The organism is Streptomyces sp. NPDC044003 (genome assembly GCF_056435185.1).
The window spans coordinates 56,408-111,877 of sequence record NZ_JBWKFA010000015.1 but is presented as its reverse complement, the minus strand read 5'-3'; the positions used below and the strand labels follow the sequence as shown (position 1 = coordinate 111,877).

The 55,470-nt window shown below is 73.9% G+C and carries 55 protein-coding genes and 1 riboswitch (2 of these 56 only partly in view); of the genes, 28 read left to right on the top strand and 27 right to left on the bottom strand.

The features are described from left to right. The 5 genes in view from AC07AW_RS37475 to AC07AW_RS37455 are tightly spaced (at most 24 nt apart) and all read right to left on the bottom strand, a layout consistent with a single transcriptional unit that may run on beyond the window. A protein-coding gene (locus tag AC07AW_RS37475; protein WP_478819922.1) for a VIT1/CCC1 transporter family protein crosses the window boundary here: on the bottom strand, positions 1–640 show its 5' portion. It extends 74 nt beyond the left edge of the window; 640 of the gene's 714 nt are visible here — the first part of the coding sequence; it begins with the start codon at positions 638–640; its stop codon lies off the left edge, out of view. Between the two features lie 24 nt (positions 641–664). Further along, complete coding sequence (locus AC07AW_RS37470) at positions 665–1,891, bottom strand: amidohydrolase family protein (protein WP_478819921.1); 1,227 nt, start codon at positions 1,889–1,891, stop codon at positions 665–667. Beyond that, positions 1,888–3,171: an amidohydrolase family protein gene (locus AC07AW_RS37465; RefSeq protein WP_478819920.1), complete on the bottom strand. Its 1,284-nt coding sequence runs from the start codon at positions 3,169–3,171 to the stop codon at positions 1,888–1,890. The genes AC07AW_RS37470 and AC07AW_RS37465 overlap by 4 nt, the downstream gene beginning before the upstream one ends. 11 nt (positions 3,172–3,182) lie before the next feature. After that, a complete protein-coding gene (locus tag AC07AW_RS37460; protein ID WP_351186662.1) occupies positions 3,183–4,067 on the bottom strand; it encodes an SDR family NAD(P)-dependent oxidoreductase in 885 nt (294 codons plus the stop codon). Beyond that, positions 4,067–4,864, bottom strand: a complete 798-nt coding sequence (locus AC07AW_RS37455) for an acetoacetate decarboxylase family protein (protein ID WP_392153350.1) — start codon at positions 4,862–4,864, stop codon at positions 4,067–4,069. Before AC07AW_RS37455 ends, AC07AW_RS37460 begins: the two co-directional genes overlap by 1 nt. A 96-nt stretch (positions 4,865–4,960) precedes the next feature. Here AC07AW_RS37455 and AC07AW_RS37450 point away from each other — a divergent pair, with 96 nt between their 5' ends. The 6 genes from AC07AW_RS37450 (at position 4,961) to AC07AW_RS37425 (ending at position 10,415) form a co-directional block, all read left to right on the top strand. Then, positions 4,961–5,647, top strand: a complete 687-nt coding sequence (locus tag AC07AW_RS37450) for a TetR/AcrR family transcriptional regulator (protein ID WP_478819919.1) — start codon at positions 4,961–4,963, stop codon at positions 5,645–5,647. After that, a complete protein-coding gene (locus AC07AW_RS37445) occupies positions 5,644–6,618 on the top strand; it encodes a DEDDh family exonuclease (RefSeq protein ID WP_478819918.1) in 975 nt (324 codons plus the stop codon). The genes AC07AW_RS37450 and AC07AW_RS37445 overlap by 4 nt, the downstream gene beginning before the upstream one ends. Before the next feature lie 63 nt (positions 6,619–6,681). Then, positions 6,682–6,915 (top strand): hypothetical protein, encoded by a 234-nt coding sequence (locus AC07AW_RS37440; protein WP_041128576.1) that lies wholly within the window; start codon positions 6,682–6,684, stop codon positions 6,913–6,915. A 104-nt stretch (positions 6,916–7,019) separates the two neighbouring features. After that, the gene (locus AC07AW_RS37435) at positions 7,020–7,817 is read left to right on the top strand and encodes an SURF1 family cytochrome oxidase biogenesis protein (protein ID WP_478819917.1); all 798 of its coding nucleotides are present in this window, start codon (positions 7,020–7,022) and stop codon (positions 7,815–7,817) included. 52 nt (positions 7,818–7,869) lie between these two features. Next, the gene (locus AC07AW_RS37430) at positions 7,870–9,654 is read left to right on the top strand and encodes a glycoside hydrolase family 15 protein (RefSeq protein ID WP_478819916.1); all 1,785 of its coding nucleotides are present in this window, start codon (positions 7,870–7,872) and stop codon (positions 9,652–9,654) included. A gap of 5 nt (positions 9,655–9,659) precedes the next feature. Beyond that, positions 9,660–10,415, top strand: coding sequence for an SDR family oxidoreductase (locus AC07AW_RS37425; protein ID WP_478819915.1), 756 nt, complete (start codon positions 9,660–9,662; stop codon positions 10,413–10,415). A gap of 3 nt (positions 10,416–10,418) precedes the next feature. Here AC07AW_RS37425 and amaP read toward each other — a convergent pair whose 3' ends face one another. The 5 genes from amaP to AC07AW_RS37400 are packed head-to-tail and all read right to left on the bottom strand — an operon-like array spanning position 10,419 to position 12,717. Beyond that, entirely contained in the window at positions 10,419–11,006 is a 588-nt protein-coding gene (gene amaP / locus AC07AW_RS37420) for an alkaline shock response membrane anchor protein AmaP (protein ID WP_478819914.1), read from the bottom strand. Continuing rightward, on the bottom strand, positions 11,003–11,626 hold the full coding sequence (locus AC07AW_RS37415) for a DUF6286 domain-containing protein (protein ID WP_478819913.1): 624 nt from the start codon (positions 11,624–11,626) through the stop codon (positions 11,003–11,005). Before AC07AW_RS37415 ends, amaP begins: the two co-directional genes overlap by 4 nt. Beyond that, a complete protein-coding gene (locus tag AC07AW_RS37410; protein WP_478819912.1) occupies positions 11,623–11,988 on the bottom strand; it encodes an Asp23/Gls24 family envelope stress response protein in 366 nt (121 codons plus the stop codon). Before AC07AW_RS37410 ends, AC07AW_RS37415 begins: the two co-directional genes overlap by 4 nt. Positions 11,989–11,997: 9 nt before the next feature. After that, positions 11,998–12,189 (bottom strand): hypothetical protein, encoded by a 192-nt coding sequence (locus AC07AW_RS37405; protein ID WP_056561208.1) that lies wholly within the window; start codon positions 12,187–12,189, stop codon positions 11,998–12,000. A 42-nt stretch (positions 12,190–12,231) separates the two neighbouring features. Continuing rightward, on the bottom strand, positions 12,232–12,717 hold the full coding sequence (locus AC07AW_RS37400; RefSeq protein ID WP_478819911.1) for an Asp23/Gls24 family envelope stress response protein: 486 nt from the start codon (positions 12,715–12,717) through the stop codon (positions 12,232–12,234). A 91-nt stretch (positions 12,718–12,808) separates the two neighbouring features. Between AC07AW_RS37400 and AC07AW_RS37395 the strand changes: the two genes are divergently transcribed. Beyond that, positions 12,809–13,489: a hypothetical protein gene (locus AC07AW_RS37395; RefSeq protein ID WP_478819910.1), complete on the top strand. Its 681-nt coding sequence runs from the start codon at positions 12,809–12,811 to the stop codon at positions 13,487–13,489. 24 nt (positions 13,490–13,513) lie between these two features. On the opposite strand, the gene AC07AW_RS37390 is transcribed toward AC07AW_RS37395, so the two are convergent. The 3 genes from AC07AW_RS37390 to AC07AW_RS37380 form a co-directional block, all read right to left on the bottom strand. Continuing rightward, complete coding sequence (locus AC07AW_RS37390) at positions 13,514–14,314, bottom strand: enoyl-CoA hydratase/isomerase family protein (RefSeq protein WP_478819909.1); 801 nt, start codon at positions 14,312–14,314, stop codon at positions 13,514–13,516. A gap of 131 nt (positions 14,315–14,445) precedes the next feature. Further along, complete coding sequence (locus AC07AW_RS37385; protein WP_006123601.1) at positions 14,446–14,667, bottom strand: helix-turn-helix domain-containing protein; 222 nt, start codon at positions 14,665–14,667, stop codon at positions 14,446–14,448. 363 nt (positions 14,668–15,030) lie between these two features. After that, positions 15,031–16,629, bottom strand: coding sequence for an ABC-F family ATP-binding cassette domain-containing protein (locus tag AC07AW_RS37380; RefSeq protein ID WP_478819908.1), 1,599 nt, complete (start codon positions 16,627–16,629; stop codon positions 15,031–15,033). 269 nt (positions 16,630–16,898) lie between these two features. On the opposite strand from AC07AW_RS37380, the gene ypfJ reads away from it, so the two are divergent. Both ypfJ and AC07AW_RS37370 read left to right on the top strand, forming a co-directional pair. Further along, positions 16,899–17,789, top strand: a complete 891-nt coding sequence (gene ypfJ, locus AC07AW_RS37375) for a KPN_02809 family neutral zinc metallopeptidase (protein ID WP_478819907.1) — start codon at positions 16,899–16,901, stop codon at positions 17,787–17,789. 57 nt (positions 17,790–17,846) lie between these two features. Further along, the gene (locus AC07AW_RS37370) at positions 17,847–18,248 is read left to right on the top strand and encodes a VOC family protein (protein WP_478819906.1); all 402 of its coding nucleotides are present in this window, start codon (positions 17,847–17,849) and stop codon (positions 18,246–18,248) included. 42 nt (positions 18,249–18,290) lie between these two features. On the opposite strand, the gene AC07AW_RS37365 is transcribed toward AC07AW_RS37370, so the two are convergent. Both AC07AW_RS37365 and AC07AW_RS37360 read right to left on the bottom strand, forming a co-directional pair. After that, the gene (locus tag AC07AW_RS37365) at positions 18,291–19,700 is read right to left on the bottom strand and encodes a hypothetical protein (RefSeq protein WP_478819905.1); all 1,410 of its coding nucleotides are present in this window, start codon (positions 19,698–19,700) and stop codon (positions 18,291–18,293) included. A gap of 89 nt (positions 19,701–19,789) precedes the next feature. Continuing rightward, positions 19,790–20,917, bottom strand: coding sequence for an alpha/beta hydrolase (locus AC07AW_RS37360; protein ID WP_478819904.1), 1,128 nt, complete (start codon positions 20,915–20,917; stop codon positions 19,790–19,792). A gap of 375 nt (positions 20,918–21,292) precedes the next feature. On the opposite strand from AC07AW_RS37360, the gene AC07AW_RS37355 reads away from it, so the two are divergent. From AC07AW_RS37355 to AC07AW_RS37325, 7 genes are all read left to right on the top strand, one after another. Continuing rightward, a complete protein-coding gene (locus AC07AW_RS37355; protein ID WP_478819903.1) occupies positions 21,293–22,555 on the top strand; it encodes an inorganic phosphate transporter in 1,263 nt (420 codons plus the stop codon). Positions 22,556–22,571: 16 nt separating this feature from the next. Next, positions 22,572–22,793, top strand: coding sequence for a hypothetical protein (locus AC07AW_RS37350; RefSeq protein ID WP_478819902.1), 222 nt, complete (start codon positions 22,572–22,574; stop codon positions 22,791–22,793). A gap of 126 nt (positions 22,794–22,919) precedes the next feature. Next, a riboswitch (cobalamin riboswitch) is annotated at positions 22,920–23,059 on the top strand. Between the two features lie 35 nt (positions 23,060–23,094). Then, positions 23,095–24,069, top strand: a complete 975-nt coding sequence (locus AC07AW_RS37345) for a cobalamin biosynthesis protein (protein WP_478819901.1) — start codon at positions 23,095–23,097, stop codon at positions 24,067–24,069. Then, on the top strand, positions 24,066–25,574 hold the full coding sequence (locus AC07AW_RS37340; RefSeq protein WP_478819900.1) for a cobyric acid synthase: 1,509 nt from the start codon (positions 24,066–24,068) through the stop codon (positions 25,572–25,574). Before AC07AW_RS37345 ends, AC07AW_RS37340 begins: the two co-directional genes overlap by 4 nt. 49 nt (positions 25,575–25,623) lie before the next feature. After that, complete coding sequence (locus AC07AW_RS37335) at positions 25,624–27,654, top strand: putative cobaltochelatase (RefSeq protein ID WP_478819899.1); 2,031 nt, start codon at positions 25,624–25,626, stop codon at positions 27,652–27,654. Beyond that, positions 27,654–28,262, top strand: coding sequence for a cob(I)yrinic acid a,c-diamide adenosyltransferase (cobO, locus tag AC07AW_RS37330; protein ID WP_384118311.1), 609 nt, complete (start codon positions 27,654–27,656; stop codon positions 28,260–28,262). The genes AC07AW_RS37335 and cobO overlap by 1 nt, the downstream gene beginning before the upstream one ends. Then, complete coding sequence (locus AC07AW_RS37325; RefSeq protein WP_478819898.1) at positions 28,256–29,683, top strand: cobyrinate a,c-diamide synthase; 1,428 nt, start codon at positions 28,256–28,258, stop codon at positions 29,681–29,683. Before cobO ends, AC07AW_RS37325 begins: the two co-directional genes overlap by 7 nt. Positions 29,684–29,685: 2 nt before the next feature. On the opposite strand, the gene AC07AW_RS37320 is transcribed toward AC07AW_RS37325, so the two are convergent. Further along, positions 29,686–30,414 (bottom strand): ZIP family metal transporter, encoded by a 729-nt coding sequence (locus tag AC07AW_RS37320; RefSeq protein WP_478819897.1) that lies wholly within the window; start codon positions 30,412–30,414, stop codon positions 29,686–29,688. A gap of 60 nt (positions 30,415–30,474) precedes the next feature. Between AC07AW_RS37320 and cobC the strand changes: the two genes are divergently transcribed. Beyond that, a complete protein-coding gene (gene cobC, locus AC07AW_RS37315) occupies positions 30,475–32,124 on the top strand; it encodes an Rv2231c family pyridoxal phosphate-dependent protein CobC (RefSeq protein WP_478819961.1) in 1,650 nt (549 codons plus the stop codon). A 114-nt stretch (positions 32,125–32,238) separates the two neighbouring features. Here cobC and AC07AW_RS37310 read toward each other — a convergent pair whose 3' ends face one another. Further along, positions 32,239–33,225 carry an SCO1860 family LAETG-anchored protein gene (locus AC07AW_RS37310; protein ID WP_478819896.1) on the bottom strand — a complete coding sequence of 329 codons (987 nt, stop codon included), beginning with the start codon at positions 33,223–33,225 and terminating at the stop codon, positions 32,239–32,241. Between the two features lie 375 nt (positions 33,226–33,600). Between AC07AW_RS37310 and AC07AW_RS37305 the strand changes: the two genes are divergently transcribed. Next, a complete protein-coding gene (locus AC07AW_RS37305; protein ID WP_478819895.1) occupies positions 33,601–35,682 on the top strand; it encodes a penicillin acylase family protein in 2,082 nt (693 codons plus the stop codon). Beyond that, on the top strand, positions 35,679–36,239 hold the full coding sequence (locus AC07AW_RS37300; RefSeq protein WP_478819894.1) for a GNAT family N-acetyltransferase: 561 nt from the start codon (positions 35,679–35,681) through the stop codon (positions 36,237–36,239). The genes AC07AW_RS37305 and AC07AW_RS37300 overlap by 4 nt, the downstream gene beginning before the upstream one ends. 27 nt (positions 36,240–36,266) lie before the next feature. On the opposite strand, the gene AC07AW_RS37295 is transcribed toward AC07AW_RS37300, so the two are convergent. After that, positions 36,267–37,352, bottom strand: coding sequence for an amidohydrolase family protein (locus AC07AW_RS37295; RefSeq protein WP_478819893.1), 1,086 nt, complete (start codon positions 37,350–37,352; stop codon positions 36,267–36,269). 34 nt (positions 37,353–37,386) lie between these two features. Then, positions 37,387–38,406, bottom strand: a complete 1,020-nt coding sequence (locus AC07AW_RS37290) for a hypothetical protein (RefSeq protein WP_478819892.1) — start codon at positions 38,404–38,406, stop codon at positions 37,387–37,389. A gap of 268 nt (positions 38,407–38,674) precedes the next feature. On the opposite strand from AC07AW_RS37290, the gene AC07AW_RS37285 reads away from it, so the two are divergent. Further along, positions 38,675–39,772, top strand: coding sequence for a pyridoxal-phosphate-dependent aminotransferase family protein (locus tag AC07AW_RS37285; protein ID WP_478819960.1), 1,098 nt, complete (start codon positions 38,675–38,677; stop codon positions 39,770–39,772). A 56-nt stretch (positions 39,773–39,828) separates the two neighbouring features. Here AC07AW_RS37285 and AC07AW_RS37280 read toward each other — a convergent pair whose 3' ends face one another. Further along, the gene (locus tag AC07AW_RS37280; protein WP_478819891.1) at positions 39,829–40,899 is read right to left on the bottom strand and encodes an alkene reductase; all 1,071 of its coding nucleotides are present in this window, start codon (positions 40,897–40,899) and stop codon (positions 39,829–39,831) included. 115 nt (positions 40,900–41,014) lie between these two features. Between AC07AW_RS37280 and AC07AW_RS37275 the strand changes: the two genes are divergently transcribed. Next, positions 41,015–41,527, top strand: coding sequence for a MarR family winged helix-turn-helix transcriptional regulator (locus AC07AW_RS37275; protein WP_478819890.1), 513 nt, complete (start codon positions 41,015–41,017; stop codon positions 41,525–41,527). Positions 41,528–41,612: 85 nt separating this feature from the next. On the opposite strand, the gene AC07AW_RS37270 is transcribed toward AC07AW_RS37275, so the two are convergent. From AC07AW_RS37270 to AC07AW_RS37260, 3 genes are all read right to left on the bottom strand, one after another. Then, positions 41,613–42,671, bottom strand: coding sequence for an aminotransferase class V-fold PLP-dependent enzyme (locus tag AC07AW_RS37270; RefSeq protein WP_478819889.1), 1,059 nt, complete (start codon positions 42,669–42,671; stop codon positions 41,613–41,615). Positions 42,672–42,827: 156 nt separating this feature from the next. Beyond that, on the bottom strand, positions 42,828–43,535 hold the full coding sequence (locus AC07AW_RS37265; RefSeq protein WP_478819888.1) for a DsbA family oxidoreductase: 708 nt from the start codon (positions 43,533–43,535) through the stop codon (positions 42,828–42,830). 118 nt (positions 43,536–43,653) lie between these two features. Beyond that, a complete protein-coding gene (locus AC07AW_RS37260; RefSeq protein ID WP_478819887.1) occupies positions 43,654–44,667 on the bottom strand; it encodes a GlxA family transcriptional regulator in 1,014 nt (337 codons plus the stop codon). 70 nt (positions 44,668–44,737) lie between these two features. On the opposite strand from AC07AW_RS37260, the gene AC07AW_RS37255 reads away from it, so the two are divergent. Continuing rightward, the gene (locus AC07AW_RS37255; protein WP_478819886.1) at positions 44,738–46,105 is read left to right on the top strand and encodes an MFS transporter; all 1,368 of its coding nucleotides are present in this window, start codon (positions 44,738–44,740) and stop codon (positions 46,103–46,105) included. On the opposite strand, the gene AC07AW_RS37250 is transcribed toward AC07AW_RS37255, so the two are convergent. Continuing rightward, a complete protein-coding gene (locus AC07AW_RS37250; protein WP_478819885.1) occupies positions 46,102–47,016 on the bottom strand; it encodes an AraC family transcriptional regulator in 915 nt (304 codons plus the stop codon). The genes AC07AW_RS37255 and AC07AW_RS37250 overlap by 4 nt on opposite strands. A 90-nt stretch (positions 47,017–47,106) precedes the next feature. Between AC07AW_RS37250 and AC07AW_RS37245 the strand changes: the two genes are divergently transcribed. Then, the gene (locus tag AC07AW_RS37245) at positions 47,107–48,174 is read left to right on the top strand and encodes a zinc-dependent alcohol dehydrogenase family protein (protein WP_478819884.1); all 1,068 of its coding nucleotides are present in this window, start codon (positions 47,107–47,109) and stop codon (positions 48,172–48,174) included. Positions 48,175–48,177: 3 nt separating this feature from the next. On the opposite strand, the gene AC07AW_RS37240 is transcribed toward AC07AW_RS37245, so the two are convergent. After that, the gene (locus tag AC07AW_RS37240) at positions 48,178–49,671 is read right to left on the bottom strand and encodes an aldehyde dehydrogenase (NADP(+)) (RefSeq protein ID WP_478819883.1); all 1,494 of its coding nucleotides are present in this window, start codon (positions 49,669–49,671) and stop codon (positions 48,178–48,180) included. 150 nt (positions 49,672–49,821) lie between these two features. On the opposite strand from AC07AW_RS37240, the gene AC07AW_RS37235 reads away from it, so the two are divergent. Continuing rightward, a complete protein-coding gene (locus AC07AW_RS37235) occupies positions 49,822–50,592 on the top strand; it encodes an IclR family transcriptional regulator (RefSeq protein WP_030691616.1) in 771 nt (256 codons plus the stop codon). A gap of 9 nt (positions 50,593–50,601) precedes the next feature. Here the strand turns inward: AC07AW_RS37235 and AC07AW_RS37230 are convergent, their stop codons facing one another. Further along, on the bottom strand, positions 50,602–51,099 hold the full coding sequence (locus AC07AW_RS37230) for a cupin domain-containing protein (RefSeq protein ID WP_478819882.1): 498 nt from the start codon (positions 51,097–51,099) through the stop codon (positions 50,602–50,604). A 186-nt stretch (positions 51,100–51,285) separates the two neighbouring features. Between AC07AW_RS37230 and AC07AW_RS37225 the strand changes: the two genes are divergently transcribed. From AC07AW_RS37225 to AC07AW_RS37215, 3 genes are read left to right on the top strand one after another with little or no spacing between them, the layout of a single operon-like run. Further along, on the top strand, positions 51,286–52,281 hold the full coding sequence (locus tag AC07AW_RS37225) for a hypothetical protein (RefSeq protein ID WP_478819881.1): 996 nt from the start codon (positions 51,286–51,288) through the stop codon (positions 52,279–52,281). Further along, on the top strand, positions 52,278–53,513 hold the full coding sequence (locus AC07AW_RS37220; protein WP_478819880.1) for a sensor histidine kinase: 1,236 nt from the start codon (positions 52,278–52,280) through the stop codon (positions 53,511–53,513). Before AC07AW_RS37225 ends, AC07AW_RS37220 begins: the two co-directional genes overlap by 4 nt. A gap of 38 nt (positions 53,514–53,551) precedes the next feature. Further along, positions 53,552–54,169: a response regulator gene (locus AC07AW_RS37215; RefSeq protein ID WP_478819959.1), complete on the top strand. Its 618-nt coding sequence runs from the start codon at positions 53,552–53,554 to the stop codon at positions 54,167–54,169. Between the two features lie 42 nt (positions 54,170–54,211). On the opposite strand, the gene AC07AW_RS37210 is transcribed toward AC07AW_RS37215, so the two are convergent. Further along, positions 54,212–55,300, bottom strand: a complete 1,089-nt coding sequence (locus AC07AW_RS37210) for a hypothetical protein (RefSeq protein WP_478819879.1) — start codon at positions 55,298–55,300, stop codon at positions 54,212–54,214. 159 nt (positions 55,301–55,459) lie between these two features. Between AC07AW_RS37210 and AC07AW_RS37205 the strand changes: the two genes are divergently transcribed. Continuing rightward, on the top strand, positions 55,460–55,470 hold the beginning of the coding sequence (locus tag AC07AW_RS37205; RefSeq protein WP_478819878.1) for a peptidoglycan D,D-transpeptidase FtsI family protein. Its footprint extends 1,438 nt past the window's final position; only the first 11 of its 1,449 coding nucleotides appear in the window; it begins with the start codon at positions 55,460–55,462; the stop codon falls past the right edge of the window.

Here is a 55,470-nt window from a genome sequence, read left to right as displayed (position 1 = left end):
TGCGGAGGATCGCCGGGCCCGTGGGGGCGGCGCCCAGGCGGGCGCTCCACCAGCCGGTGAGGGCGAGCGCGGCGAGGACGGAGAGGACCGTGACCCAGAGGCGGGCGGAGGCCGGCGGGAGGACGATCGCGAGGAGCGGGAGCAGGGCGCCGACGGTGAAGGCGAGGAAGCTGGCGCCGGCCGCGTGCCAGGGGTTGGTGAGGGCGTCGGGGTCGATGCCGAGCTCCACGCGCGCGTGGGCGCGCAGCGCGTCGCGTGCGGTGAGCTGTTCGGCGGCCTCGCGGGCCACCTCCGGGGAGAGGCCGCGGGCGGCCAGCAGGCCGGTCAGTTCGGCGAGTTCGGCCTCGGGCCGCTCGCGCAGTTCGCGTTTCTCCTGGGCCAGCGCGGCCTTCTCGGAGTCGCGCTGGCTGGAGACCGAGACGTACTCCCCCGCCGCCATCGACATCGAGCCGGCGAGCAGCCCCGAGAGGCCGGCCGTGAGCAGGGCGGCCTGGGACTCGGTGGCGCCTGCGACGCCGACGACGAGGCCGGCGGTGGAGACGACGCCGTCGTTGGCTCCGAGCACGGCCGCCCGGAGCCAGTTGAGACGGGCGCCGAGGCCACCGCCGTGGGCCTCGTCGTGTGCGGGGGCTTCAGTCACCCCAGGAGGGTCGCACCCGGCGCCTCACCACACGCGGACCGACCCGCCCGGGGCGAAGGCCGGGCTGGTCGCCCCGTCGGGAACCTTCTCCAGGGGCCGGGCGATCTCCTCGACGGCCGGGCCGTGGACGGCGGCGAGGCGGTCGAGGAGGGCGAGGTCGAAGCCGTAGACGCGGGCGGCGTTCCCGCCGACCATGGCGGCGACCTCCTCCCTCGGGAGTCCCGCGTAGGCGATGCGGAGGCCTTCGCGGGAGTACGGGGTGGTGCCCTCGTCGTGCGGGTAGTCGCTGCCCCACATGATCTTGTCGAGGCCGATCCGGTCGCGCAGCGGCACCTCGTGGGGACGCATGAAGCTCGCGCCGACGAAGCAGTTGTCCCGCCAGACCTCGCCCGGGCCCTTGCCCATGGACTCCGCGAGGCCGGCGCCGAACTTGGACTCGGCGGTGGCGGCCCGCGTCGCGGCCGACACCAGGCGCCGGTGGTAGTAGTCCAGCATGTCGAGCACGCCGGGGATCCAGCCCGAGCCCTGCTCGGTCAGGACCAGTTTGAGCCCCAGGTGGCGCCGGAACGCGCCGCCGAAGATCAGGTGCCACAGGGCCCGGTGGGAGAACCAGGTGGTCTCCACCATGAACACCGCCCGGGCGGCCGGTTCGTCGCCGAGCGGCGGCGACGCGGAGCCGCCGTGGTGGTTGACCGGCACGTCGAGCTCGGCGCAGACGGCCCAGATCGGGTCGTACGTCTCCGAGTACAGCTCCGGGACGGGCGAGCCCGGCGGGACCCCGGGGAGCAGGATGCCGCCGGTCAGTCCGGCCTCGCGGGCGCGGCGGATCTCCGCGACCGCCGCGTCCACGTCGTTGAGGAGGATCTGTGCCACGCCCGCCCTGCGCCCCGGGGCGTCCGCGCAGAAGTCGGCCAGCCAGCGGTTGTGCGCCTGGAGGCCGGCCCAGCGCTGCTCGTACTCGGCGCGGGTGGGCGGCTGGGCCATCAGGGAGGCCTTGGGGAAGAACGGCGGGATGGTGTTGGGGAAGACGACCTCGGCGACGATGCCGTCCGCCTCCAGCTCGCGCAGCCGGCGCTGCGAGTTCCAGTTGCGGTCGGCGGTGTCGGCGAGGAGGTCCTCGTACGGGTTGACGTAGGTCGCCGCCCAGGCGTCGAAGTCGTCGTGGTGCTTCTTCTCCAGGTACGGCTTGTAGTCGAGGAGGTCGGCGCCCGCGTGGCAGTCGGCGGAGACGACGGTGTAGCGATCGGTCACGGATTCACCCCCAGGACCGGGAACTCGTGGTCCGTGAGCCAGTGCCGGCCCACCTCGCGCGAGCGGGCCCAGGAGGCCTCGACGGCGGCCTGGTCGGCGGGCTGGCCGAGGTCGGCGGGGGTGGGGCCGATCCGACGGGCTATCGGATCCAATATGTGGATATCGAATCCAAAGACCTCGGCGGCGGCGAGCCCCAGCATCCTCCGGGTCTCCTCGACCGGGATGTCGTGGAACGTCTTCCGCAGCCACGCGCGCGTGTCGGGCCAGGTCCCCTCCGGGTGCGGGAAGTCCGAGCCCCACAGGATGTTGTCGACGCCGATCTCGTACCGCTGGGCGAGCTCGCGCCGCTTGGTGTTGGTGGCGCAGATGAAGACCTGCCGGTCCAGGTACTCGCTCGGCGGCCGCTTCAGCTCGGCGAACGGGGACAGCTTCTTTCCGCCGTGCGCGCCCAGGTAGAGCCGGTCCATGAACCAGAGCAGGTTCGGCAGCCACCAGCAGCCGGACTCGGCGACCCCGAACCGCAGGCCCGGGTGGCGCTCGAAGACGCCCGACCAGAGCAGGAACCACAGTGGCCTGGCCGGCCACCAGGTGACCTCGGAGACGTAGATCCCGAGGTGGTCGCCGTACTCCTCGCGCGGCGCCGCCCCGGAGTGGGTGACGACCGGCATGCCGGTCTCGGCGGCCGCCGCCCACACCGGGTCGTAACGCCGGTCGTGGTAGGGGGCCTTGTCCACCCACATGGAGGGGATCATCAGCGCGCCGAGCCCGGACTCCTTGGCCCGGTGGATCTCGGCGACGACCTCGCGGACGTCGGCGGTGACGGGGAGGAGGGCGACCCCGCGGTGCCGGTCCGGGTTCGCGGAGACGAACTCGGCGAGCCAGCGGTTGTGGGCCTTCGCGCCCGCCATGCCGAGCTCCGGGTCCTGGTCGCCGGAGAGCCCGAGGCCGACGCCGAAGGGCGCGGCGGTCTGGCTGTCGACGGCGTCCGCGTCCGGGAAGACGACCTCGGCGGCCACCCCGTCGCCGTCGAGCTCCTTGATCCGCTGCGCGGGGTCCCAGCCGCCGCGCAGCCCTTCCTCGTTGTCGCGGAACCACTTGTCCGCGAAGGCCTCGTTGCGCACCCCGAGCCGGGTCATGGCCTCCCGGCGGGCCTCGCGCCCGGCGAGGAAGTCGTCGAAGTCCCGGTGGAAGCGGGGGTCGAGATAGGGCCGGTACTCCTCGGTGGGCAGCCCGGCATGACAGTCGGAGGAGATGATCAGATACGGGTCTTCGTACGTCACCACAAGTCCCCTCAGTCGAGGATGAAACTCTCCAGGTACGACGGGTTGGCGCGGTCGAGCATGGACCGGGAGCGCGCCTTGATCTGGCGGTCGCTGTGCTCGCTCTCCGGCAGCATCCAGAAGCGGTCGGCGCGGATGCCGTCGACGACGTGCTCGGCGACGTCCTCCACCGGCGTGAAGGTCACCTCGTGACCGGCTTCCTTCATCGCGGCCTCGTACTGGTCGAGGCTGCGGTACGGGGTCCTGCGCGGACGCTGCTTGGCGTACCGCTCGGGCCGGTTGCGGTGCGACTCCCACAGTCCGGTGCGGAGCATGTGCGGGCCCGGGAAGAGGACGGAGGCGCCCACGCGCGCGTGCTCGGCCTTCAGGTGCGCGTACAGGGACTCGGTCATGGTGACGACGGCCGCCTTGGTGACCGCGTACACGGAGGCGGTGGGCAGCGGGGCGATGCCGCCGTCGCCGGAGGAGGTGTTCACGACGTGGCCGGGTTCGCCGCCCGCGAGCATGCGCGGGACGAAGGCCTGGATGCCGTGGAAGACGCCCCAGACGTTGACGGAGAAGGCCCACTTCCAGTCGTTGGGCTCGTGCTCCCACATGCGGCCCTCGGCGCCGGAGCCGACGCCCGCGTTGTTGCAGAGGACGTGGACGGCGCCGAAGGTGTCGTACGCGGCGTCCGCGAACGCCCGTACCTCGTCGGGGTCGGAGACGTCGACCGTCCGGGCGAGGACCTGCGCCCCGCTCGCCATCAGCTCGTCGGCGGCCTCCTCCAGGGCGGCCCGCTCGACGTCCCCGAGGACGACGGCGAGGCCCTCGGCGGCGAAGCGGCGGGCCATCGCGAGGCCGATGCCGCTCGCCGCGCCGGTGACGACGGCGACCTGTCCCTCACGCAGCTCCATCAGGCACTTCCTTCCGGGGGTCCGTCGAGGATCTGGAGCGGGTCGTCGTACCGCTGGTGGACGAAGGGCAGCAGGTCCCGGGCGGAGACGCGCTCGGCGACGGTGCCCTTCTGGTCGGTGGTCTTCTCGCCGATCGTGATCTCGACGAGCCGGCGCACGGGCAGGTCGGCCACCGGGTCGTACATGGACTCGCGCAGGACCACGTCTCCGGTGATCCGCTCCAGCTTCCGCACCTTCTCGTTGCGGACGCAGTGGACGAGGACGGGGTCGGCGTCGAAGCCGGTGCCCTCCACGCCCGGCAGAAACTTGAAGTAGAAGTCGGTCTTCTCCACGGGCTCCGGCAGCGGCAGCGGCCCGGAGACCGCGCCGCGCACCTCCACGAAGGCGATGCCGTGCCGGGCGAGTGCGGCGCGCACGACGAGCCCCTCGCGCTCGACCGTGACCTCGCCCAGCTTCTTCGGCTCGCCGAAGACCTCGCGCCCGCCGATCAGGGCCCGCTCGTGGGTCATCGGCATCACCAGCGGGTACCAGCCCTCCCGGTCGCCGTGGGCGGCGGCCACGGCCACCGAGCCCGCGCCGAGCGGATAGCCGGGCAGGTCGACCTTGCTGATGTTGGCGCGCACGAGGGGGCGCGCGGTGGGTTTCAGCGGGGGCGGCAGGACCGCCGCCACGACGTCCGGGTCGGTCTCCCAGACGGCGACCACACCGGTGGACCAGATGTCGGGGAGCTTGGCGGACCGCTCGCGGGCCGCCGCCGCCTCCGCGTCGCTGCGTGCCCCGTACCGTACTCGTGCCATGACGTACCACCCTTCGGGATCGTCGGCCTGTAACACAGTTACACCGCTGCCGCCGAAGGGTAAAGAGGTCTGCACGCAGAGGAGTTGGGGGAACCGATGGCACGCTCCGCGCTGACCCGCGACGAGGTCCTGGACACCGCGGCCGCCCTGGTGAAGGAGCACGGCCCGGACGCGCTCACGATGCGCCGGCTCGCCGCCGAGCTCGGCACCGCGGTCACCTCGATCTACTGGCACGTCGGCAACCGGGAGTCGCTCCTCGACGCGCTCGTCGCCCGCACGGTGGCCGACCTCGGCACGATCCGGCCCCGGGGCGCGACCCCGGCCGAGCGGATCGTCTCGGTGGCCCGCGCGCTGCGCCGCGCGCTGCGCGAGCGGCCGCACCTGGTGGCGATGGTCCACGAGCGGGGGCTGACGGAGCGCATGTTCCTGCCGGCCCAGCGCGCCCTGGTCCACGAGGCGCACGCGGCGGGGCTGCGCGGGGCGCGGGCGGCCCGGGCCGTCCGGGCCGTGCAGTTCCAGGTCGTCGGCTACGTCCTGGTGGAGCGCAACCGGGAGCGGGCCCCCGCCCAGTCCCCCGCCGAGGAGGAGCTGTGGCGCGGAGAGGACGCCGAGGCGGACGGACCCCTCGCGCGCGCCCTGGCCGCACCGATCGACACCGAGCGGCTCTTCGCCGACTCCGTACGGGCGCTGGTGGACGGCCTCCTCGCGGGAGCCTCCAGTGACATAACGGACATTCAGGGCACCGGGGACGGGGCTGTCGGTCGCGGGCCGTATTCTCAGTGACCGTGCTTGACGACCGTACGACAGCAGCGATGTGGCCGGCCGCCTACCCACAGGGGTACGCGGTCGTCGACGTGGAGACCACCGGACTCGCCCGCGACGACCGGATAGTGTCGGCTGCCGTCTACCGGCTGGACGCCCAGGGGAACGTCGAGGACCACTGGTACACGCTCGTCAATCCCGAGCGCGACCCCGGTCCGGTCTGGATCCACGGGCTGACCAGCGACGTCCTGGAGGGCGCGCCGCTCTTCCCGGAGATCGCGGCGGAGTTCGCGGCCCGGCTCGACGGCCGGGTGCTCGTCGCGCACAACGCCATGTTCGACTGGCAGATGATCGCCCGGGAGTACGCGCGCGCGGAGTCCGCCGCGCCGGTGCGCCAGCGACTGTGCACGATCGCGCTCGCCAAGGAGCTGTCGCTGCCGCTGCCCAACCACAAGCTGGAGTCGCTCGCGGCGCACTTCGGTGTCGTGCAGCAGCGCGCACACAACGCGCTCGACGACGCGCGGGTGCTCGCCGAGGCGTTCCGGCCGAGCCTGCACGCGGCGGCCGAGCGGAACGTACGGCTGCCGCTCCTGGAGTGCCGGCCGCTGACCGAGTGGGCCTCGGGGCCCGCGCAGCCGCGGATCGGCCAGCAGTCCTCCTACCGGGCGGGCAGCTGGCGTCCCTCGCGGAAGCGCCCGCCGTGCCCGTACCCCAACCCCGGCCGGTACGAGTCGGACAGACCGCTCAAGCAGGGCATGCGGGTGGCCTTCTCCGGCGACACCTCCGTCGACCGCGAGCTCCTGGAGGACCGCACCGTCGAGGCCGGCCTCCACGTCGCCACCAGCGTCTCCCGGCTCACCAGCCTGCTCGTCACCAACGACCCGGACTCCGCCACCTCCAAGACGGTGAAGGCGAAGTCCTTCGGCACCCCGGTCGTCGACGAGGCCGCCTACACCCAGCTGCTGCGGGACGTGACCCCGGCAGACGGGTGACACCCCCGGTCCTGCGGGCGCGCCGAGCTGCGCGCGCCCGCCGGGCGCTCCACCCTGTGGCGCATGGCACGTTGTGAGGTCTGCGGAAACGATTACGGCATGTCCTTCGAGGTTCATGCACAGGGCGCGATTCACGTCTTCGACTGCTTCGCCTGCGCCATCCACCGCATGGCGCCCATCTGCGAGCACTGCCGGGTCCAGATCATCGGACAGGGCGTCGAGGTCGAGGGCAGCTGGTACTGCGGCGGCCACTGCGCCCGCGCGGAGGGAAAGGTGGGCATCGTCGACCGGGTGTGACCCGGGACCACTCCAGGCCCCCGCGACACCCGCCGGGGGACGTTCCAGGCCCCCTGCGGCACCCGCCGCAAGGGGGCCTTTCGCCGCAATGTACCGTCGACGGCGTGTACCGCTTCCTGTTGTCCCGGCAGTGGGTGATCCTCACCCTCGTCGCCCTCGTCCTCGTCCCCACGATGATCGAGCTGGGCTTCTGGCAGTTCCACCGGCACGAACACCGGGTCGCCCAGAACGCCCTGATCGCGGACAACCTCAAGGCGAAGCCGCTCCCGGTCGAGGAGCTCACCTCCCCCGGCCACACCGTCCCGCGCGCCGACTACTGGCGGACGGTGACCGCCACCGGCACCTTCGACACCGCCCACGAGGTGGTCGTCCGCCGCCGTACCTCCTCCGACGACCAGGTGGGCGTGCACGTCCTGACCCCGCTGGTCCTGCGCGACGGCCGGGTCGTCCTGGTGAACCGCGGCTGGATCCCGGCCGCCGCCGACCAGCACTCCTTCCCGCCGGTGCCGCCCGCCCCCAAGGGCGAGGTCACCGTCACCGGCCGGCTCAAGGCGGACGAGACGACGGGCGCCAGCGGGATCAAGGACCTGAAGGGCCTGCCGGACCGGCAGGTCATGCTCATCAGCAGCCGCCAGCAGGCCGAGCTCATCGGCCGCGAGGTGCTCGGCGGCTATCTGGAGCTGAGCGCGCCCGACCCGGCCGGCGGCACCCCCGAGATGATCGCCGAGCCGGACCACGACTCGATCGGCCCCCACATGGCGTACGCCGTGCAGTGGTGGCTCTTCGCCGCCGGGGTGCCCGTCGGCTGGGTGATCCTGGTCCGCCGGGAGAAGCGCGACCGCGCGGCCGGCACCGCCTCCGACGTCCAGGGATCCCCGGAGCCCGCCCCGGTCGAGGCGTAGGCCACTCCCTCCCTCTGATTGGCCGCCGCCGCTTCCGGGAACAGCCCAAAGCGTGACGCAACGTATCGACGACTACGCCCTCATCGGGGATCTCCAGACCGCCGCGCTCATCGGCCGCGACGGGTCGGTCGACTGGCTGTGTCTGCCCCGCTTCGACTCCGCCGCCTGCTTCGCCGCCCTCCTCGGCGACGAGAACAACGGCCACTGGACCATCGCGCCCAAGGGCGCCACGACCTGCACCGACCGCCGCTACGCCGAGGACTCGCTCGTCCTGGAGACGTACTGGGAGACCCGTACGGGCACCGTCAAGGTCGTCGACTTCATGCCGCAGCGGGACAGGGCCCCCGACCTGATGCGGATCGTGGAGGGGGTCAGCGGCACCGTCGAGATGACCTCCGTGCTGCGGCTCCGCTTCGACTACGGCTCGATCGTGCCCTGGGTCCGCAGGGCCGACGGCCACCGGGTCGCGATCGCCGGGCCGGACTCGGTCTGGCTGCGCAGCGTGCCGCCCGTGAAGACCTGGGGCCAGCAGTTCTCCACGCAGTCCTCCTTCACCGTCGGCGCCGGCGAGAAGGTGGCCTTCGTGCTGACCTGGCACCCCTCGCACGAGCCGCGCCCCGACCTCGTCGACCCCTTCGACGCCCTGGAGCAGTGCCTCGACGACTGGCGCGAGTGGACCGCCCGCTGCACCTACCGCGGCCCCTACCGGGAGACGGTGCTGCGCTCCCTGATCACCCTCAAGGCGCTCACGTACGGCCCCACCGGCGGCATCATGGCCGCCCCCACCACCTCCCTGCCGGAGGAGCTCGGCGGTGTGCGGAACTGGGACTACCGCGCCTGCTGGCTGCGCGACTCCTCCCTCACCCTGGGCGCGCTGCTCTCCGCCGGGTACGAGGAGGAGGCGTGCGCCTGGCGGGACTGGCTGCTGCGCTCGGTCGCCGGCGACCCCGCCGACCTGCAGATCATGTACGGCCCCGCCGGGGAGCGCCGGCTGCCGGAGACCAGCCTGCCGTGGCTGCGCGGCTACGCCGACTCGGCGCCGGTACGGACCGGGAACGCGGCGGTGGACCAGTTCCAGCTCGATGTGTACGGCGAGGTCATGGACTCCCTCCACCGCGCGCGTGAGGCCGGGATCCCGGCCGAGCGGCACGCGTGGAACCTGCAGCTGAGCCTGCTCGGCTTCCTGGAGTCCACCTGGCGGGAGCCCGACGAGGGCCTGTGGGAGGTCCGCGGGCCGCGCCGCCACTTCACCCACTCGAAAGTGATGGCCTGGGTCGCCGCCGACCGCGCGGTCCGCACCCTGGAGGCCGACCCCTCGCTGCCGGGGGACGCGGGCCGCTGGCGGACCATGCGGGACGAGATCCACGCCCAGGTGTGCGCGCGGGCGTACGACCCGGTGCGGAACACCTTCACCCAGGCGTACGGCTCGTCCGGGCTGGACGCCGCCACCCTCCTCATCCCGCGGGTCGGCTTCCTGCCACCGGACGACCCCCGGGTGGTGGGCACCGTGGACGCCGTACGGGACGAGCTGATGCACGGTGGCTTCCTGCGCCGGTACAGCCCCGACTCCACGTCCCTGGACGGACTCCCGGGCCAGGAGGGCACCTTCCTGGTCTGCTCGTTCTGGCTGGCGGACGCGCTGCTGCTGACCGGCCGCGCCGAGGAGGCCCGCGAGCTCTTCGAGCGGCTCGTCGCGCTCACCAACGACGTGGGGCTCCTCGCGGAGGAGTACGACCCGGTGGCGGGACGTCAGCTGGGCAACTTCCCGCAGGCGTTCAGCCACATCGGTCTCGTCGGGACCGCCTTGGCGCTCGCCGCCGGGGAGACGGCAGGATAGGGCCCATGGATCTGGGACTGAAGGACCGTGTGTACGTGGTGACCGGCGCGACGCGGGGGCTCGGCCGGGCCTCCGCCGAGGCGCTGCTCGCCGAGGGCGCGAAGGTGCTGATCACCGGGCGCGAGGAGAAGACGGTCGCCGACGCGGTGGCCGAGCTGGGCGAGGGCGCGGCCGGGATCGCCGCCGACAACACCGACCCGGGGACCCCGAACCGGCTGATCGCCGAGGCGCGGGCCCGGTTCGGCGGCTTCGACGGCATCCTGATCAGCGTCGGCGGCCCGGCGCCCGGCTTCGCGGCGGACAACACCGACGAGGAGTGGGCGGCCGCCTTCGACACGGTCTTCCTGGGGGCGGTACGGCTGGCCCGCGCAGCCTCCGAGACGCTCACCGAGGGCGGGGTCATCGGCTTCGTCCTGTCCGGCTCCGTCCACGAGCCGATCCCCGGCCTGACCATCTCCAACGGGCTGCGCCCGGGACTCGCCGGCTTCGCCAAGTCGCTCTCCAACGACCTGGGCCCGCGCGGGATCCGCGTCATCGGCCTGCTGCCGAGCCGGATCGACACCGACCGGGTCCGCTCCCTGGACGCGCTCTCCGGCGACGCGGACGCGTCCCGCGCGGCGAACGAGCTCACGATCCCGCTGCGCCGCTACGGCACCCCGGAGGAGTTCGGGCGCACGGCGGCCTTCCTGCTCTCGCCGGCCGCCTCGTACCTGACGGGCCTGATGCTGCCGGTGGACGGCGGGGCGCGCGGCGGATTCTGATGCTCAGGTGACCCTGCGGGCGCGGTGCTTCACCGCGCGCAGGCGCGCCTCGGTGGGCAGTGCCGGCAGGCCCGTCGACGTACGGGCGTGGGTGAGGGCCTCGGTGCTGAGGGTGGTCAGGGCGTCGCCCGGGGAGGCGTACGGCTCCAGGAGGAGCGCGATCCGGGTCCGGGGGGCGCCGCGGCGGCCCGTGAGGGAGACCTTGGCCCGGGCCACGCCCTCCTGCGCGGCGGCGTCCGCCTCCAGGACGCTCTCCAGGGCCCGGCCGCGCAGCACCGCCTCCTCGCCGTCGCCGGTGTCGACGAGGACCTCGGCGAGCCGGGCCCGCCGGAACTGGACGAGCAGCCACCACAGGGCGAGAAGGACGACGAGCCCGAGGACGGCGATGACCACCGGCCACCACCAGCTCTCCTCCCGCCAGTGCTGCCGCTGGGCGGTGGTGAGCAGGACGTCGGAGGGACCCGACCAGGGCCACCAGGACGGTACGGACAGGTCGGTGGCGGCCGCGAGGACGGCGCCGCCCCCGAGGACGAGGAGCATCCCGGCGAGCCCGAGCAGGACGCGGTTGACGCGCCGGAGGACGACGGTCACTTGGCCTTCCCTTCCTTCCGGGGCGGCCGGGCCACCCGAACCGACTGCGCGGGCGGATGGGCGAGGCCGAGCTCGTCGACGCCGCCGGCGAGCACCGTCTCCACGTCGGCCCGGACCTCGTCGAGGGCCCGGAAGTGGGACACCGCCCGGACGGCGACCTTGGCCCGGCCGACGCGCACCCGGACGGACTGCACCCCGGAGACCTCCATGACGCGGTCCCGCAGGGTGAGCGCGGCGGCCTCGCGGTCGAGGCCCGCCCGGACGTCGGTGTGCTCGCGGCGCATCGGGAGGACGGCGCGCAGCCCGGGGGTGGCGGCCAGGACGAGCAGCCAGACGCCGAGCACGACGGCGACGGCCGCGCCGACGACGATCGCCGTGTCGTCGAGCGGCCGGGTCGCGAGGGCGTCGGCGAGCTTGCGCCGCCAGGCCATCGCGGAGCGGTCGGCCCGTACGGACGCGACGTCGTAGAGGAGCAGCCCGGTGCCGCCGAGGACGACGGCGGCGAGCAGGGCGGCGGGGATGCGGCGGACGGACCAGAAGCGGCGGACGTGCGCCGCGGGGGCGCCCGCGCCGGGCACGGAGGTGCCTTCGGGGGGCGCGGGGTCCGGGGTGGCGGTCATGCGAGGCGGCCCCTCGGCTTGGCGTGGCGGGTCTGCGCGGAGTGGAGGCGCTCGACCTGGACGTCCACCTCGTGGACTTCCAGGCCGACGAGCTGCTCCACGCGCGCGCGTACCCGGCTCCGGACGGCGCCGCACTGCCGGCCGACGTCGGAGGGGTAGTCGAGTTCGAGGCTCACCGAGACGCGGGCGATCTCCCGGTGGACGACCACCGAGGCGTGCGGCTTCGATCCCCCTGCGGGGACGGCGTCGAGGCCCTCTCTGGCCGCCTGGGCGGCGATCTTCGCGACGACCCGGTCGGCGATGGTGGTCGCCCCCCGGTCCCGCACCCCGTCCCGTACCGGGTCGTCTGCCAGGTCCGTCACCACCCCGGGTCACCGCCGCCGGTCGCCGCGGTCGCGTCCCCGGAACAGATCGCCGGGTTCGAGGTCTCCGTCGAGGAACCGGCCGGCCACGAAGCCGATCGCGCCGAGAGCCGCGACCAGCAGAAACGCCCCGAAGCCACCGAAGTATCCGGCGAAGCCGAGAGCCATGCCGGCCACCAGGCCGACCACCGCCATGCTCATTCCGAGCCCCTTTCCTGCCCCCTGTCGCCGGGGTTCCGACGCCTACTGGAGCCGGGGCTCCGGCTCCTCTTCCTCTTCCTCGGGCAGCTTCACGTCGCTGACCGCGATGTTGACCTCGACGACTTCCAGGCCGGTCATCCGCTCCACGGCGGCGATGACGTTCTCCCGGACGTCGCCCGCGACGTCCGCGATGGAGACGCCGTAGTCGACGACGATCTCCAGGTCGAGCGCGGTCTGCACCTCGCCGACCTCGGCCTTGACCCCTCGGGTGACGTTCGACTTGGCGCCGCCGGTGCCGGGGACGCGGTCGCGGACGGCGCCGAAGGTGCGGGAGAGGCCGCTGCCCATGGCATGGACGCCGACGACGTCGCGTGCGGCGAGGCCGGCGATCTTCTCCACGACTCCGTCGGCGATCGTCGTCCGGCCCCGGGAGGCCGGTGCGCCGCCGCCGCGTTTGGTCACCGTGGTGCGGCGCGACTCGCGCGGATCGTCCGTCGCGGTGTCTCCGGTATGAGTGGTGTCCGTCATTATTCAGCCCCTTCTTTCATATTTCGGGGTTCTTCGCCCACATTAAGGGCGCTTGCCCAGATCCGCCCCGGGGATGCGGCAGGCTGGGGGAATGACGACGGCTGAGGGTTGGACGGCTGCGGTACGGGACCGCCTCGCGCCGGGCAGGCTGCTGCCGCTCGGGGCGCCCGGGGACGGCGCGTGGATCACCGAGCGCGCGGCGCGGGGCGTCCTCGACCCGGCCGCCGCGGCGGTACGGGGCGTGGTGCCGGGCGGCCTCCGGATCGGGCCCGACCCGGACGGCGAGGAGGCATCGGCCGATCCGCTCCCGGTGCCGCCGGGCGGGCTCGGGCCCGGGGCGCTGCGGATCGCCGCGGACTTCGGGGCGGTGGTGGGCCGTCCGCTGCCGGAGCTGGCCGAGGAGCTGCGGGCGGTCCTGCTGGGGGCGGCGCGCGACGGTCTCGGACTGCGGGTGACGGCCGTGGACCTGCGGGTGACGGAGCTGCTCGACACGGAGCCGCCCCCGGCGGGGCCGGCCGCTCCCCCGCCGGGGCGGCCCGCTCCGGCGACGGACGATCCGGTGGCCCTGGCGGTCCTGCGGGTCGAGGGCGTGGCGGGCGTGACGGACCTGTGGGGGCCGCCGGTGCGCAGGGGCCCCGATCAGGTGCGGGTGGAGCTGGCGGTGACGGCCGGTCACCGCCCGCTGGACGTGGCACGCGCCGCCCGGAGCGCCGCGACCGCGGCCGCCGAGGGGGCGACCGCGGTCACGGTGCTGGTGTCGGAACTGCGCTGAACGCGCGCGTGCCGCGCCGGTACGTCAGTCGCCGAGGCCCGCCAGGTCGCGCAGGCGGCGGGCCTGGGCGGCGCGCTCGGCGGCGCGCTGCTCCTCGTAGGAGCGGCCGGAGACGCCCTGGAGCAGCGCCTTGGTCTCGTTGACCGCGTCGCGGGGCGCCGCGAGCAGGGCGGCGCCGAGGTCCCGTACCGCCGCGTCGAGCTCGTCGGCGGGCACGGACAGGTTGGCGAGACCGATGCGCTCGGCCTCCTCCGCGTGCACGAAGCGGCCGGTGGCGCAGATCTCCAGCGCGCGGGCGTAGCCGACGAGCGAGACGAGCGGGTGCGTCCCGGTCAGGTCCGGGACGAGGCCCAGGCTGGTCTCGCGCATGGCGAACTGCACGTCCTCGGCGACGACCCGCAGGTCGCAGGCGAGGGCGAGCTGGAAGCCCGCGCCGATGGCGTGGCCCTGGACGGCCGCGATCGACACGAGGTCGCTGCGGCGCCACCAGGTGAACGCCTCCTGGTACTCGGCGATGACCGCGTCGAGGTCCGCGTCGGACCCGCGCGCCATCTCAAGGAAGGACGGCTCGCCGTCGAAGCCCTCGGGCGTGAACGCCTGCCGGTCGAGTCCGGCGGAGAAGGACTTGCCCTCGCCGCGCAGAACGACGACCCGCACGCTGCCGGGCAACGACCGGCCGGCTTCCGTCAACGCCCGCCACAGAGCGGGAGACTGGGCGTTGCGCTTCGCCGGATTGGTCAGGGTCACCGTGGCAACGGCGTCCTCGACGGTGAGCCGTACACCGTCCTTGTCGAATACGAGCTCAGAGTCGTCGAGCGTAGTCATGGGGCGCCTCCGGTTCCGGTGCAGCACTGCAGCGAGATGCTAAGTGACTGCACAGTAACCACCTGGCCGACCGCAGGGTCGACCGGGTGCCCACCGGGAGGTCCCGGTGGACCGGTCGAGCCGCCCCGATGTCAGGCCGAGGCCGCCTTCTTGCCCCGTGTCGCTCCGCCGCGTCCACGCAGCGTGACTCCGGACTCGCTCAGCATCCGGTGGACGAATCCGTAGGAGCGGCCGGTTTCCTCGGCCAGCGCCCGGATGCTCGCACCGGAGTCGTACTTTTTCTTCAGGTCTGCCGCGAGCTTGTCGCGCGCGGCGCCGGTCACCCGGCTGCCCTTCTTCAGAGTCTCGGCCACCCGTGCCTCCTCATGGGAAGTGCGCTCTGGACTTCTCATGATCACCCCTTACGTGCGTCCTGGCCACCCATTCGACAAGGTCCGTGCCGCCGGGTTTGTGGACGAGTACGCAGTCATCACGAACGGAACCTGATATTCCGCAGGGCCGAAAACGCGCCTACGGACCGCTCGGTACGGGAAGTGCCAGGTCAGCGCCGCAAGGGGAACACACGTACGGCGCGGGTCTGCCGGAAGGATTCGGCAGAGCACCGCGCCGGGATGTACGAGAGACCCTCACTCAGATGAAGGATCACCCATGAGCCGAATGATCCAGCCCGGGATGATCACCCGAGGGTTCCTGGGGCCCCGAGGGCCCCTCGGGGGTCAGGCGAGGGCCACCAGGTCCGCGTAGTCCGCGCCCCACAGGTCCTCGACACCGTCCGGGAGCAGGATGATCCGCTCCGGGTCGAGCGCCTCCACGGCGCCCTCGTCGTGGGTGACGAGGACGACGGCGCCCTTGTACGTGCGCAGCGCGCCGAGGATCTCCTCGCGGCTGGCCGGGTCCAGGTTGTTGGTCGGCTCGTCGAGGAGGAGCACGTTCGCCGAGGAGACGACGAGGGTCGCGAGCGCGAGCCGGGTCTTCTCGCCGCCGGAGAGCACGCCCGCCGGCTTGTCGACGTCGTCGCCGGAGAAGAGGAAGGAGCCGAGCGTCTTGCGCACGTCCACGAGGTCGAGGTCGGGCGCGGCCGAGCGCATGTTCTCCAGGACGGTCCGCTCGGGGTCGAGCGTCTCGTGCTCCTGGGCGTAGTAGCCGAGCTTCAGGCCGTGGCCGGGGGTGACCTCGCCCGTGTCGGGCTTCTCCACGCCGCCGAGGAGGCGCAGCAGGGTCGTCTTGCCCGCGCCGTTGAGGCCGAGGATGACGACGCGGGAGCCCTTGTCGATGGCCAGGTCCACGTCGGTGAAGATCTCCAGCGAGCCGTACGACTTGGAGAGCCCCTCGGCGGTCAGCGGGGTCTTGCCGCAGGGCGCGGGGTCCGGGAAGCGGAGCTTGGCGACCTTGTCGGAGGCGCGCACGGCCTCCAGGCCGGAGAGCAGCCGCTCGGCGCGCTTGGCCATGTTCTGCGCGGCGACGGTCTTGGTGGCCTTGGCGCGCATCTTGTCGGCCTGCGAGTTGAGCGCGGCGGCCTTCTTCTCGGCGTTCTGGCGCTCGCGCTTGCGGCGCTTCTCGTCGGCCTCGCGCTGCTGCTGGTAGAGCTTCCAGCCCATGTTGTAGACGTCGATGGTGGAGCGGTTGGCGTCCAGGTAGAAGACCTTGTTCACCACGGTCTCGACGAGGTCGACGTCGTGGGAGATGACGATGAAGCCGCCGCGGTAGGTCTTCAGGTAGTCGCGCAGCCAGACGATGGAGTCGGCGTCGAGGTGGTTCGTGGGCTCGTCGAGGAGCAGGGTGTCGGCGTCCGAGAAGAGGATCCGGGCGAGCTCGACGCGGCGGCGCTGACCACCGGAGAGGGTGTGCAGCGGCTGGCCCATGACCCGGTCGGGCAGGCCGAGGGCGGCGGCGATGGTGGAGGCCTCGGCCTCGGCGGCGTACCCGCCCTTGGTCAGGAACTCGGTCTCCTGGCGCTCGTACTGCCGCAGCGCCTTGTCGCGGGTGGCGCCGGCGCCCGTGGCGATGCGCTCCTCGTTCATCCGCATCTTCTTGATGAGGGTGTCGAGGCCGCGGGCGGACAGGATGCGGTCGCGGGCCAGGACGTCGAGGTCGCCGGTGCGCGGGTCCTGCGGGAGGTAGCCGACCTCGCCGGAGCGGGCGATGGAGCCGGCGGCCGGCTGGCCCTCGCCGGCGAGGCACTTGGTGAGGGTGGTCTTGCCCGCTCCGTTGCGGCCGACCAGGCCGATGCGGTCGCCCTTGGCGACGCGGAAGGAAGCGGATTCGATGAGGACTCGGGCGCCGGCGCGCAGCTCGATGCCGGAAGCGGTGATCACGGACAGACTCCAGGGCGGTGGGGAAACGGCGGAAGGACGACTGGTGGCGGGCTTCGACGCCGCTAATGCACCCAAAGGAGAATGGCCATGCGGCCAGTCTAACGGGCGTCTGCAACTGGTTTTCGGCCATGCGGGGGACGAGGGCACTTTCGGACTTTTCTCACATTCCCGCCGATGCTCTCCAAAAGGGGCGTCAGGTGAGAGATCGTCTGATACTCGGCGCAGGGCGGCGGCCACTGCCGCGGCAGTGACGCGGAGGGTGGTGGACCGTGCAGTTCGACGACGACGCCGACCTGGACACCTCGGAGGTGCGGGACGTCCGGAACAGCCGCATCCCGGGCGGCAGGGCGACCGTCGGCGGCGGCATCATCGGCCTCATCGCGCTGGTCCTCGGCATGCTCTTCGGGGTGGGCCCCGACCAGCTCGGGCTCTCCTCCGGCGGGGACGAGCCGGTCGCGTCCTCCTCGTACGCGGCCCAGGTGAACCAGGCCTGCAAGAAGGGCTCGGACGCCAACGCGCGCCAGGACTGCCGGATCGTCGCCGTCGTCAACAGCGTCCAGGACTACTGGCGGAGCGAGTACCCGCGCCGGGGCGGCACCTACGGGAACGCCGCCACCGTGATGTTCAGCCGACGCGTGGGCACCGCGTGCGGCCCGGCGACCTCGGCGGTCGGCCCCTTCTACTGCCCCGGAGACCGGCAGGTCTATCTGGACCTGGGCTTCTTCGACGAGCTGCGGACCACGTTCGGGGCGAGCGGCGGCCCCTTCGCCCAGGCGTACGTCGTGGCGCACGAGTACGGCCATCACGTCCAGAACCTCATGGGCACCCTGAGCCGCGCCCAGGACGGCCGGACCGGCGCGAACTCCAACGCCGTACGGGTCGAGCTGCAGGCCGACTGCTACGCCGGGGTCTGGGCGCGGCACGCGACGACCACTCCCGACGAGAAGACGGGCCGGCTGCTGCTGACCCGGCTCACCGACGCGGACATCCGGGACGGCCTGGACGCGGCGGCGGCCGTGGGCGACGACCGGATCCAGGAGAGGTTCCAGGGCCGGGTGACACCGGAGAGCTGGACGCACGGCTCGGCGGCGCAGCGCCGACAGTGGTTCTACGAGGGCTACCGGACCGGCGACATGGCCCGGTGCAACACCTTCCGCTGAGTTGTCGGTGGTGACTGCCAGACTGAGACCCGGGTCACATCGAGAGGAAGTGACGGGATGGCTGAGACACCCGACATCTGTCCGGCGCTGCGGTACGCGGACGCGAAGGCCGCGATCAAGCAGCTCACGGAGGGCTTCGGCTTCGGCGAGCACGCCGTGTACGAGGGCGAGGACGGCCGTGTGATGCACGCCGAGCTCACCTGCGGGAACGGCATGGTGATGCTGGGCAGCAAGGGCAGCGGCAGCGCCTTCGACAAGCTGATGGCCGACGGCGGACCGACCGCGGTGTACGTGCGCGTGGACGACGTCGACGAGCACCACGCCCGGGCGGTGGCGTACGGCATCGAGATCGTGATGCCGCCGACGGACCAGGAGTACGGCTCCCGGGACTACACGGCCCGGGACGCCGAGGGCAACGTATGGAGCTTCGGCACGTACGCCCCCGGCGCCGCCGGGTAGTTCTCGGGCTCGGGTGCCGCCGGTCAGGACCGGTCCGGCGGCTCAGGCCCCGCCGGTGTGGACCTGGAAGGCGGCCCGGCGGACCGCCTTGGCCAGGGCCGGGTCCGGGTGGGCCGCGGCCAGGGCGACCAGGACCTGGACCGTACGGGGGTGGCCGACGGCGCGGACCTCGTCGAGCAGCGCCGGGACGGTGCCCTGCACGGCCGAGTCGAGGTGGCGGACCAGCAGCTCGCTCTCGCCGTGGTCGGCGACGGCGGCGGCGGTGTCGACCCAGAGCCAGGTGGACTCCTCGCGGGTCAGCACCTCCTGGGCGTCGTCGGGGTCGGCCCCCTCGTACTCGGCGAGCCAGAGCAGCGCGTACGGCCGCAGCGAGGGCTCGGCGACGGTGGCCCGCACCTCGGCCTCGGCGGGCGCGCCGACGACGCGGAGCGCCTCGAAGGCGAGCCCGCGCAGGAGGGCGTCCTCGCCGCGGGCGACGGCGAGGAGTTCGCTCACGGCGCTGGACAGGGTGCGGGCGGCGAGCCAGGCGCGGTACTCGTCGCGGGCCGGCCCCGGGGTGAGCCGGGCGCAGCCGCGGAGCATGTCCTCGGCGGACTGCTCGATGTTGCCCGCGGGGCTCTGCGCGGCGACGCAGATCTGCTCCAGCTTGACCCAGACCGCCCAGTTGCCGAGCGGGGTCAGGGTGGCGTGGCGCTCGTCGGCGCCGGGGTCCAGGGTGAGCGCGCCGACGGCGGCCAGGCCCTCCAGGGCCCAGTCGAGGAGGGCGGGCAGCCCGTCCAGGGCTGGGGTGTCCGCGGCCTCGGGCGCCGGCTCGGCCGCGGGGACCTCGCAGCGCTCCTCGCGGAGCTCCTCGACGCGCTGGCCGAGGAGGTCGAGGAGGGCGGGGACGAGGACCGGGCCCTGGGAGAGCTGGAGCAGCGAGAGCACCTGCGGGACGGCCTCGACGACCTCGGCGACGGCGCTCGGCGCGACCCCTTCCGGAGCGGGGTGCACCAGGGACCAGGCGTCGAAGAGGGCGACCCAGCCGCGCAGGACGGCCGAGTCGTCGCGGTCCCAGGCGTGCAGCCGCCAGCCGGGGCGTGCGGTGTCGCCGTGCAGCTCGACGAGCCCGGCGAGCCGGGCGCGGTCCCAGCCGGCCCGGATCTGGCCGGGCGTCAGGTCCAGGGCGGCCGCGGCCCGTTCCTGGGTGGGGCCGGCTCCGGGGCCGGTGCGGGGTGCCGTGTCGGCGCCGTGCTCGACGGCGGCCCAGCGGGCGATCCGTACGGCGTCGGCGAGGACGTGCCGGGCCTGGCGGGCGAGCTCCGCGCGGGGCGGAGTGCCCTCGGGCGGCCGCGGCGCCGGCCGGGTGCGCCGGGTCGTCACGGCCCGTCGGGCGGTGGCCAGCGCCCGCGGGCGGACGAGTCGGAGTCTGGAGTTGCGCGCCAATGGTTCATCGGGCTTTCGAGACGTCACGGGGGCAGTCTTCCCGCTGACGGCCCGAAAGCCCAATCGGAATCGGACGCCCCGTCGGATCGGGCCTCGGAGCGGCCGTGGAGGCGCCGTCAGAACAGCGGGGTGAGGAAGCGGCGCAGTGACTCCTCGTAGCGGACGGGGTCGGCGTTCCACATCGCGGCGTGCGGGGCCTGCCGCACGGTCTGCAGGCTGACCCGGTCGGGGCGGCGGGCGGCGAGCTCGACGGAGGGTTCCCAGGGGGCGATCGTGTCGTCGGGGCCGTGGAAGAGGAGGACGGGGACGCGCAGGGCGTCCGGCTCGGAGGCCTCCTGGAGGAGGTCCTCGCGCGGGCTGGTCCTGCCCTGGGCGGCGCGGACGGCGAGCGGCAGCAGGGGGCCGGGGACGTGGTGGGCCGCCGCGAGGTTGCGGAGGGTGGCCGCCCAGTCGAGGACCGGGGAGTCGAGGACGAGGCCGGCGATCCGGTCGCGCACGCCCGATTCGGCGGCGGCGCGCAGGGCCATCGAGGCGCCGGTCCCCCAGCCGTGCAGGACGACCTTCCGGGCGCCCCGGCGGACGGCGTAGCGGATGGCGGCGTCGACGTCCCGCCACTCGGAGTCGCCGAGGTGGGCCAGGCCGTCCGGGGAGGCGGGGGCTCCTTCGTCGCCGCGGTAGGCGGGGACGAGGACGGGGATCTTGCGGTGGTGGAAGAAGGGGACGAGGTTCAGCGGGTGCTCGCGGGTGGTGCCGAGGCCGTGCAGGGCGATCACCCAGGTGGTGCGGGGGCCGGCCACGAGCCAGGCGGGCAGCGGGCCGAGTTCGCCGGGGATCTCGACGTCCTCGTGGGCGAGCCCGAGGGCGCTGATGGGGGTGCCCCGGTGCAGCTGGGGGGTGAGCCGGACGCGGGCGCCGGGCCCGAGGACGCCGAGCTCGACCCGCTCCAGGCGGCGGACGACGGTGTCGGCGGTGTGCGGGACCCGGTCGAGGACGGGGCCGAGGACGGCGTGCAGTCCGGGGGCCTCCATCCCGTAGGTGCCGGGGCGCAGTGAGGCGAGGCTGCGGGTGAGGGTGATCCGCTCGGGTCCCGTGGCGTGCACGGTGAGCCGGGGGTCTCCGGGCAGTGGTCGTTCGGACGGCGCCTTGAGGGCGACGTCGCTGGCGTACCGGCCGGCCGCGATCACGGCCGCGCCGACACCGATCAGGGTGGTGACGGCCGCTGCCGTCGCTGTAGCCGGGCGCACGCTCCCAGTCTCGGCAGGACGGGGTGGAGCTGCCACCGGACGGGGCCGGACGGACCCCGTCCTCGGCGAACCGGAAGGGTCGCTCCCGGGAGTGACATGGGTCTCGTCCGCGGGGTCCCCCGGTCGGATGGTCCTGTCCAGGGAGCGGAACGGGATGCCGGGGGAGGAAGTGGGACAGGTCGTATGTGCCCCGGGAGGACTGGGATGCCCGTGGTTCCGGGGTGACCGCATCGTGGACACCGGGCCCCCCGGGGCGAGAAGCGGAATCTCTTGACACCGGTTAGGGACACCACGTCGCCCGCCCCAGTTCATCTTCCGTTCACTCAGGTTGCCTACGTTCAACGAAACACTGACGTCGAACGATTGCCTGGGTAAATGGAACACATCACGCTGCTGCTCGCCATTGTGGTCGTGACAGCTCTCGTGTTCGATTTCACGAACGGTTTCCACGACACCGCCAACGCGATGGCCACGACCATCTCGACCGGTGCCCTCAAGCCGAAGACGGCGGTGGTCATGTCCGCCGTACTGAACCTCGTCGGCGCGTTCCTGTCCGTGGAGGTCGCCAAGACGATCTCCAAAGGACTGGTCAACGAGGACGGCATCCAGCCCGAAGTGATCCTCGCCGCGCTCGTCGGCGCGATCCTCTGGAATCTGGTGACCTGGCTGGTCGGACTGCCCTCCAGCTCCTCCCACGCCCTCATGGGCGGCCTCATCGGCGCGACCGTCGCCTCGATCGGCGTCAGCGGCGTCAACGGCGAGGTCGTCGTCAGCAAGGTCCTCATCCCGGCCGTCGCCGCGCCGATCGTCGCCGGCATCGCCGCGATGCTGGCCACGAAGCTGACGTACAGGATCGGCGCCAAGACCTCCGAGAAGGACACGGCCAAGGGCTACCGCGTCGGCCAGATCGCCTCCGCCGGTCTCGTCTCCCTCGCCCACGGCACCAACGACGCCCAGAAGACGATGGGCATCATCACCCTCGCCCTGGTCGCCGGCGGCTCCCTGCCCTCCGGCGCCAACCCGCCGGTCTGGGTCATCGTCTCCGCCGGTACGGCGATCGCGCTCGGCACGGCCCTCGGCGGCTGGCGCATCATCCGCACCATGGGCAAGGGCCTCACCGACCTCCAGCCGCAGCAGGGCTTCGCCGCCCAGACCAGCGCGGCCACCGTCATCCTGGCCTCCTCCCACCTGGGCTTCTCCCTCTCCACCACGCACTCCGTCTCCGGCGCCGTCATGGGTGCGGGTCTGGGCCGCAAGGGCGGTGTCGTCCGCTGGTCGACCGCCACCCGGATGTTCGTCGCCTGGGGCCTGACCCTGCCGGCCGCCGGCCTGGTCGCCGCCGGTGCCGAGTACGTCGCCCGTCAGGGCAACTGGGGCGTCTACGTCGTCGCGGCCTTCCTCGCCGCCTCCTGCCTCGGCATCTGGCTCGTCTCCCGCCGCCAGCCGGTCGACCACACCAACGTCAACGAGGTCGACACCGACGCCGAGCCCGAGGGCGTCGTGACCACCGCGATCGCGGCCGTCACCCCGCCGCCGGCCGGTACCGTCGCCGCCGTCGCGGACGAGGACCTGAAGACCACCATCCCCGCGCCGGTCCCCACGGACCCGGCCGCTCCCCCGGCCACCGCCGCGGTCTAAGGAACTGGAACCAAGCATGAAGATCGACTGGGCAGCCCTCGGCTCCGTCTTCGGAGTCAGCCTCGTGGCGACCGTCGCCCTCGTGGGCCTCTTCACCCTCGGTGTCATCGGCCTCTCCAAGCAGGAGCAGGCCGCCGCCCAGGGAGGCTCCGCCGCCCTGGCCCGCACCGGCGCCTACGCCTGCTTCGCCCTGTGCATGGCGGCCGTGGCGTACGGCATCTACCTGATCGTCGCCTGACGTATCGAGCATGACCGGCCGGGCGGTCCGCACCTTCGGGTGCGGGCCGCCCGGCCGCTTGTTTCCGCTGCCGTGTTTGTGGTGCTTCGCACAGTGACGCGGTGCAGGTCAAGGGTGAGTTGACGGCTGTTCTCGGGCCGTGGTGGACTGCCGAGGCCATTACGGCGGCAGTAGAGGAAGTCCGGTGCGATTCCGGCGCGGTCCCGCCACTGTGACCGGATCCGAGGGGTCCGGGAGTCAGGAACTCTCGCCGCCGGTCACGTCGATCCAGGGCGCGGACCCTGAGTGAGGACACATCGCCATGCCCGGCCGCAGCCCCACCTTCTCCAGAGCCACCGGTGTCTTCGCGTACGGCGCGGCGGCCGGACTCGCCGTCGACCTGCTCGTCGGCGATCCCCGCCGCGGACACCCCGTCGCCGCCTTCGGCCGGGCCGCGGGCAGGGTCGAGAAGGCCCTCTGGCACGACCACCGCGGCTGGGGCGCCCTGCACACCGCCGTCTGCGCCGGCGCCACCGTCGCGGCCAGCGCCCTCGCCGCCCGTACGGTACGGGGCAGCCGCGCCGCCTCCGTCGCCCTCACCGCCGCCTCGGTCTGGGCCGTCGTCGGCGGTACGACCCTGGGACGCGAGGCCCGCGCGATCGGCGGCGCCCTCGCCGCGGGGGACCTGGAGGTCGCCCGGGAACGGCTGCCTCACCTGTGCGGGCGCGACCCGCAGTCCCTCGACGGTCCCGCGATGGCCCGCGCGGTCGTCGAGTCCGTCGCCGAGAACACCTCCGACGCGGTCGTGGGCGCCCTCTTCTGGGGAGCGGTCGCGGGCGTGCCGGGCCTGGTCGGCTTCCGCGCGGTGAACACCCTCGACGCGATGGTCGGCCACAAGTCGCCCCGGTACCGCCGCTTCGGCTGGGCCTCGGCCCGCCTCGACGACGTGGCCGGCCGGCCCGGCGCCCGGCTGACCGCCGTGCTCGCGACCGTCGCCGGCGGGAACCCGCGCGGCGCCGTACGAGCCTGGCGGGCGGACGCCGCGAAGCACCCGAGCCCCAACGCGGGACCGGTCGAGGCCTCCTTCGCGGGCGCCCTCGGCGTACGGCTCGGGGGCACCCTCTCGTACGCCGGGCGGGTCGAGCACCGGCCCGTCCTCAACGAGGAGGGGCGGCCCGTCGAGGTCGCCGACATCGACCGCGCGGTCCGGCTCTCCCGCCGGATCACCGGACTGACCCTGGCCGCCTGCGTCGGCGGCCGCATGATCGCGAGCGCGCTGAAGCGGAGGAACGCATGAGGGGTGGGGGGCTGCTCGTCGCCGGGACCACGTCCGACGCGGGCAAGAGCGTCGTCACGGCCGGCATCTGCCGCTGGCTGGTCCGGCAGGGCGTCAAGGTGGCGCCGTTCAAGGGACAGAACATGTCCCTCAACTCCTTCGTCACCCGGGAGGGCGCCGAGATCGGCCGCGCGCAGGCCATGCAGGCGCAGGCCGCGCGGGTGGAGCCGACCGCCCTCATGAACCCGGTGCTGCTCAAGCCCGGCAGCGACCGCTCCAGCCAGGTCGTCCTCATGGGCAGGCCGGTCGGCGAGATGAGCGCCCGCGGCTACCACGGAGGCCGCCAGCAGACGCTCTTCGAGCCGGTCATGGCGTGCCTGGAGGAGCTGCGGGGCACGTATGACGCCGTGATCTGCGAAGGGGCGGGGAGTCCGGCCGAGATCAACCTGCGGCGCACGGACATCGTGAACATGGGCATCGCGCGCGCCGCGCAGCTGCCCGTGGTCGTCGTCGGGGACATCGACCGGGGCGGGGTCTTCGCCCAGTTCTTCGGGACGACGGCGCTGCTCGCGCCCGAGGACCAGTCGCTGATCGCGGGCTACCTGGTCAACAAGTTCCGGGGTGACGTGACCCTCCTGGAGCCGGGCCTGGACATGCTGCACGGGCTCACCGGGCGCCGGACGTTCGGTGTCCTGCCGTACGCGCACGGCCTCGGCATCGACGAGGAGGACGGCCTGCGGGTCTCCCTGCGGGGCACCGTCCGCGAGTCGGTCGTCGCGCCGCCCGTCGGCGCGGACGTGCTGCGGGTCGCCGTCTGCGCGGTGCCGCTGATGTCCAACTTCACGGACGTCGACGCGCTCGCCGCCGAACCGGGTGTCGTCGTCCGGTTCGTGGACCGGCCCGAGGAGCTCGTCGACGCCGACCTCGTCGTCGTGCCGGGCACCCGGGGCACGGTCAAGGCCCTCGCCTGGCTGCGGGAGCGGGGCCTCGCCGACGCCCTCGTCCGGCGCGCGGCCGAGGGCCGGCCGGTGCTCGGCATCTGCGGCGGCTTCCAGGCCCTGGCCGAGCGCATCGAGGACGAGGTCGAGTCGAAGGCGGGTCTCGTCGACGGACTCGGACTGCTGCCCGTACGGGTGCGGTTCGGGGTCGAGAAGACCCTCGACCGGCCGGTCGGCGAGGCGCTCGGCGAACGGGTCGAGGGGTACGAGATCCACCACGGCGTCGCCACCGTGGACGGCGGGGAACCGTTCCTGGACGGGTGCCGGGTCGGCTCCGTGTGGGGCACTCACTGGCACGGCTCGCTGGAGAGCGACGGCTTCCGCCGGGCGTTCCTCCGCGAGGTCGCGGCGGCGGCGGGTCGGCGGTTCGTGCCGGCCCCGGACACGAGCTTCGGCGCGCTGCGCGAGGAGCAGCTCGACCGCCTCGGCGACCTGATCGAGGAGCACGCCGACACGGACGCGCTGCTGCGGCTGATCGAGGAGGGAGCCCCGAAGGGGCTGCCGTTCGTACCGCCGGGGGCACCGTGAGCGCCCGCCCGGTCCAGACATCCGTACGCACCGAAGGAGCGAACCCCCGATGAGCACCCGCTATCCGTTCACCGCCGTCGTCGGCATGGACGACCTGCGGCTCGCGCTGCTGCTGAACGCCGTCAGCCCGGCCGTGGGCGGGGTGCTCGTGCGCGGCGAGAAGGGCACGGCGAAGTCCACCGCGGTCCGCGCCCTCGCCGAGCTGCTGCCTCCCGTGGCCGTCGTCGCGGGCTGCCGGTTCAGCTGTGACCCGGCCTCCCCCGACCCGGGCTGCCCGGACGGGCCGCACGACGACGCACCCGGCACCGCACGGGCCGCCCGGATGGTCGAGCTGCCCGTCGGCGCCTCCGAGGACCGGCTCGTCGGCTCGCTCGACATCGAGAAGGCCCTCGCCGAGGGCGTGAAGGCCTTCGAGCCGGGCCTCCTCGCCGCCGCGCACCGCGGGATCCTCTACGTCGACGAGGTCAATCTCCTCTCGGACCACCTCATCGACCACCTCCTCGACGCCGCCGCCATGGGCGCCTCCCACGTCGAACGCGAAGGCGTCTCCGTACGGCACGCCGCCCGCTTCCTGCTCGTCGGGACCATGAACCCCGAAGAGGGCGAGCTGCGGCCGCAGTTGCTCGACCGCTTCGGTCTCACCGTGGAGGTCGCCGCCTCGCGGGACCCGGAGCAGCGGGTCGAGGTCGTCCGGCGGCGGCTCGCGTTCGAGGACGACCCGGTCGCCTTCGCCGCCCGCTGGGCCGGCGAGGAAGCCGCCCTGCGGGAACGGATCGTCGCCGCCCGGGCGTTGCTGCCGCAGGTCGCCCTCGGCGACGCCGTGCTGCTCCAGATCGCCGCAACCTGCGCCGCCTTCGAGGTGGACGGCATGCGCGCCGACATCGTGATGGCCCGCACCGCGACCGCCCTCGCCGCCTGGGCCGGACGGACCGAGGTCACCTCGGAGGACGTGCGGCAGGCCGCGCTCCTGGCCCTCCCCCACCGCCGGCGCCGCTCGCCCTTCGACGCGCCCGGCCTCGACGAGGACAAGCTCGACGAGACCCTGGAGCAGTTCAAGGGGGACGCGCCGGACGACGATCCCGAGCCGGACGGGCCCGGTGACGGCGGTCCCGGCGGGGGTGGGGGTGTCCCGCCGCAGGGTGAGGGGCCCGAGGGTCCTGCGCCCGATTCCGCCGAGGCACCGGAGAGCGCGCCCGCCCCGCAGGGCTCCGGCGCCGGCGAGCGCGCCGCCGTCAAGGCCGGCGAGCCCTTCCGTACGAAGGTGCTGAGCGTTCCCGGTCTCGGCGAGGGCGCGGCCGGGCGCCGTTCCCGGGCCCGCACCGAGCACGGCCGTACCACCGGCTCCACCCGGCCCCGGGGCGCGCTGACCAAGCTGCACCTGGCCGCGACCGTCCAGGCCGCCGCCCCGCACCAGCGGGCGCGCGGCCGGTCCGGGCCCGGTCTGGTGGTCCGCCGCGACGACCTGCGGCAGGCGACCCGGGAGGGCCGGGAGGGGAACCTGGTGCTCTTCGCCGTGGACGCCTCCGGTTCCATGGCGGCGCGGCAGCGGATGAGCGCCGTGAAGGGCGCGGTGCTCTCGCTGCTGCTCGACGCCTACCAGCGGCGCGACAAGGTCGGTCTCGTCACCTTCCGGGGGCGGGACGCCGAGGTCGCGCTGCCGCCGACCTCCTCCGTGGACGCGGCCGCCGCCCGCCTGGAGAAGCTGCCGACCGGAGGCCGTACGCCGCTCTCCGCCGGGCTGCTCAAGGCCCATGACGTGCTGCGGGTCGAACGGCTGCGGGACCCCTCGCGCCGCCCGCTGCTCGTCGTCGTGACCGACGGGCGGGCGACCGGCGGCGGGGCCGACCCGGTGGCGCTCGCGGCCCGCGCGGCGCGGCTGCACGCCGCCGACGGCACGGCCTCGGTGGTCGTGGACTGCGAGACCGGCCCGGTGCGCCTCGGGCTCGCGGGGACCCTGGCGCGTGAACTCGGCGGCACCGCCGTCACCTTGGACGAGCTGCGCGCCGACTCGATCGCCGGCCTCGTCCGAGACGTACAGGCAGCAGGACAGACAACGCAGACAGCATGGAGGGCCGCTTAATGCCGCAGGGACAGCCGACCGTCGTGCCCGACGACGGTCTCACCACCCGTCAGCGCCGCAACCGGGCACTGGTGATGGTGCACACCGGCGTCGGCAAGGGGAAGTCGACCGCCGCCTTCGGCATGGCGCTGCGCGCCTGGAACCAGGGCTGGCCGATCGGGGTGTTCCAGTTCGTCAAGTCCGCCAAGTGGAAGGTCGGCGAGGAGAACGCCCTCAAGGCGCTCGGCGAGACCGGCAAGGGCGGCACGGTCACCTGGAACAAGATGGGCGAGGGCTGGTCCTGGATCCAGCGCGAGGTCGCCGAGGGCGAGCAGTCCCACGAGGAGAAGGCCCGCGAGGGCTGGGAGCAGGTCAAGCGGGACCTCGCCGAGGAGAAGTACAAGTTCTACGTCCTCGACGAGTTCGCCTACCTGCTGCACTGGGGCTGGATCGACGTCAAGGAGGTCGTCGAGGTGCTGCGCGACCGTCCCGGGCAGCAGCACGTCGTCATCACCGGCCGCAACGCGCCGCAGGAGCTCGTCGACTTCGCCGATCTCGTCACCGACATGTCCAAGGTCAAGCACCCGATGGACGCCGGTCAGAAGGGCCAGCGGGGCATCGAGTGGTAGCACGTCTCGTCATCGCCGCGCCGTCGTCCGGCGCGGGCAAGACCACGGTCGCGACGGGTCTGATGGCCGCGTTCGCCGGCCGTGGTCTGGCCGTCTCCCCGCACAAGGTCGGCCCCGACTACATCGACCCGGGCTACCACGCGCTCGCGACCGGCCGCCCGGGCCGCAACCTCGACGCGTACATGTGCGGTACGGGGCTGATCGCGCCGCTCTTCCTGCACGGGTCGCGCGGCTGCGACCTGGCCGTGGTCGAGGGGGTCATGGGCCTGTACGACGGGGCCGCCGACCAGGGCGAGCTGGCGTCCACCGCGCAGGTGGCGAAGCTGCTCAAGGCGCCGGTGGTGCTCGTCGTCGACGCGTCCTCGCAGTCGCGGTCGGTGGCGGCGCTGGTGCACGGCTTCGCGTCCTGGGACCCGGAGGTGCGGATCGGGGGCGTGATCCTCAACAAGGTCGCGACGGACCGGCACGAGCATCTGCTGCGGGAGGCGCTCGGGGAGTCGGGCGTGCCGGTCCTCGGCGTCCTGCGGCGGGCCCCTGCCGTCGCCACTCCGTCGCGGCACCTCGGGCTCGTGCCGGTCGCCGAGCGGCAGGCCCAGGCCGTGGAGGCGGTGGCCGCGCAGGCGGAGCAGGTTCTGGCCGGGTGCGACATGGAGGCGCTGCTCGCGCTCGCCCGGTCGGCGCCCTCGCTGGACGCCGAGGCCTGGGAGCCGCCCGGGTTGTGGGCAGGCGTTCCGCAGGGCGAGGGGGGCACCCCCGGACGGAGTCCGGGGGAGGGTGGGCACAACCCGACCACCGGGCCGCAGACGGCGAACAAGCCCGGCCGGAGGCCGGTCATCGCCGTCGCCGGCGGGGCGGCGTTCACGTTCTCGTACGCCGAGCACACCGAGCTGCTCCAGGCCGCCGGAGCGGAGGTCGTCACCTTCGACCCGCTCCGGGACGAAGCCCTCCCCGAGGGGACGAGCGGGCTCGTCATAGGCGGCGGCTTCCCCGAGATGTACGGCGAGCACCTGTCCGCCAACGAACCCCTCCGCAAGGCCGTGGCCGAGCTCGCCGCCTCCGGCGCGCCGGTCGCCGCCGAGTGCGCCGGGCTGCTGTACCTGGCGCGGTCTCTGGACGGGCACCCGATGTGCGGCGTGCTCGACGCCAACGCGCGGATGTCGGAGCGGCTCACGCTCGGCTACCGGGACGCCGTCGCCGTCAGCGACAGCGTCCTCGCGCCGGCCGGGGCGCGGCTGCGCGGCCACGAGTTCCACCGCACCGTGATCGAGCCGGGTGCCGGACCGCTGGCGGCCTGGGGCCTGCGGCAGCCGGAGCGGCGCGTGGAGGGCTTCGTGCAGGGCGGGGTGCACGCCAGCTATGTGCACACCCACTGGGCGGGCTCGCCCGAGGTCGCCGCGCGGTTCGTGGGGCACTGCGCGTGAGTTCAGCCGCCGGAGACGCCCACCACGAGCCAGATGAAGGCCACGCCCGCCACCGTGCACAGCACGGTGGAGCGGGCGGGGTGTTCGTGGTGGGCCTCCGGCAGGATCTCGGCGGCGGCGAGGTAGAGCAGGACGCCGCCGAAGAAGCCGAGATAGCAGCCGAGCAGTTCCTCCGGAAGGGTGAACAGGGTGGCGAGTCCGGCTCCGGCGACCGGGGCGACGGCGGCCGCGACGAGCATGGTGAGGGCTCTGCGGCGGGCGTTCCCGTAGAGGCTCGTGATCGTGTACGTGTTGAAGCCGTCGGCGAAGTCGTGGGCGATGACGGCGAGGGCGACGGTGGCGCCCATGCCGCCGCCGACCTGGAAGGCGGCGCCGAGCGCGATGCCGTCCATGAGGCTGTGGAGGATCATCGCCGCGGCGGCCGTCAGACCGACCTGGGGGACCCGCTCGTCGGCGTCGACGCCGTGCGCCGCACGGCGGACGGCGAGGAGCCGCTCGACGACGTGGGCGAAGAGGAAGCCGCCGACGAAGAGCAGCAGGGCCTCGGGGACGCCGAAGACCTTCTTCCCGGCGGCCTCCAGGGCCTCCGGCAGGAGGTCGAGTCCGACGACGCCGAGCATGAGTCCGCCGGCGAGGCCGAGGACGAGGTGGCGGCGGTCGGTGACGCGCCCGGCGACCCAGCCGCCGAAGAGCGTCATGAGGAACGCGCCGAGCGCGACGACTACAGCCATGGGCCTTTGCTATCCGATGGGACGGCGTCCGCGCACCTCGGCGTCGGGGCCCGGTCGGGCGTGCCGGTGGGCGAGGTCCTCGCGCTCGTGGACGCGGTCCTGCGGGAGGCGGGTCTGACGCGCGCGGAGGTGCGGTCGCTCGCCACGCTCGACGCGCGGGCGGCGGAGCCGGGGATCGTGGCGGCCGCCGCGGCGCTCGGGGTGCCGGTGCGCGGGTTCACGGCCGGGGAGCTGGCGGCCGTACCCGTACCGCATCCTTCGGCGCTGCCGCTGGCCGCGACGGGCACGGCGTCCGTGGCGGAGGCGGCGGCGCTGCTCGCGGCGGGGGCGGATGCGGGTACGGACACGGATACGGAGGCGGGCACGCGCGGGGGTGCGGAACCGGCCGTCGGCACGCGCATGGGGGTGGATCCCCGGGCGGGGTCCGTCGTGCCGCCCGTCGGTCGGGCCGTCGGTCGGGCCGGCGGTCGGGCCGGGGTCGTGCTGCTCGTGCCGAAGCGGAAATCCCGGCGCGTGACCTGCGCAATCGCCGCTTTTCTCCCGTTTCGTCCGAACGAAGTGACGTCCGTCGCACGGTTGTTGCCCTTGACGCACGGGTACATCGCTGGCGAGCCTGGCTCACCCCCCACCATCCCCACCCCCCACACGACGGCGGCCATGGACACGCATACCGACGCCCACGACCTGCGCCACCACGGTGACGACGAGGTCAGGGACGAGAAACTCATCGATCTGGCGGTCAACGTCCGGACGAACACCCCGCCGGACTGGCTGCGGAAGCGGATCGCCGACTCGCTGACCGGTCTGGCGGCCTATCCGGACGGCCGGGCCGCGCGGGCGGCGGTCGCCGAGCGGCACGACCTGCCGTCGAACCGGGTGCTCCTCACGGCAGGTGCGGCGGAGGCGTTCGTGCTGCTCGCGCGGGCGCTGCCGGTGCGGCGGCCGGTGGTGGTGCATCCGCAGTTCACCGAGCCGGAGGCGGCGCTGCGGGACGCCGGGCACGAGGTGGGCCGGGTGCTGCTGCGCGAGGAGGACGGCTTCCGGCTGGATCCGGCGGCGGTTCCGGAGGACGCGGACCTGGTGGTGATCGGGAACCCCACGAACCCGACCTCCGTGCTGCATCCGGCCGCCTCGATCGCCGCGCTCGCAAGGCCGGGGCGGATCCTGGTGGTGGACGAGGCGTTCATGGACGCGGTGCCGGGTGAGCGGGAGTCGCTGGCCGGGCGGACGGACGTGCCGGGGCTCGTGGTGCTGCGGAGCCTCACCAAGACCTGGGGGCTCGCCGGGCTGCGGATCGGGTACGTGCTGGCCGAGCCGGAGACGATCGCGGCTCTGGAGCGGACGCAGCCGCTGTGGCCGGTGTCGACGCCGGCCCTGGTGGCGGCGGAGGCGTGCATGTCGCGGGCGGCGCTCGCGGAGGCGGAGCACGCGGCGCACCGGATCGGGGTGGAGCGGGCCCATCTGCTCGCCGGGCTCGCGGAGTTCGACGAGGTGCGGACGGTGGCGGGGGCGGAGGGCCCCTTCGTACTGCTGCGGATCGACGGGGCGGACGTGGTGCGGGAGCGGCTGCGGGGGCTGGGGTTCGCGGCCCGCCGAGGCGACACGTTCCCGGGGCTCGACCGGAACTGGCTGCGGCTCGCGGTCCGGGACCGGGCGACGACGAACCGTTTCCTGCAGGCGCTCGACCAGGCGCTGCTGATCTGCGGCTGAGCCACAGCCCGGAGAGATGCGCGGAAGGGTCCGCGGAGGGCGGTGTCGTCACCACCGCCCTCCCCGGACCCTCGTTTCCCTCCCGGCGCCCCCCGACGCCTCCCCCTCGAGCCGTCAGCCGCGGTTGCGGGCGCGCGAGCGGGTCACGGCGAGGGCGCCGCCGCCGGCGACCAGGAGGGCGAGCGCTCCGGCCGCGATGTACGGGGTGGTGGAGCTGCCGCCGGTCTCGGCGAGGTTCTCGGTGGGCGTGGTGCCGCCGTTGTTGGTCTTGATGCCGCCGGCGTCGCTCGGCTTGACCGAGGGCTGCTGCGTGGGCTGCCCGGTCGGCTTCTCCGTGGGCTTCTCGGTGGGCCTGTCCGTGGGCTTCTGGGTCGGGGCCGTGCCCTTGGGCGTCTCGCAGGTGGCCTCGGCGAGGGTGACGGTTCCGTTGACCTCGGCGACGCCGAGCTTCAGCGGGTTGACCTCCACCTTGAGTTCGAGGGCCGTGGCCGCGGCGGTGCGGGAGGTCGTGGACGTACGGGACAGGTCCAGGGTGACCTCGCCGACCCCCGGCACCTCGACCTGGGTCCGGCCGGCCGCGGACAGGGTGGTCTTCTTGCCGAACACGGTCACGTGACCGAGGACGTTGGACTGGGCGACCGGCTTCTTCCCCACCTCGCACAGCGCCTTGGAGGTGACCTTCTCGACCTCGATGAGGGAGAGCAGCGGGATGCCGGGGACGTGGACCCGGGCCTTGACGAGGTTGACGTACCCCTCGGCCTTCTTCTCGTCCACGGTCGCGTCGGCGGTGGCGACGTCGGCCTTGAGGAGGTCGATCGGCTGCCCGCCCTCGGCTCCCTGCACCTTCACGGAGAGCGCGGTCTCGTTCTCGCTCTCGGGCGCCTTGACCTCGTTGAGGGAGGCCCGGACCGGCACGTTCACGGTCTTGCCGAGGAGGGAGACGTCGAGGCCGGCCCTCAGCACGACGGCGGTGGCGCGCCCTTCGCCGCCCGTGGCGTGCGCCGCCGGGGCCGCGAGGAGCACGGGGCCGACGGCCAGGGCGGCGACGGTCGCGGCTGCCGCGGAGCGGCGTACGGGCATGCGGAAGGTGTTGCTGTTCAAGATGGTGGAACCCCCACAAGAGACATGGCGTCGCCGGCCGTTCACCACGGGGACGGTGGGTCGGCACGGCCTCGGCGACTTGAGACACCGGAATCTTTACGCACGGAGAGTGAACCGACAGTCGCCTGGCGTGAGTTCACTCCAAAGGGGGGTTTCCGTGTTCATTTTCGATTTTTCTCGACACAACCGTTCCCGGATTCCCCGCGTGTTTCGTACGGGGCGGTCTGCGCGGAATCGGTGAGAACGATCCGCGGGGCGCCCGGGTCACGGATCGTCAACCCGGCGTACAGGACCTCTCCGGGACTCCTGTAGATTAATTTAGGCCAGCCTAACCTAAGAAGCTGGCGGGAACGGAACGACGGGATCGGGGTCTCCGTGAGCATCGAGGTCTACCGGGACGCCTGGGGCGTCCCCCATCTGCGCGCCGCGGACCCGGACGAACTCGCCTTCGCCCAGGGGCGGGTCACCGCCCGCGACCGCGCCTGGCAGCTGGAGGTCGAACGGCACCGGGCACAGGGCACCAGCGCCGCCTTCCTCGGCGCCGCCGAGCTCGGCTGGGACACCTTCGCCCGCCGGGCCCGGCTCGCCGACACCGCCCGCCGCTGCTTCGACCGGCTCCAGGAGACCGACGCGCCGACGGCCGCGTGGGTACGCGCGTACGTGGACGGGGTCAACGACGGTCTCGCCGAAGGCGCGGGCCGCGCACCCGAGTTCGCCGGGACCGGCCTCGCGCCCGGTCGCTGGGAGCCCTGGACGCCGCTCGCCGTCTGGCTCTCCACCCACATCCTCTTCGCCGGCTTCCCCACCAAGCTGTGGCGGGACGAGGTCGCCCGGCGCCTCGGCGAGGAGTGGACGGAGCTCTTCGCGACCGACGGACCCGGCACCGCCGGCTCCAACGGCTGGGTCGTGGCCGGCGGACGGACCGCGAGCGGGGCGGCCCTGGTGGCCGGCGACCCGCACCGGTTCATCGAGGCACCGGGCGTCTACCAGCAGATCCGGCTCGCCTGCCCCGCGTACGACGTGGTGGGCCTCGCCGTGCCCGGCGTCCCCGGACTCGCCCACTTCGGCCATACCGGGCCGGTGGCCTGGGCGATCACCAACGCGATGGCGGACTACCAGGACCTCTACCGGGAACGGCTCCGCCGGCTCCCCGACGGCACCGTGGAGGCCCTCGGCCCGGACGGCTGGACCCCGGCGGCCGCGCACCAGGAGACGATCGAGGTCGCGGGCGCGGACCCGGTGGAGATCGAGGTGATCGAGACGGCCCGGGGGCCGGTGATCATCGACACGGACGGGGGCGCGGCCGGGGTCCGGGAGGCCCTCGCCCTGCGGTACCCGCCCCGGGTCACCGGGGAGCTCGGCTTCGGGGTGCTGCCCGCGCTGCTGCGCGCCCGGACCGTCGCCGACGTGGACGCGGCCCTCGACGGCTGGGTCGAGCCGGTGAACGTCGTCCAGGCCGCCGACACCGAAGGCGGTCTGCTGCACCGGGTCGCCGGCCACGTCCCCGTACGGGACCGGGCCAACTCCCTGCGGATCGTTCCTGCCTGGGACCCGGCGCACGCCTGGGCCGACGCCCCGGCGCCGCTGCCCCGCGCCGAGGTCCGCGGCCACGCCGTGATGGCCAACGCCCGGGGCCTGGCCGCGCCCCTGGGCGTCGAGTTCGCCCCGCCGCACCGGGCGGCCCGGATCGACGCGCTGCTCGGCGCCTCGGCGGCCTGGACCCCGGAGACGACGGCCGCGATCCACTCGGACACCGACAACCCCTCGGCGGCCCGCCTCCTGGAAGCCGTACGCCGCGCGGGCGAGGGCCTCTCCCCCGCCGGCGCCGGCGTCCGGGAGCGGCTGCTCGCCTGGGACCGGCGGATGGACGCCGACAGCGTCGACGCCGGTCTCTACGCGGCCGTGCGCGGGGCCGTCGTCCGCCGCCTCGCCGCCCACGAGGCCTTCGCGGCGCTGCGCGAACCCGCCCCGTACCCCGAGCTCTTCCGGCCCTGGCTCGCGCTCGGGCCGCGGGTCGCCTTCGCCCTGGAGACGCTGCTCGTCGCCGGGCCCGTGCCCGCCGGGGACGTCGACCGGATCGTGCGCGAGGCGCTCGACGAGACCGGCGCCGGCGAGCCTCCCGCCGCCTGGGGCGTGACCCACCGGCTCGCGCCCTGGCAGGCGCTGCCCGACCCGGACGACGACCGGTGGCCGGGGCTCGGCGGGGACCACGACTGCGTGCTCTCCACGTCCAGCGTGCCCGGGTGGACCGACCGCAGCGCCCGCGCCTCCGCCGCGCGCTACGTCTGGGACCTCGCCGACCGGGAGCGGAGCCGCTGGATCGTGCCGTTCGGCGCGTCCGGAGTGCCCGGCGACCCGCACCACCACGACCAACTCCCCCTGTGGCTGCGGGGCGAGCTCGCCCCCGTCACCACCGACTGGCAGCACCTCACCGAGGAACCAAGGAGCAGGACATGACCACCGCCGTACACGTCCAGACCGTCGAGGGCTTCGGAACCGTCACGGTCCGGCCCGTCGACCCCGACGGCGACGCCCCGCTCCTGCACGGCTGGGTCAACGAGGAGCGGGCCCGCTTCTGGGGCATGGGCGGGACCACCGTCGAGCAGGTCCGGGAGATCTACGCGCACCTCGACTCGCTGACCACGCACCACGGTTACCTGGTCCGCCGGGACGGGGAGCCGGTCGCCCTCTTCCAGACGTACGACCCCGAGGCCGACCGGGTCGGCGAGTGCTACGAGGTGCGGCCGGGCGACATCGGCGTGCACCTGCTCGTCGCGCCGGGGCTCGCCCCGGAGCCGGGCTTCACCGGCCGGCTGCTCGTCGCGCTCGTCGACTTCGCGCTGACGGACCACGCCCGGATCGTCGTCGACCCGGACGCCGCGAACGAGAAGGCGATCGCCCGGCTCGTACGGGCCGGTTTCGCACTCGGCCCCGAGGTCCTGCTGCCGGAGGTCGACCTGCCGGAGGTCTTCATCCCGGAGAAGAGGGCCCGGCTCGGATTCCTGAGCCGCTGACGGGCCGGGACCCGGCCCGCCGGGGGCTCAGCCGACGACCCGCCCGTTGACGACGATCCGGCGCGGTGCCGCGAGGACGCGGACGTCCGCGCGCGGGTCCTCGCCGTAGACGACGAGGTCGGCCGGGGCGCCCTCCTCCAGGGAGGGGCGGCCCAGCCAGGCCCTGGCCCCCCAGGCGGTGGCGGCGAGCGCGTCGATCGGCGGGATACCGGCCTTGGTCAGCTCCTCGACCTCCTCGGCGACCAGGCCGTGGGCGAGGGAGCCGCCCGCGTCGGTGCCGACGAAGACGGGCACGCCCGCGTCGAAGGCCGCGCGGACCGTGTCGTACCGCCGCTCGTGGAGCCGGCGCATATGGGCCGACCAGCGGGGGAACTTCTCCTGGCCGCCGTCGGCGAGGTGCGGGAAGGTCGCGATGTTGACGAGGGTCGGGACGATGGCGACGCCCCGCTCGGCGAAGAGCGGGATGGTGTCCTCGGTGAGGCCCGTGGCGTGCTCGATGCAGTCGATGCCCGCCTCGACGAGGTCCCGGAGCGAGTCCTCGGCGAAGCAGTGCGCGGTGACGCGGGCGCCGAGCCGGTGCGCCTCCGCGATGGCCGCCTCGACCTCGGCGCGCGGCCAGCAGGCGGTGAGGTCGCCCGCCTCGCGGTCGATCCAGTCGCCGACGAGCTTGACCCAGCCGTCGCCGCGGCGGGCCTCCCGGCCGACGTACGCGACGAGGTCGGCGGGCTCGATCTCGTGGGCGTAGTTACGGATGTAGCGGCGGGTACGGGCGATGTGCCGGCCCGCCCGGATGATCTTCGGGAGGTCCTCGCGCTCGTCGATCCACCGGGTGTCGGAGGGCGAGCCCGCGTCCCGGATCAGCAGGGTGCCGGCGTCCCGGTCGGTGAGGGCCTGCTTCTCGCTGGTGACCTCGTCGACCGGGCCGTGCCGGTCGAGTCCGACGTGGCAGTGGGCGTCGACGAGACCGGGGAGCACCCAGCCCTCGACGGTCACGGCCTCGGCGGCGGGCCGCTCGAAGGTGATCCGCCCGTCGACGCACCACAGTTCGTCGCGGACGTCCTCCGGGCCGACGAGCACCCGCCCCTTCACGTGCAGCACCTCGTGATCGCTCATACCCGCACTCTACGAGCCGTGTCGAGCGGGCGGGTCACGGGCGCCAGTCGGCCTCCAGGTCGTGCGAGGCGGTCTTGGTGAGCTGCTTCAGGCCGGTGCCGTCGACCCGTACCAGGAAGAGGTTCTCGGGGTCCGCGTCGTCGGTGCCGCCCCGGGTGAAGACCAGGCGGCGGCCGTCCGGCGACCAGGAGGGGGACTTGTCGTTGGCCGGGCCCGTGGTGATCTGGTGCACCCCCGTGCCGTCGGGGCGGACGTCGTAGAGGTGGGCGAAGCCGGTGGCGTCCAGGCGGCTGAAGGCGATCCGGTTGCCGCGCGACCAGTCGGGACTCCAGTCCTGGGAGCCCGGCGGAGTGATCGGCGTCTGCGCCAGGGTGGACAGCTGGATCCGTACCAGCCTGCTGCCTCCGGAGGTGTCCGTGCGGCTGAACGCCAGGTTGGTGCCGTCCGGGGACCAGGTCGGGTGGGACTCGTCCGCCGTGGTGGTGGTGAGCCGGGTGGAGGGGGTGCCGTCGATGTCGGCCACGTAGATCTCGCGCTGGGAGTCGACCGGCCGGGAGTAGGCGATCCGCGTGCCGTCCGGAGACCATGCCGCGTCGGAGGCGCCCTTGGTGCCGGGCACCGACTTCAGGTCGCCACCCGCGGCGTTCATCGTCCAGATGCCGTCGATCGTGCCGTCGAGGCTGTACCGGAGGAACGCCACCCGCTTGCCGTCGGGGGACCAGCTGGGCATCACGTCGCTGACGGTGGGGGTGTGGGTGAGCTGGACGGCCCCGCCGCCGAGCGGGGACATGGCGTACAGGTCCTCGATGGAGTCCGTCGCGTCGTAGCGGGCGAAGACGATCGGGTGGCCGATCGCCGACCACGCGGCGCGGGCCGCGTCCGCAGCCGTGGCCGCCTCGGACGTCACTGCCGTCGCCGACGTCCCGGGCGCCTTCGCCGCCACTGCCGTCCCCGCCGCTCCCGCGTCCCCCGCGGCGCAGAGGGTCAGCGGTGCGGTGACGGCGAGCGTCGCGGCGGCCACCGCCGCCCGGCGCAGCAGCGCTCTGTCGTTCACGCCTGTTCTCGTGCTTCCGGCCATGGTGTCCACCCCGTTCCTCCCGGCGGCATCGTGCGGCGCCGCTCCGGCCCGCAACATCCCACCGACGGGGCGCCGGGGGAAGAGTCCGAGCCCGGCGGTACGAGCCCTGTGACACGTTCCGCACACCGCCGTGACGGCGTACGGGCCCGGCCCGTACGCGGCGGACGGAGCGCTTACGCTGGCACGAGCCGCATCCCGATGTAGGCGACACGCATCCGCCACCGACGAAGGAACCCCCGTGACCGTGACACATCCGCTGCTGGACCTGGCCCCGCTGACCGCCGCGCACTTCGCGTCGATCGAGCGCCGGGTCGCCGCGCTGCTCTCCACCGAGCAGGACGTGGTGATCACCCAGGGCGAGGCGCTGCTGCCCCTGGAGGGGTGCATCCGCAGCGGCGCGCGGGCCGGTTCGACCGCGCTGAACGTCGTCACCGGTCCGTACGGACAGACCTTCGGGAACTGGCTGCGGGACTGCGGGGCGACCGTGGTCGACCTGGAGGTGCCCTTCCACACGGCGGTGACGGCGGAGCAGGTGGAGCGGGCGCTCGCCGAGCACCCGGAGATCGACTTCGTGTCGCTGGTGCACGCGGAGGCGGCGACCGGCAACACCAACCCGGTGGCGGAGATCGGCGAGGTCGTGCGGGCGCACGGCGCGCTGTTCTACCTGGACGCGGTGGCGTCGATCGGCGCCGAACCGGTGCTGCCGGACGCCTGGGGCGTGGACATGTGCATCATCGGCGCACAGAAGGCGATGGGCGGCCCCGCGGGCGTGTCGGCGGTGTCGGTGAGCGCGCGGGCCTGGGAGCGGTTCGCCGCGAACCCGGCCGCGCCGCGCCGCTCGTACCTCTCCCTCCTGGACTGGAAGGAGCGCTGGATCGACGGCGGCCGCAAGGCGCTGCTGCACGCTCCGGCGCAGCTGGAGATGCTGGCCCTCGAGGCCTGTGTGGAGCGGATCGAGGCCGAGGGCCTGGACGCTCTGATGGCCCGGCACGCCTCGGCGGCGGCCGCGACCCGCGCGGGCGCGCTGGCCCTGGGCGGCGGCCTGGAGCCGTATGTGTACGAGGCGAACGACGCGGCCCCGGTGGCGACGACGCTGCGCGCGCCGGCGGGTCTCGACGCCTCCGAGCTGGTGGCGAAGGCGCTCGAAGCCGATCCGTCGCTGCCGCTGATCGCGGGCGGCGGGGCGCTGGCCAAGGAGATGATCCGGGTCAACCACTACGGGGTGGACGCGACGCCGGGGGCCGTGCAGTCCTCGCTCGCCGCCCTCGGCGCGGCGCTCGGCGAGTCGGGCCGCGCGGTGGACCTGGAGGGGGCGCGCCGGGCGGTCACGGAGGCCTGGTAGTCGATACGCGGAAGGGGCGGGGGTCCGGACCCCCGCCCCTTCCGCGTGTCCGCGAGTTACAGCGCGGGGTAGTCGATGTAGCCCTCGGGGCCGCCGGCGTACATGGTGGCGGGGTCCGCGGCGGCGTAGGGGCCGTCGGTCTTCAGACGGGCGGGCAGGTCGGGGTTGGCGATGAACAGCCTGCCGTACGCGACGAGGTCGGTGATGCCGTCCTCGATCAGGGCCAGGGACTCGGCGCCCGTCGGGTCGGCGCCGGTGGCCGGGTTGAGGATGAAGGTGCCGGCGAAGCGCTTGCGCAGGTCGAGGACGAGCGGGCGGCGCTCGGGGCCGGTCTCCAGGACGTGGAGGTAGGCGATGCCGACGGGCTCGATCGCGGCGAGGAGCTGGATGTAGAGCTCGTCGGTGTCGGTCTCGCTGATGTCGTTGAGGGTGTTGGCCGGGGAGATGCGCAGGCCGGTGCGCTCGGGGCCGATCTCGGCGGCGACGGCCTTCACGACCTCGACGGCGAAGCGGATGCGGTTCTCGACCGGGCCGCCCCACTCGTCGGTGCGGTGGTTGGAGCCGGAGGCGAGGAACTGCTGGATCAGGTAGCCGTTGGCGCCGTGGATCTCCACGCCGTCGAAGCCGGCCTCGACGGCGTTGCGGGCGGCGGAGACGAAGCCGGCGATCGCCTCGTGCACCTGGTCGCCGGTGAGCTCGCGCGGGGCGACGAAGTCCTTGGGGCCCTCGTGCGTGTAGACCTGGCCGGCGGCGGCGATCGGCGAGGGGCCGACGGGGTGGAGGTCGCCGTCGAGGAGGTCGGGGTGGCCGATCCGGCCGGAGTGCATGAGCTGGGCGAAGATCCGGCCGCCGCGCTCGTGGACGGCGGTGGTGACCTCGCGCCAGGCGGCGATCTGCTCGCGGCTGTGGAGTCCGGGGGTGTTGGGGTAGCCCTGACCCTCGGGGACGGGCTGGACGCCTTCGGTGATGATCAGGCCGGCGGAGGCGCGCTGGGCGTAGTACTCGGCGACGATCGCCGGCGGGGTGCCGTCCTGGCCGTTGGCGCGGCTGCGGGTCATGGGAGCCATCGCGATGCGGTTGGCGAGGCGGGTTCCGGCGAGGTCGATCGGGTCGAATGCAGTGGTCACGGCTGTCCCTCACATGAATATGTGGTCGGCCAACTAATTGGGCCGATTGCCACTGTAACCCATTCATTGGCCGACCAAGGTAATCTTGTGGGCAGAGCCGTCCCGAGGAGTCCGCATGTCAGGAACCGACCCCGTCTGTACCGCCCCGTCCGCCGGGCCGCAGCCCTCCGACGCCTGCGCCGGGACCGTCAGCCACACCCTGGCGTGGGTCGCGCGCCTCCACCGGATCGCCATGGGGCGGCGGCTGCGGGACCTCGGGCTCTACCCGGGCCAGGAGCTGATGATGATGCGCCTGTGGGACTGCGGGGCGGTCCGTCAGTCGGAGCTGATCCAGTCGCTCGGCCTGGACCCCTCCACGGTCACGAAGATGCTCCAGCGCATGGAGCAGTGCGGCTACGTCCGTCGCAGCCCGGACCCGGCCGACCGGCGCGCGGTCCTGGTCGAGGCGACGGAGAACGGCCTCGCCCTGCGCGCAGGGGTCGAGGGCGCCTGGGCCGACCTGGAGGAGACCACCCTGTCCGGGCTCGCCCCGGCCGACCGGGCGGAGCTCGCCCGGCTCCTCGGCCTCGCGGGCGAGAACCTGGCGAAGGAGGCAGGCGAGGAGGGCGAGGCGGGCGCCGTCTGCTGACCGCCGGCCCTTCAGCGGCCGCGCCGCCTACGGGCGGGCGCCGTCTGCCGCCCGCCCGCCCGGACCGGCCCGCCGTCGTCGGCGGTCAGCCCGCCAGGACCTCCAGGACGCGGTCCACGTCCGCCGCCGTGTTGTACAGGTGGAAGGACGCCCGCAGATTGCCCGCGCGGGCCGAGAGCAGGACGTCCGCCTCGCGCAGGGCGTCCGCCCGGTCCCCGAGGCCGGGGACGGCGACGACCGTCGAGTCGTCCATGACCGGGGCGTGCCCGAGGGCGAGGAGCCCGGAGCGGAAGCGGGCCGCGAGCCCCTTGTTGCGGGCCTCGATCCGCTCGATGCCGATCTCCTCCAGGAGGGCGAGCGAACGGGCCGCCCCGTGGTACGAGAGGAACGCCACGGGTTCGTCGAACCGGCGGGCGGAGCGGGCCAGTTCACGGACCGGGCCGTAGCTGTTGACCCACAGCTCCTCGCCCGTGACCCAGTTGGCGTGGATCGCGAGCAGCGAGTCCTGCGCCTCCTCCGTGACGGTCAGGAAGGACGCGCCGCGCGGGCAGAGCAGGTACTTGTAGCCGCCGGCGACGGTGTAGTCCCACTCCCCCGCGTTCAGCGGCAGCCAGCCCGCCGACTGGGTGGCGTCCAGGAGGGTGCGCGCGCCGTGGGCGGCCGCCGCCTCCCGTATCGCCGCGAAGTCGGCCGTGCGGCCGTCCGCCGACTGCACGGCGGAGAAGGCGACGAGCGCGGTCTCGGGACGGACGGATTCGGCCAGCCGCTCCAGGGGCGCGAAGCGGGTCTTGAGGTCGCCGCGGATCGTGAAGGGGGTGATGACGGAGGAGAAGTCGCCCTCGGGGAAGAGGACCTCGGACCCGGCGGGCAGCGACTGGGCGATCATCCCGCAGTGGACCGCCACCGAGCTGCCGACGGCGACGCGCTCGTGGGAGACGCCGACGATGCGGCCGAAGGCGGCACGGGCCTCGTCCACGAGGTCGAAGCTGCCGGCGCCGTCGGGGCGGCCGTCGGCGGTCTCCTCGGCGAGGAGGGTGATCGCCTCGATGGTCCGGCGGGGCAGCAGGCCGCAGGCGGAGGTGTTGAGGTAGGTCTTCTTGGGCGCGAACTCGGCGCCGCCGAGCGGCTGGTCAAGGGAATCCATGTCCCCACCCTGGATTCCCCGCGATCGCCCGTCAATGGCGTTTCGACCGCGGGGAATCCCCAAGCCGTACTTATCTCCGCAGGTCAGAGCCTCGGGTCAGAGACTCAGGTCGGAGACTCGGGTCAGAGACTCAGGTCAGAGACTCGGGTCAGAGACTCAGGCCTGCGGGACCTCGCAGGTGCCGTCCGGGCCGCAGACCTCCGCGTCGGTGCCGACGGGCTGGAGGACACGGCCCTGCCAGGCCTGCTCCAGGGCCTGGGTGAAGACCTCGGCGGGCTGGCCGCCGGAGACGCCGTAGCGGCGGTCGAGGACGAAGAACGGCACGCCGTTGGCGCCGAGTTCGGCGGCCTCGCGCTCGTCCTCCCGTACGGCCTCGGCGTAGGCGGTCTCGTCGGCGAGGACGGCACGGACCTCGGCCTCGTCGAGACCGGCCTCCACACCGAGGGTCACCAGGGTCTCGTCGTCGAAGACGGAGCGCTCCTCGGCGAAGTTGGCCCGGTAGGCCAGGTCCAGGAGTTCGCTCTGGCGGCCGCGCTCCTTGGCGAGGTGCAGCAGCCGGTGGATGTCGAAGGTGTTGCCGTGGTCACGGCCGTCGGTGAGGTACGCGAGGCCCTCGGAGTGGGCGTTCGACGCGACGTGCGCCTCCATGGCGCGGGCCTCGTCGAGGGTGCGGCCGTACTTCTTCGCCAGCATCTCCAGGACCGGGCCGGTGTCGCCCTTGGCGCGGTGCGGGTCGAGCTCGAAGGAGCGGTGCACGACCTCGACGTCGTCGCGGTGGGCGAAGGCCGCGAGCCCCTTCTCGAAGCGGGCCTTGCCGATGTAGCACCAGGGGCAGGCGATGTCGCTCCAGATCTCGACGCGCATGTGACTTCTCTCCGAGGGTTGCCGGTGGGGTGTACGGGGGTGTGTACCTCGTGGGGAACGCGCCCACCGGCCCGGTTCATTCCGTTTCCGGCCCCGGTGTGAGCCGGAGCACCCGGCCTCAGGCCGTTCCGGCGCCCGTCAGACGGCTGAAGGAGGACCGGTAGGCGCTGGGGGTGAGGCCGGTACGGCGCAGGAGGTGCCGGCGGAGGGAGTCCGCCGTGCCGAGGCCGCTCGCGCGGGCCAGCCGGTCCATGGGGAGCGAGGTCGTCTCCAGGAGTTCCTTCGCCCGCTCGACGCGCTGGTGGAGCAGCCACTGGAGCGGGCTGACGCCGGTCTCCGCGTGGAAGCGGCGGGAGAGCGTGCGGACGGAGACGCCGGCGTGCCGGGCGAGGTCGGTGAGGCCGAGGGGTTCGTCGAGGTGTTCCATCGCCCACGCGCGCGTGTCGGCGAAGGAGACCCCGCGCTCGGGCGGCAGCGGGGTCTGGGTGAACTGGGTCTGGCCGCCGGGCCGGACGGGCGCGACGAGGGCGAGCCGGGCGACGGCGTTGGCGACGGCGGCGCCGTGGTCGGTGCGGATGACGTGCAGGCAGAGGTCGATGCCCGCCGCGTATCCGGAGGAGGTGAGCACCGGACCGTCCTGGACGAAGAGGACGTCGTCCTGGAGGTCGACGGCGGGGTGCCGGGCGGCGAGCAGCGGCCGGTACGCCCAGTACGTCGTCGCCGCCCGGCCGTCGAGCAGTCCGGCCTCGGCGAGCGCGAAGGCGCCGGTGCAGATGGAGGCGATCCGCTTGCCCCCGACGGCGGAGGCGCGCAGGACGTCGAGGACGCGCGGGTCGGGGTCCTCGTACGCGCCGCTGCCCGCGAGGATCACCGTGTCGGCGCCCTCGACGGCTTCGAGTCCGTGCGGGACGACCAGGTCGAGGCCGCCGGTGGTGGTGACGGGCCCGGGGTCGGGGGCGCAGATGACCGTCTCGTACCCGGGTCCGCCGTCGATCTCGACCTTGCCGAAGAGCATCTCCGGGATGGCCAGGTTGAACATCGAGACGGGCGGGGCGGCGATCACGGCGACGCGCCGCACACGGGATGCGGAGGACGTGCCGGGCGCGGCGGGCGCGGGTGTCGTCGGCGGCATGGCCAGAACCTCCGGTCATATGGCATTCCAGCCACTACTGTACGGGCGCGCGGCTCACGAAGCTGGGCGCATGTCCTCAACAGTCCTCACCAAAGCCCCCGTTGACCGTCGCGAATCCCCCGGCTCCTCCCCCGGGCCCGCCCTCGCCGCGGCCATGCTCGGCTTCGCCCTCATCACCCTCGACACCTCCGTCGTGAACGTCGCCCTGCCCGCGATCGGCGCCGACCTGCGGGCCGGCATGACGGGCCTGCAGTGGGTGGTCGACTCGTACACGCTGGCCTTCGCCGCGCTGCTGCTCTCCAGCGGGGCGCTTGCCGACCGGGTCGGGGCGAGCCGGGCGTACGGGGCGGGGGTCGTCGTCTTCACCCTCGCCTCGGCCGCCTGCGGTCTGGCCCCCGGCCTCCCCGGGCTCCTGGCGGCCCGGACGGTGCAGGGCGCGGCGGCGGCCGTGATGCTGCCCGCCTCCCTCGCCCTCGTACGGGAGGCGTACGGCGATCCGGCGCGGCGGGCCCGTGCGGTGTCGCTGTGGGCGGCCGGCGGCACGGTCGCGGTGGCGCTCGGCCCGGTCGCGGGCGGGGCGCTGACCACGGCCTGGAGCTGGCGCGGGATCTTCTTCATCAACCTGCCCCTCGGGCTCCTCGCGCTCGTCCCGCTGACCCGGGTCGCCCGCTCGGAGCCCCGGCCTGCCCCGCTGGACCTGCCGGGGCAGCTGACGGCGATGACGGCGCTCGGGGCGCTGACCTTCGCCGCGATCGAGGGCGGCACGGAGGCCTGGTGGGCGCTGGGGGTCGCGGCGGTCTCCTTCGCCGCGTTCCTGCTGGTCGAGACGCGGCGGCGGCATCCGATGGTGCCGCTCGGGCTGTTCCGGAACACGACGGTCGCGGTCGCGGTGGCGGCCGGTTCGGCGAACAGCGTGGCCTTCTACGGCATGGTCTTCGTCTTCGGCCTCTTCTTCCAGCAGGTCCTCGGGCTCTCGGCGCTCGGCGCGGGGCTGATGTTCCTGCCGATGACGGGGCTGCTCGCCGGGGTGAACATCCTGTCGGCGCGGGTGGCCGCGCGGTACGGGGCGCGGCTGCCGATCGTCCTGGGCCAGACGGTCGCGGTGGCCGGGCTCCTCGGCCTGCTCACCGTGGACGCGGACTCCTCGCGGGTGGCCCAGGCCCTGCTCCTCGTGCCGCTCGCGCTGGGGGCCGGATTCTCCCTGCCGCCGCTGATCGCGGCGATGATGGAGGCCGTCCCGGCGGACCGGGCGGGCACGGCGGCGGGCCTGCTGAACGCGATCCGGCAGACGGCGGGCGCGCTCGCGATCGCGGTCTTCGGCTCCCTCGCGGCCCAGGACATGGCGACGGCGCTGCGCACGAGCCTCCTGATCAGCGCCGGTCTGCTGACCGTGACGACCCTGGTGTCGCTGCGGCTGCCGCGCCGCCGGAGCCGCTAGGCACCCTTCCGGTATTGGCCGGGGGCCACCCCGTACTCCCGCTTGAAGGCCTTGGCGAAGGCGAACTCCGAGGAGTATCCGGAGCGTTCGGCGACCGCGCGGAGGGGCAGGTCGTCGGAGCGGAGGAGGCGGCCGGCCGTGGTCATGCGCCACCAGGTGAGGTACGCGAGGGGCGGCCGTCCGACGAGGGCGGTGAAGCGGCGGGCGAAGGCGGCGCGGGAGAGGCCCCCGAGCGCGCCGAGCTCCTCGACCGTCCACGCCCGGGCGGGGTCGCCGTGCAGCGCGCGCAGGGCGCCCGCGACGGCCGGGTCGCTGAGCGCGGCCGACCAGCCGGTGGAGCGGTCGCCGCGTTCGGTGAGCCACCAGGCGCGCAGCAGGTACAGGAGCAGGGTGTCGAGGAGGGAGGGCACGACGGCGTCGGATCCCGGCTGGGGTTCGGCGAGTTCGGCGCCGAGCAGGTCGACGGCGGCACGCAGCCGGGGGTGGGCGCCGACCCGGGCGGGGAGGTGGACGTACGGCGGCAGTTCGGTGAGCAGGGGGTGGGCGCGGGCCCGGTTGAGCTGGTAGGCGCCGCAGAGCAGCAGGGTCTCCTCGGCGCCGACGGGTCCGCGGGCGGGCCGGGTGGGCCAGGAGCCGTCGGGGGTGGGCACGGCGTCGATCAGCGGGGTGTCGGGCCGGTCTGCGAGGCCGTGTCCGGTGGCGTGGGCGACGAGGACGATGTCGCCGGGGCCGAGCCGGACGGGGGCGCCGTCGTCCGGGGGCAGCAGCCAGGCGGTGCCCTGGAGGAGGACGTGGAATCCGGCGCCCATGCTCGGGGGGAAGCGGTAGCCCCAGGGGGCGAAGCGGACGGTGCGGGAGGAGTGCGGGCGCCCGGTGCGCATGGAGGCGATGGCATCGCTCAGTACGTCCATGGCCTGAACGGTAGCGGGCGAGACGATCGGACATGGTGGGAAGCCGGGGAGACATGGATCGTCTCTTCCGGCCCTCCTAGCGTCGAGGTCATGACGACAACAGACGTGACGACGACAGGCATCACGACAACAGACGTGACGACGACAGGCATCACGACGACAGGCACGACGACGAAGGCTGTTCTCTTCCACGAGCTCGGCGGACCCGAGGTGCTGAAGATCGAGGAGGTGCCGCTCCCGGACCCCGGTCCCGGAGAGGTGCTCGTCCGGGTCGAGGCGATCGGACTCAACCGCGCCGAGGCGCTGTTCCGTGCCGGCACCTACTACTACCCGGCGACGCTGCCGGGTTCGCGGCTCGGCTACGAGGCGGCGGGCGTGGTCGAGGCGGTCGGTGCGGGGGTCACCGCGTACGCCCCGGGCGACCCGGTGATGGCGGCGGCCAACTTCGAGTTCGGGACGTACGGCGTGTACGCGGAGCGGGTGGTGCTCCCCGAGGAGTACGTGGTGGCCCGGCCCGCGGGGGTGGACGCGGTGACGGCGGCGGCCGTGTGGCTGGGCTACTTCACCGCGTACGGCGGGATGGTCCTGACCGGCGGCCTGCGTCCCGGCGACCACGTGGTGATCACGGGCGCGTCGAGCGGGGTGGGGACGGCCGCGATCCAGACGGCGCTGCGGATCGGAGCCGTACCGATCGCCACCACCCGCGGCGAGGGCAAGCGGAAGCGGCTCCTGGAGCTGGGTGCCGCGCACGTGATCACCACGGACACCGAGGACCTGGTCGAGGAGGTGCGGCGGATCACCGGCGGGAGGGGTGCCGACCTGGCGTTCGACGCGATCGGCGGGCCCGGCTTCGCCCGCCTCGGGGACGCGCTGCGGACCGGTGGCACCGCCGTGCTGTACGGCTGGCTGGACCCGCGGCCGACCGAGCTGTCGCGGAACTGGCCGCTGACCACGCACGCGTACGCGAACGGGGCGCCGGCCAGGACCGAGGAGGGCCGCCGGCTCGCCGCGGGGTTCATCGGCTCGGGGCTGCGGGACGGCTCCCTGGCGCCGGTGATCGCCGAGACCTTCGACGGTCTGGAGCGGATCGCCGACGCCCATCGGCTGATGGAGTCGAACACGCACCTCGGAAAGATCGTGGTGCGGCTCGACTCCTAGGCGTCAGCGCCGGGGCAGTCCCAGCGGGTTGCCGTCCCGGAGTTCCGGCGGGAGGAGGTGGTCGGGCGTCGACTGGTACGTGACCGGGCGCAGCCAGCGCTCGATCGCGGTCGCGCCGACCGAGGTGGAGGTCGAGGTGGTGGCCGGGTAGGGGCCGCCGTGGTGCTGGGCGGACGCGACGGCGACGCCGGTGGGCCAGCCGTTGACGAGGACACGGCCGGCGAGGGGCGTGAGCTCGGCGAGCAGCGCGGCGGCAGCCTCGTCGTCCTCGGCGATGTGCAGCGTGGCGGTGAGGTTGCCCGGAAGCAGGCCGAGGACGGCGGTCACCTCCTCGCGGGTGGAGTAGCGGGCGACGACGGTGACCGGTCCGAAGCACTCCTCCAGGAGGAGGCGGTGGCCGTCCTCGGCGAGCGCGGCGGCGTCGACGGCGAGGACGCCGGCGCTGACGGTGTGGGCGCCGCCCGCGCCGGGGGTGACGGGGGTGTCGACCCCGGTCAGCGCGGCGCGCTCGGCGACCCCGGTGACAAAGGCGTCCCGCATCCGGTGGTCGAGCATGACGGCCGGTTCCGTCTCGCTGACGGCGGCGGTGAGGGCGTCGAGGAAGCGGTCGCCGTCCGCGCCCCGGGGGGCGAGGACGAAGCCGGGCTTGGTGCAGAACTGGCCGGCGCCCAGGGTCATGGAGCCGGCGAGACCGGCGCCGATCTCCTCCGCGCGCTCCGCGGCGGCGGCCTCGGTGACCACGACCGGGTTGAGGGAGCCGAGTTCGCCGTGGAAGGGGATGGGGACGGGCCGGGTGACGGCCGCGTCGAAGAGGGCCCGGCCGCCGCGGATCGAGCCGGTGAAGCCCGCCGCCGCGACGAGCGGGTGGCGGACGAGTTCCACGCCGGCGTCGAAGCCGTGGACGAGGACGACGACGTCCTCGGGGAGGCCGGCCTTGGCGGCGGCCCGGCGCAGCAGGGAGGCGCAGAGCTCGGAGGTGGCCGGGTGGTCGGGGTGGGCCTTGACGACCACGGGGCAGCCGGCCGCGAGGGCGCTCGCGGTGTCGCCGCCGGGGACGGAGAAGGCGAGCGGGAAGTTGCTGGCGGCGTAGACGGCGACGACGCCGAGCGGAATCTTCCAGCGGCGCAGGTCGCACCGGGGCGGGGTGGCCGTGGGATCGGGGAGGTCGATCCGGATGTCGAGGAAGGAGCCGTCCTCGACGACCTCCGCGAAGGCCCGCAACTGGGCGGTGGTGCGGGCGAGTTCGCCGGTGAGGCGGACGGGCCCGAGGGCGGTCTCGGCGTCGGCCGCCTCGACGACGTGCTCACCGGAGGCGTCGAGGAGGTCGGCGGCGGTACGGAGGAAGGCGGCCCGTACGGCCCGGTCGGCGAGGGCCTCGCGGGCGGCGTACGCGGACCTGACGGCGCGGTCGACCTCCTCGGCTGTGGCCTCCACCGCAACCTGCTCGCGCGGCTTCCCCGTCCGGGGGTCCACACTCCACACTGGTTCTGCCGCCACCGCCACGCCCCTGTTCGCTATTCTGAACACAGTTCCCGTAGATGAACGCATCTGGGTGGGACTCTATTGACGGCCCGGCCGTCTCCACAAGGCCCCCGTTCGGCCGGGGTGGCCGGTGGGCGGCCGGACAACGGAAAAGGGGCGAGGGCCATGGCGACTGCCGACGCGGGTGGGGCACAGGTGAAGTCCGCGGTGCGGACCGTGGAGCTGCTCGAGTACTTCGCGGGACGCCCCGGGATGCATTCGCTCGCCGCCGTCCAGGAGGCCGTCGGCTACCCCAAGTCCAGCCTGTACATGCTGCTGCGCACCCTGGTCGAGCTGGGCTGGGTGGAGACGGACGCCACGGGCACCCGGTACGGGATCGGGGTGCGGGCGCTGCTCGTCGGCACCTCGTACATCGACGGCGACGAGGTGGTGGCGGCCTCCCGGCCCACCCTGGACCGGCTCTCCGACGACACCACCGAGACCATCCACCTGGCGCGGCTCGACGGCACCAACGTCGTCTATCTGGCGACCCGTCAGTCCCAGCACTATCTGCGGCCGTTCACCCGGGTCGGGCGCCGGCTGCCCGCGCACTCGACCTCGCTCGGCAAGGCGCTGCTCGCCACCCACAGCGACGAGCAGGTGCGCAAGCTGCTCCCGGAGACGCTCCCGGCGCTGACCGAGCACACGATCACCGACCGCGAGAAGCTCATCGAGGAGCTGCACGTCATCCGCGAGCAGGGCTACTCGGTGGACCGCGAGGAGAACACCCTGGGGCTGCGCTGCTTCGGCGTCGCGATCCCCTACCGGACCCCGGCGCGGGACGCGATCAGCTGCTCGGTGCCGGTGGCGCGGCTCACCCCGGCCCACGAGCAGATGATCAAGGACGCGCTGTTCGACGCGCGGGACCGGCTGACGCTGGCGACCCGCCGCCTCTGAGCCGTCCGGTCAGGCACGGTCGGCGAGGGCCTGCTGCCACACCGGACTGTCGACGTAGTGGTTGTCGTACTGCTCCGAGGACGCCTTGATCTCCTCGAAGCTCGCCTCGCCCCGCATGACGCGGCCGAGGAGGCGCAGGTAGTCGAAGCGGGCCATGCCGGGCGTGAAGACGAAGAGGACGTCGGCCTCGGCGCCGGGCGCCGCCGCGAAGGCGTGCGGGGTGTGCGGCGGGACGAGGAGGAAGTCGCCCTGGTCCAGGACGGTCAGCTCCTCGCCGACCAGGACCTGGAGCGATCCGCCGAGCACGAAGAACATCTCCGAGGCCTTGGTGTGGAAGTGCGCCGGGGCGCCGACCGCGCCCTTCGCGAACGAGGAGCGGTAGCTGGTGAGCTGCCCGCCGGTGGTGTCGGAGTCGGCGAGCAGGGTCATCACGCTGCTCGGGTCGGCGGTGGTCTCGGCGGTGGCGGCGCGGGTGAGGAGCGGGGCGAAGGTCTCGATCTCGTTCATGATCACTACCCTAAGGCCCCATTGACCCCTGCCACAGGGGCAATCGATCATCGGAAACATGGGTCAATTCCGTCGGAGGGGAGCCACGGCGGAGGCCCCGGGAGGAGGGCTCCTCCCCCGTGCGGCGGAGGCGGTTCACCGCTCGGCAGGAGGTGGCGGCCGGGGCCGGCGCGGGAGCGTGGAGCCATGACACAGACCGCGCACCTCCCCGCCCCGGCGCCCGCCGCCGGCCACCGTCCGAGCGCCGCCCGCCGGGCGCTGCGCGCCCTCGCGATCCTCGCCTGCCTCCCGTACATCTCGCTCAAGGTCGTCTGGGTGGCGGGCAGCGAGATCGGCATCCCGGCCGGGAGCGCGCTCCTGGAGCACCGGCAGATGATGGTGATCGCCAACTCGGTCTCGGTGGTCGCCGACGTCCTCGTCGTCGTGCTCGCCCTGCTGCTCACCCAGGCCTGGGGCCGGCGGTTCCCCGCCGGGCTGCTCGCGCTCCCCATGTGGGCGGCGACGGGGCTGCTCACCCCGATCATGGCCGGCTACCCGGCGCAGCTCGCGGTCGCCCTCGTCACCGGCGACGAGAAGGCCGCCGCACCCAGCGAACCCTTCCTGGACGACTGGGTCTTCGGTGTCGTCTACGGCGGGTTCATCCTCCAGGGCCTCGCCCTCGGCACCCTCTTCGCCCTGTACGCCCGGGACCGCTGGGGCCAGGTGTGGCAGGGACGGCTCCGCGACCTGTCCGCCCGCACCTCCGGGCCCGGGGCGCGCGCCCTGGCCGTGGCCGGCGCGGTCGTCGCGCTCGTGCCCGCCGCGCTGCACCTGATGTGGGCGGCCGGCTCGACGACGGGCCTGTCCGCCCGGCGGATCGCCGAACGCGACTCCGACTTCTACGTCCTGGAGGCCGAGCGGCTCGGTTTCCTCGCCCTCGCCGTCGTCTTCACCCTCTTCCTGGTGCTGCGCCGGCCCGCCCGGCTCCGGGTGCGCACCACGCTCGCCCTGGCCTGGACGGGCTCGGCCGCCGTGGGCTCCTGGGGCGCCTACATGTCGCTCGTCGCGTTCCTTCCGGAGTCGGATCCGACCAAGTACGTCCCCGGACTCGTACAGCTGTCCTACGCTGGCGACATGATCACCGGGTTCCTTCTCGCCGCGTGCGTGGCGCTGTTCCTGCGGCGGCGGAGCGCCGGGGCGTGAGACCGGTGCGGGCCCTGTTCGGGCAGCGGGCCAGGCTGCGCTGGCTCCATCTGATCCTGGGCGGCGCGCTGTTCATGCCGTTCTGGCTGGTCGGCACCCTGGTCATGGGGCCGTTGCTCGACGACGGCGGCATGTTCGCCGGCGGCCTCGGGACGCAGTTCGGGGCGTACGGGGTGGGGCTGCCGCTCGCCGCGGTCGTCGCGCTCTTCCCGCTGGCCCGCCCGATGTCGGTGGCGGCGGCGCGGGCGCTGTGCGGGGTGCCGGCGGAACGGTTCGCGGACGGTCCGGCGCACGGCCGGGAGGCCAGGACCCGGACGGCCGGCTGGTTCACCCTGCACCTGGGCGCCGGGGCGCTGATCAGCGGGGCGACGCTCGCCCTGCCGCCGTTCGCCGTCGCGGTCCTCGCGCTGCCGTTCTCGCCGGGGCTCCGGGCGTCCGAACTCGGCCGGTTCTGGGGGCTCGACCAGAGCTGGTGGGTCTGGGCGGCGCTCCCGGCGGGCCTCCTGATGCTGCTCGCGCTCGCCGCCGTCGCCGCCGCGACCGGCGCCCTGCTCGCCCGGCAGGCGCCCCGGCTGCTCGGGCCCAGCCCGGCGGACCGGCTCGCGGCAGCCGAACGCCGGGCCGCCGAGGCCGAGTCCCGCAACCGGCTCGCCCGCGAACTGCACGACTCGGTCGGCCACGCCCTGAGCGCGGTCACCCTCCAGGCGGGCGCGGCCCGCCGGGTCCTGGACGGCGACGCGGCCGACCTGGAGTTCGTACGGGAGGCGCTGACCGCGATCGAGGAGACCACCCGGCGGACGGTCGGCGAACTGGACTGGGTCCTGGGCCTGCTGCGCCGGGGCGGGGAGGTCGAGGAGGGCGTGGGCCCGGGACTCGACGCCCTGGAGGCCCTGGTGCGGGGCGCGGGCCCACGGGTGGCGCTGACGGTGGACGGCGCCCTGGGCTCCGTACCGGAGGCGCTGTCCCGGGAGGCGTACCGGATCGTCCAGGAAGGGCTGACGAACGCGGCCCGGCACGCGGGCGGCGCGCCCGTCACCGTACGGCTCGACGCCCGTACCGAGGAGTTGGAGATCACCATGGAGAACCCCCTGCCCGACCGGCCCCCCGTCACCCGGCCCGACGGCGGCCGCGGCCTGCGCGGGATCGCCGAGCGGGCCCGGTTGCTCGGCGGCACCGCCGAGACGGGCCCGGCGGACGGCGTCTGGCGCCTCGCGGTCAGGATCCCCCGGTGACCGCCCCCATCAGGGTCGTCCTCGCCGACGACGAGCGGATGGTCCGGACGGCCCTGCGGGTCATCCTGGACGCGGAGCCCGGACTCGAGGTGGTCGGCGAGGCGTCCACGGGCGCCGAGGCGGTGTCGGTGGTGCGGGCGGAGCGGCCGGATGTCGTCCTCATGGACGTACGGATGCCGGAGATCGACGGGATCCGGGCCACCGAGCAGATCCTCGCCGGGATGGCGGAGCCGCCGCGGATCGTGGTGGTGACGACCTTCGAGAACGACTCCTATGTGTACGACGCGCTGCGCGTCGGCGCGGCCGGCTTCCTCCTGAAGCGGGCGGCGGCCGACGAGCTGGTGAGCGCGGTACGCCTGGTCGCGCGGAGCGACTCGCTGCTCTACCCGGCGGCGGTACGGGGCCTGGCCGCCGAGCACGCCCGCCACCGGCCACGGGTGGCACCGCCGTGGGTGGCACGGCTCACCGAACGGGAGGCGGAGGTGCTCCGCCTGGTGGCGACGGGCCTCACGAACGCCGAGATCGCCGACCGGATGGGCGTCGGCCCGGCGACGGTCAAGACCCACGTGGCGGCGATCCTGTCGAAACTGGGCGCCCGCGACCGCACCCAGGCGGTGATCCTGGCGTACGAGTCGGGGTTCGTGGGGGCGGGCTGAGCCGTGACGGCTCCCACGCGCGCGGGAGCCGTCACGGGCGCTCTACGAGCGCGTGGCGGTCGCGCAGCCGCCGTTGCCCTCGGTGATCGGGCCCGTGCGGTCGTACGGGTCGACCGTCGCGTCAGTCGTTCCGGCGGCCGGGCCTCCCCCGCCGAACTCCGGCCGGAAATAGCCGGTGGTGTCGTCACAGCCGCCGTTCGTCATGTCGGTCTTGTACGACAGGAGGCTGAAGGTCCCCTTCTCGGTGATCACCTTCGAAGGGTCGTCCCAGCTCACCACGGTCTCCCGCCGCACGATCACGCGCACGACCTCGTCGCCGCCGCCGGCCGGCGCGACCGGGTACACGTACGTGACGTCGGCCGTCACCTCCAGGGCCCCGAGCTTCCCCTCCCGGAAGCTCAGCCGGCCACGGGTCTTCACCACGCCCCCGACCGGGCGCGCCTGCGCCGGGTCGAAGCGGCTGAAGAGCATCAGCGGGTCGTGGTCCCTGCCCGGGGTCCGCAGCGAGGTCGTCACGAAGGTAATGACGTCCTGCTGGTGCGGGTTCATCAGGGCGATCGCCTTCGCCGGCCGTGTGCCGCGCAGCACCGCCGGGTCCAGGTTGGAGGCCGCGAGGAAGTCACGGGTCCGGGCGAGCGCCCGCCCCACCTCGGCCTTCGACATCCAGCCGGTCGCCCTGGCGTCGGGCACGGTGATGCCGGCCGTGCCGTCCGCCCAGCGGACCGCCGGGGAGCCCCGGAAGGGCTCGGCGAGAGTGGGCCGCCCGCCCGGCTCGGCAGGAGGCGCCTGGCCCGGCCGCTCCGACTCCTGCGCGAGGGGCTTCCCGGCCGTGTCCCCGTCGCCGGACCAGCCGACGAAGCCACCCGGATCCACCGCCACGACGAGCAGTACCAGCGAGGCCACGAGCCCCGCCACGTACCAGCCCTTCCTCCGCCGAGGCCGCGCCGCGGGCGAGTGCGCGCGCCACGGCGCCGGCTCCGCGGACCCGGCCCGCAGCCGGCCCGCGGCCTCGCGGGCCCGCGCGGACGGCTCCTTCGGCGCGTCACCCGCCCCCTCGACGGAGGTCCGGAGGAACTCCTCCCACACCTCGTCCGGCACGGACGAACCGTCCCGCTCCCCACCCGCGCTCACGCCGACTCCTCACCGCGTCCGTATCCGGCCCCTCCCCAGGGCCCCGGCATGATCGCACAGCGCGGTCCGGCCGACCGCTCGGTCCGGACATGAAGGTTCCCTGAGAAACCGGCCACATCCGGAACGTCCGGCACCGGGCTGTTCGTCCCCAGAAGTGCGATGAACAAGAC

Excerpts from the sequence above, each read along its gene's own strand:
- AC07AW_RS37460 (WP_351186662.1), bottom strand. The coding sequence starts at position 4,067 with ATGGAGCTGCGTGAGGGACAGGTCGCCGTCGTCACCGGCGCGGCGAGC.
- AC07AW_RS37455 (WP_392153350.1), bottom strand. The coding sequence starts at position 4,864 with ATGGCACGAGTACGGTACGGGGCACGCAGCGACGCGGAGGCGGCGGCG.
- AC07AW_RS37450 (WP_478819919.1), top strand. The coding sequence starts at position 4,961 with ATGGCACGCTCCGCGCTGACCCGCGACGAGGTCCTGGACACCGCGGCC.
- AC07AW_RS37440 (WP_041128576.1), top strand. The coding sequence starts at position 6,682 with ATGGCACGTTGTGAGGTCTGCGGAAACGATTACGGCATGTCCTTCGAG.
- AC07AW_RS37425 (WP_478819915.1), top strand. The coding sequence starts at position 9,660 with ATGGATCTGGGACTGAAGGACCGTGTGTACGTGGTGACCGGCGCGACG.
- AC07AW_RS37415 (WP_478819913.1), bottom strand. The coding sequence starts at position 11,626 with ATGACCGCCACCCCGGACCCCGCGCCCCCCGAAGGCACCTCCGTGCCC.
- AC07AW_RS37405 (WP_056561208.1), bottom strand. The coding sequence starts at position 12,189 with ATGAGCATGGCGGTGGTCGGCCTGGTGGCCGGCATGGCTCTCGGCTTC.
- AC07AW_RS37400 (WP_478819911.1), bottom strand. The coding sequence starts at position 12,717 with ATGACGGACACCACTCATACCGGAGACACCGCGACGGACGATCCGCGC.
- AC07AW_RS37395 (WP_478819910.1), top strand. The coding sequence starts at position 12,809 with ATGACGACGGCTGAGGGTTGGACGGCTGCGGTACGGGACCGCCTCGCG.
- AC07AW_RS37390 (WP_478819909.1), bottom strand. The coding sequence starts at position 14,314 with ATGACTACGCTCGACGACTCTGAGCTCGTATTCGACAAGGACGGTGTA.
- AC07AW_RS37370 (WP_478819906.1), top strand. The coding sequence starts at position 17,847 with ATGGCTGAGACACCCGACATCTGTCCGGCGCTGCGGTACGCGGACGCG.
- AC07AW_RS37355 (WP_478819903.1), top strand. The coding sequence starts at position 21,293 with ATGGAACACATCACGCTGCTGCTCGCCATTGTGGTCGTGACAGCTCTC.
- AC07AW_RS37350 (WP_478819902.1), top strand. The coding sequence starts at position 22,572 with ATGAAGATCGACTGGGCAGCCCTCGGCTCCGTCTTCGGAGTCAGCCTC.
- AC07AW_RS37345 (WP_478819901.1), top strand. The coding sequence starts at position 23,095 with ATGCCCGGCCGCAGCCCCACCTTCTCCAGAGCCACCGGTGTCTTCGCG.
- AC07AW_RS37340 (WP_478819900.1), top strand. The coding sequence starts at position 24,066 with ATGAGGGGTGGGGGGCTGCTCGTCGCCGGGACCACGTCCGACGCGGGC.
- AC07AW_RS37335 (WP_478819899.1), top strand. The coding sequence starts at position 25,624 with ATGAGCACCCGCTATCCGTTCACCGCCGTCGTCGGCATGGACGACCTG.
- cobO (WP_384118311.1), top strand. The coding sequence starts at position 27,654 with ATGCCGCAGGGACAGCCGACCGTCGTGCCCGACGACGGTCTCACCACC.
- AC07AW_RS37320 (WP_478819897.1), bottom strand. The coding sequence starts at position 30,414 with ATGGCTGTAGTCGTCGCGCTCGGCGCGTTCCTCATGACGCTCTTCGGC.
- AC07AW_RS37300 (WP_478819894.1), top strand. The coding sequence starts at position 35,679 with ATGACCACCGCCGTACACGTCCAGACCGTCGAGGGCTTCGGAACCGTC.
- AC07AW_RS37295 (WP_478819893.1), bottom strand. The coding sequence starts at position 37,352 with ATGAGCGATCACGAGGTGCTGCACGTGAAGGGGCGGGTGCTCGTCGGC.
- AC07AW_RS37275 (WP_478819890.1), top strand. The coding sequence starts at position 41,015 with ATGTCAGGAACCGACCCCGTCTGTACCGCCCCGTCCGCCGGGCCGCAG.
- AC07AW_RS37270 (WP_478819889.1), bottom strand. The coding sequence starts at position 42,671 with ATGGATTCCCTTGACCAGCCGCTCGGCGGCGCCGAGTTCGCGCCCAAG.
- AC07AW_RS37265 (WP_478819888.1), bottom strand. The coding sequence starts at position 43,535 with ATGCGCGTCGAGATCTGGAGCGACATCGCCTGCCCCTGGTGCTACATC.
- AC07AW_RS37260 (WP_478819887.1), bottom strand. The coding sequence starts at position 44,667 with ATGCCGCCGACGACACCCGCGCCCGCCGCGCCCGGCACGTCCTCCGCA.
- AC07AW_RS37255 (WP_478819886.1), top strand. The coding sequence starts at position 44,738 with ATGTCCTCAACAGTCCTCACCAAAGCCCCCGTTGACCGTCGCGAATCC.
- AC07AW_RS37250 (WP_478819885.1), bottom strand. The coding sequence starts at position 47,016 with ATGGACGTACTGAGCGATGCCATCGCCTCCATGCGCACCGGGCGCCCG.
- AC07AW_RS37245 (WP_478819884.1), top strand. The coding sequence starts at position 47,107 with ATGACGACAACAGACGTGACGACGACAGGCATCACGACAACAGACGTG.
- AC07AW_RS37235 (WP_030691616.1), top strand. The coding sequence starts at position 49,822 with ATGGCGACTGCCGACGCGGGTGGGGCACAGGTGAAGTCCGCGGTGCGG.
- AC07AW_RS37230 (WP_478819882.1), bottom strand. The coding sequence starts at position 51,099 with ATGAACGAGATCGAGACCTTCGCCCCGCTCCTCACCCGCGCCGCCACC.
- AC07AW_RS37225 (WP_478819881.1), top strand. The coding sequence starts at position 51,286 with ATGACACAGACCGCGCACCTCCCCGCCCCGGCGCCCGCCGCCGGCCAC.
- AC07AW_RS37215 (WP_478819959.1), top strand. The coding sequence starts at position 53,552 with ATGGTCCGGACGGCCCTGCGGGTCATCCTGGACGCGGAGCCCGGACTC.